The following is a 57,509-nucleotide window of genomic DNA, read 5'->3' as shown; positions in this document are numbered from 1 at the left end:
CGGCCGTCCAATGGCTTCCACAGACGGTGAACAAGACCTAAGAGGTTATAGCAGTCCTCAATACTGTTACAGAGGATACGGACCCCCATCAAATCGTAAAGATCTCCCACAGCTTTGTTGCGTTTCCGCATCTTCTGGTATATTGAGTAAAAGTGTTTTGCCCGGCTTTCCACCGCGATATCGATCCCCGCAGTTTTTGCTTCGGCGGTGATGGTTCCTAAAACCTTCTCCAGAAAATCCCGGCGTTCACCCCTTTTCAGGGCCACGATCTCCTTTATCTGGAGAAAAACTTCCCGGTTAAGGTACTTCAGGGACAGATCCTCCAGCTCGTCCTTCATCCAGGAAATTCCCAGCCGGTCCGCCAGGGGCGCATAAATATCCAGACATTCCTGGGCAACGGCCTTACGATCCGCAATTTCGGCAAGATCCAGGGTCCTCATATTGTAAAGTTTATCCGCCAGTTTTATCAGGATGACCCGGATGTCGCTGACCATGGCAAAGAGCATTTTCCGGATATTTTCAGCTTCATGGTTAGTTTTATTCTTCGCAGAAATATCGGCGATCCTGGTAACACCTTCAACCATAAGGGCCACGGACGCGCCGAATTTTTCGGCTATGGCCTCACGGGTAAGGGGAACGCTGCCTTCCTTAGGGAATGTATTTTCCAGGGAATTCTGAAGTACCGCAGCAATAATGGTATCGGCGTCCAGATTAAGGTCCACCAGGATGGACGCTACCCCCAGGATACTATCCCCCCGGCGGTCCTGTTGGGGAACGCAGTATTTCTCCGCCCAGCTCAGTCCGGTATTGATCCGTTCCTGGTCTGTCCCGGAGTAGGGGCTGATTTTTTTACTGAACGTCGCAACCAGCGATTCCATCTATAACCCGATCCTGCCCGGACAGATCCTGATAGGTTCTGATATCCCGGTATCCCTTTTTTTCCAGTATTAGGCTAATTCCCGCCATTTGTCTAGGGTCCGCTTCCATAAGGAGCCTCCCCCCGGGCAGCAGGTACGAGCGCGCCCCGTCTATGATCCTCCGCACCAGGTCCAGCCCGTCTTTCCCCCCGTCCAGCGCCAAAAGCGGTTCCCCCCGGACTTCCCGGGCAAGGGCGGCGATTTCCCCGGAAGCCACATAGGGAGGGTTGGCGGTGATGAGGGAGAAACGGATCTCCGGAACCGGCGAGAAGAGGTCCCCTTGGAGAAAATGTACCGCCCCATCGCTCCCCAAAAGCCGCCGGGCGTTTTCCCGGGCCACGGCCAGGGCCTTTGCTGAGATATCCGAAGCGTAGACTTCCAAGGAGGGTAGTTCGTGTTTCAAGGCTATGGCTACCGCCCCGGAACCGGTACAGAGATCCAGTGCGGTCAGTTCCTGATCCGTACCGATGGTCAGGGCCGCTTCCACCAGGGTTTCTGTGTCCGGCCGGGGAACGAGGACATCGGGGGTGACGATAAGGTCCAGGCCGCGGAATTCCTTACGGCCCAGGATATAGGCGGTACATTCCCCGGCAATGCGGCGGTCCAGGAGGCCGGCAAAATCCTCAGCGCCGTCTTCGTGTAACGCTTCGGCATCCCGGAGTATAAGTTTTTCCCTGTTCGTTTTAAGGATGAAAGCCAGGAATAGTGCGGCGTCTAAACCGGGATTGTCGATTCCTGCTTTTCTGAGCCGCGCCGTTCCCTGGGTAAGGACTTCCCGTATAGTCATAAGACAAAGGAATTGGGTAACCGCAAAGGCACAGAAGTCGAAGAAGGGGAGGGGAGGGAGAGGAAATTTTTCTTCTCTCTATTTCTTCTTTTTTTCATCATCCTTATTCGCCTTCTGCGCCTTTGCGGTCTTTTACTTTCCCCCCGGATCTTATACATATTAAGAAGCGGCGGTTACCGATGCTGTGGTTTGGAGTAATTCTTCCCGGGCGGAAAGTTTGAGGGCGTCGAAGAGTTCTTCCACATCGCCCTGCATGATAAGGTCCAGTTTATAGAGGGTAAGGTTGATACGATGATCCGTAAGTCGGTTCTGGGGGAAGTTGTAGGTACGGATCCGCTCGGAGCGGTCCCCTGAGCCGACTTGGTTTTTCCGGGCCTCCGAACGGGAGGCGGCGGCTTTGGCTTCCTCCATTTCGTAGATCCGTGCCCGGAGTACACGCATGGCTTTGGCCTTGTTTTTAATCTGGCTCTTTTCATCCTGACATTGGACCACCACCCCGGAGGGGATATGGGTGATCCGTACCGCAGAATCGGTGGTGTTGACGCACTGGCCCCCGGGACCGCCGGCACGCATCACGTCGATACGGAGGTCTTCGGTACGTATGTCGATTTCGGTCTCGTCCGCTTCGGGGAGCACCGCCACGGTTACTGCGGAGGTGTGGATACGGCCCGAAGCTTCGGTGGCGGGGACCCGCTGAACACGGTGTACCCCCGACTCGTAGCGGAGATTTTCGTACACATTATTACCGCTGATGGAAAAAACGATTTCCTTAAAGCCCCCAAGCTCGGTTTCGTTGGAGCTCATGATTTCAAACTTCCAGCTCTTGGTTTCCGCAAACCGGGAATACATGCGGTAGAGGTCCGACGCAAAGAGGGCCGCCTCGTCGCCGCCGGTACCCGCCCGGATTTCCATGATGATATTCTTTTCGTCCAGGGGGTCTTTGGGGATCAGCAGAAATTTGAGGCGATCCTCCGCATCCTTGAGATGGGTTTCCAGTTCCCGGCTTTCTTCCTTGGCCATTTCCCGCATATCCGGATCCTTTTCATCCTGGATCAGGGTTTTGGCGTCCGCAAGCTGGGCGGAAATTTCTTCGATTTCCTTCTGAGTCCCGGCAATGGTATCCAGTTGGGAATATTCCCTCATGGTATCGCGGTATTTTTTCTGATCCTTCACCAGTTCAGGGTCCTGGATTAGGCCCGATAGTTCATCATACCGCCGCAGCAGTGATTCAAGACGTTCGTTCACCTTAGAGTTTCTCCTGGAATTGGGGACAGGAATAAACCACCACTTCCATGGGATCGTCCTTGGCGGAAAATTCTTCCATGGCTTTGAAGAGGGTACCCTGAATACGGCAAATGCTGTTCTGGTCGCAAAGTGGACAGGCGCCATTACCCCGGGGGTTAATCACTATATCCATTATATGTATAATATAACAGAAAGAAGATTATCCGTACAGTAGCCGGAAAAGCAGCTTTCTATTAGAATGATACTATGCAGATAGGGGATCTGATTTGGCATTTTACAACGACGGTGCGGAAATTTATCCGGGAAACGGCGCCTGAGTTCTTTCAAACCCGGCGAAGGATCGTGTTATTGGGTATTGGGGGGGCGGTCTTGGTTTTAATCCTCGCTTTTGTTGCAGTATTAATGGTACAGGGTCATATTCGCACGGTCAAATCCCGGGCCGCCGCCAAGGAACTGGCGGATTCTTTTAAACCCCTGGCCATATCGCCGGAGGATTTCTTTTTGCCCGAAGAACCGGATGCGCTCCCCGAGTTTATCCCCGAACGTCTCCCCCGGGATACCTGGACTGTTGATGACGCCCGCCCTTACTGGACCGATCCTCTGGAGGGAAATACCCGGTTATGGCGGGATCGTTTTAAAGCGGAGATTGATACGCTGATGGAGGGTGTTCCGTGAACCCCGTAAAACACCTTTTTCCCCTGGGACTGATAATCTGTTGCCTCCTGTCCTGGTCCTGTAAGGGCCTCCCCAAGGTGAATATGACCCCTCCGGAAGAGGAACCCTATGAGGACGATGAAGACTATGAAGATTACGGGGATTATGACGACAACGGGGATGTGGATTATGACTGGTCCCAGGTAGAGGATGATGATCCGTCCCTGGCCTTACCCCCCCCCGGCGCCCCCTCCGAAGGCTGGCCGGCTGAGTTGGATGAGCCGTTTTTAGAATTCGGCGAGGTCTTCCTTCCTGATCCGCCCCCCGGGGAAAGCGCCATAGTTCTGGCGGAACCCCTTCCCGAGCCGCTTGCCCCGGATCTGCCGTCCCTTGCGCCGGCGCTGGTCCTGGCGGAAGAGTCCCCGCCGGAAGAGTCTTCACTGGAAGGGACCTTGCCGGAGGAGACTGCCCAGTCTGAGCTTGCCGTCCCGCCCGAACCGCCGCCGCCGGAACCGGTTATTCCGCCTCCGCCGCCGCGTATCGTCAGGCCCACGGAACCCATACCGCCGCCTCCCCGTGTCAGGGAACCCATACCGCTTCCGGTAAACCCCATCCCTGATCCCCCCGCCCGGAATCCTCCGACCTTCACGCCGGCGCCTATTCCGGCGATTCCTCAAGGCGTTTCTTCCCGGATCGTCCGGGCCGTGACCGGGCAAACCCTGGAGGTTCCGTTCCGGGGAACCGGCTGGGTCTATCTGGGGGAATCCGCCTCCAAGCGGGGTATAAACTACAATTCCCGGCGCCTGGATTCCGAAGGTCAGACCTTTGTTTTCCTGGCCGCCGAAGCCGGGACCTATGAACTCAAATTCTACCGCCAGGATTTTATCCGGGATTATATCATCAACGATTTGGTAAGCGTTATTGTCGAAGAGGCGCCCCTGGCCTCGCTCAGCTTCGGCGCTCCGGCAGACCGGGGTAGGGTGATTGCCGAACCCCGCTGGCCCACCATTCCCGGAGAGCCGCTCCCTGCATCAGAAGCCGTACCGCCAGCCGTCGTGCCGGGTAAGGCCGCTCCCGCAGTGGTTTCGCCCGGGTCTGTTCCCGCCGCGCCGTCTGCCGTTGTTCCCGGCAGGGCCGCTCCCGCAGTGGTTTCACCCGGGGTTGTTCCTGTCGTGCCGTCTGCCGTTGTTCCCGGCAGGGCCGCTCCCGCAGTGGTTTCGCCGGGGGCTGTTCCTGTCGTGCCGGCTGCCGTTGTTCCCGGTAGTGCCGCTCCTGCAGTGGTTTCGCCGGGGTCTGTTCCCGCCGTGCCGTCTGCGGCTGTAAACGAAACTGCGGAGCTTGAGCCACCGCTGATCCTTCCCCCGGGCGCCGGCGCCGAAGAGTACCTGCGCAGGGCTCGGGAAGAATTTGGGGCGGATCATGTTCCCCAGGCCATTGCCGTACTGAATCAGTTTATGGCGCAGTTTCCCCGGGGCAGCGACGAAGCGCTCTGGCTCTACGCACAACTTTACGAAAAACAGGGGCCTTCCCGGAATATCCGTTTAGCCCTGGACTACTATCGCCGTCTGGTAAATGAGTACCCCCAGAGCAGCCGGTACAATGATTCCCGCCGGCAAATTGCATATCTGGAACGGTACTATATCAATATACAATAAGGAGTTTTGCTATGAAGGAAGTGTTATTAGGCCGTACAGGCCTAAGGGTAAACAAAGATGGATTCGGCGCCCTGCCGGTACAACGGACCAGTAAGGCAGATGCGGTAGTATTACTGCGAAGAGCTCTGGATGGCGGAATTAATTTTTTTGATACCGCCCGGGCTTATACGGATAGTGAAGAAAAATTGGGAGACGCCATTGGCGGGCGGCGGAACGATTTTTTCCTGGCCTCCAAAACCAAAGCTATAAAGGGGGAGGATTTTTTGAAGGACCTGGAAACAAGTCTGAAAAATCTCAAGACAAGTCATATCGATATCTACCAGTTCCACAATCCGCCTTTTTGCCCAAAACCCGGTGACGGGACCGGTCTCTACGAGGCGGCCCTTAAGGTCAGGGAACAGGGTAAGATCCGCTTTATCGGTATTACTAATCACCGGCTGGCTGTAGCCCGGGAAGCCATAGACAGCGGCCTTTACGATACCCTGCAGTTTCCCTTTAACTACTTATCCGATGAAAAAGAGCAGGCCATGGTACGGTACTGCGAAGAAAAAAACATGGGCTTCATCTGCATGAAAGCCCTGAGCGGAGGGCTCATCACCGATGTGGCCGCCTCCCGGGCTTGGCTTGCGGACTTTAAAGGCGCCGTCCCCATCTGGGGCATACAGCGGGAAAGCGAGTTAGACGCCCTGTTCGCCGCCCAGAGGGAAAATGCGGTTCTAAGCGCCGAACAACGCCGCCGTATTGAGGCGGATCGGGCGGAACTGGCGGGCAACTTTTGCAGGGCTTGCGATTACTGTCAGCCCTGTCCCGCGGGGATTAAAATTTCCACCTGCGCCCGGATGTTCCTGCTGCTCCGCCGCTCGCCACCCGCTCAGTTCCTTACGGAAAAGTTTAAAAAAGAAATGGACAAGATCGAAGACTGCATCCATTGTAACCATTGCAAGGATAACTGTCCCTATGGTCTTGATACCCCTACGCTGCTGGAGAAGAATCTGGCGGATTACCGGAAATTTTCGGCGGAATTTCCGGTGTAGCGGTTCAGGTACTATAGATTTTTACCTGTCTTGATGCGTTTTGTGGGGTATATGATACCTTAATAGGGAGATTTTTATGGCAAATATTGCTTTTTTTGCCACCACAGAGGCGATATATAATACAGCAAAAAGAGTTGTCCTTAGGGGGCAATATACCGATACTTTTCAGATTTTTCAAGCAGATATACACAATGCAGCGCAAATGGCCCGGGATGTGGAAGCTGCGGGCTTTGAGGCTATTGTAATAAGAAGTGCCCTGAACAAGACCCTTTGCTCTGCCGACATTACTATACCTATCGTCCAATGTTACATCACGATTGGTGAATTAATGAAGAATTTTTCTGAGGCAATACGGATAAGCGGAATTAGGTCTCCCCACATACGATTTCTGACCGTCGAAGCACAGGCTTCCGGGATCAGCTATTCTATAAAATCTTGTGAGGATCTGCTCAAGGTACCCATTTCACTGTGTCATGTTGACTCGACAGACCGTTTATCTATTTACGATGCGGTCTGTCAGGCTGTAGACCAAAGGGTTGATATTTTAATTTCCAGCGCGACCGTCTATGCACAGTTTGGGCCATGCCCTATTAGGACCTGCTGTCTGGATGGTAATCTTGCTGATGAGTCTCTTGCCAACGCCTTTAGGGTTGCTAAATTAGTTGCTGCGGCTATAGAGTCCGAGCGTCAACGCAGCAGGGATCTCATGTCCATTATTCACAATTCCTTTAACGCAGTTGTTCACATAGATCATGAGGGCAGGACGCTTATCCTTAACAAGGTAACCGAAAGCGATTTTAACCTTGTCCCGGGAACATACGATGGCAAATTTATTTGGGACATGATCCCTCAGCTTGATCCGGAACTCACCAAATCGGTACTCCGGGGAGGCCCGGATGTATTTGGGAAAATACTGGAAATAAACCAATCGATATATATTGTCAATATTACTGCGGTTCATAACGAAGGTGGATTCAGAGGGGCGGTTATTCATTTTAATGAACTTGAACGGATACAGCGTATGGAAGCCCAGGCAAAAAGCGAATTGCATCAAAAGGGGCATACGGCTCCGTATCATTTTAGTGATATCATAGGCCGATCGGAAAAAATTCTTGACGCAAAGTATATTGCCAATGAATTTTCTAAATATGATGCAACCACCTTGATATTAGGTGAATCCGGAACCGGCAAGGAACTTTTTGCCCAGGGTATCCATAATAACGGTGTGCGAAAGGACAAGCCCTTTGTTGCGGTAAACTGCGCAGCCCTTCCCTTAACTCTTCTGGAAAGCGAATTGTTTGGCTACGCCGAGGGCGCCTTTACCGGTGCGATACGCCGGGGTAAAAAGGGGCTTTTTGAAATTGCCGAGGGGGGTACCATATTTCTGGACGAGATTTCTGAGTTGGATCTTTCTGGGCAGGTCAGGCTGCTCAGGACTTTGGCGGAAAAATGTATCCGCAGAGTGGGGGATGACTGCATTATTCCTATTAATGTTCGGGTTATCACCGCCACCAATAAGCAATTGTCTAAGCTGGTGCAGGAAGGACAATTTAGGGAGGACCTTTACTACCGCCTTAATGTGCTTACCGTGGATCTGCCGCCCCTGCGCGAACGGACGGGGGATATACAGTTTTTAACGGATCATTTCCTTTCAAATTATGGGAAAAAGTTCGGGAAATACTTTGCGCTCTCCGAAGACGCCTATGAGGTCATGGAGCAGTATCCTTGGCAGGGCAATATCCGTCAGCTCAGGAATTTTTGTGAAAGACTGGTAATCATTACCCGCACGAACGAAATCAATGGGGCGTTTATTACCCAACAGCTGCTATCGGCGTATGGGGATTATGAACCGCCTCAAATCCACGATTTTAAAGATTCTGCGGATCAGTTTGAAAAACAATATATCCAGGATCTTCTCAAAAAGCATAGGGGGTCCAGAATAAAGATCGCCCGGGAACTGGGCATCAGTAAAAGCACGCTCTGGCGTAAAATGAAGCATTTTGGAATTCTTGACTAACGTGGTTGTTTTAAATGGCGTTTCAAAAATGAAACCATTGATTTCAAATTATTTCAATAATGGGCTATCCAAAGAATAGGCGCCGTTTATCCCGTTAAGATTATCACACCATAGGGTAGTCCCCTCGGCTAACGTTTTTTCGCATTTCATTACAATTTTATGAATCTCTATGCAATGGGCGCAATAAAAGACCGTTCTCCGGCGGGCAAATATTGTTTCATAAAGAAATATTCCAATTTGGCATGGTTTTTGCAATATCGATTAGTGTATTCAGAGATTTTCTAAATTGGAGGTATAAAGTTGAAAATTACAGACCTGCGGGTTATTCCCGCGAAACATTATTTGTTTATACAAATTGATACAGATGAGGGTATAACGGGCCTTGGGGAGGCCGGAAATTGGGGATTCTTGGGAGCCACCGCTGCGGCTTTAGAAAAGCTCAAAGAATTTATTATTGGGAAGGACCCTTCAACCATCGAATATCATTATCAAAATATGTACCGGGCTATGTATTTTAGAGGTTCGGTTATTATGAGTGCCCTCAGCGCCATTGATATTGCGCTTTGGGATATTAAGGGAAAGCTCCTTGGAGTTCCTGTATATGAACTTTTAGGCGGTAAAACCAGAAATAAAATACGGGTCTATGCATCGGGCTTTGGCAGTCAAACGGCGGATGAAATGGTAAAGGGCTGTAAAACACTCAAAGAAAAAGGGTTTACCGCAGCTAAACTATTTTTAACTGAGCAGCAAACTACCCCCGGGGGAGAGAGGGAGTTTTTTTCAAATAAGATTGAACTTCTCATCGAAAAAGTGAGGCGCTGCCGCGAGGCAGTGGGTAACGATTTTGATTTGATCATGGAGATGCATCGTTCACTCACTAGCCCGGAAGCAGTAGCCCTGTGTAGAGAAGCTGAGCAATACCGCCCATTTAATATTGAGGATCCGATTATTCCGGATAATCCCGATGCCATGGGCGCCTTGGCGCATAAAATCAATATCCCCATAGCTACCGGTGAGCGTTTTATTTGTATGCATGAATTTCAAACGCTTCTCGCCAGGGGCGGGGCCTTCTATGTCCGGCCTGACGTGTGTGCGGTGGGAGGAATTTCCCAAGCTAAAAAAGTAGCCGCCGTAGCAGAAGCCCATGGTGTACAAATAATCCCCCATAATCCCCTGGGGCCTGTTTCCACCGCTGCCTGTGTGCAGCTTTCGGCTTGTATTCCTAACCTTGGAATAATGGAACTGCCCGATTTCTGTCTTGACGGACGGGAAGACGCCATGGTGAAAAAACCGCTTGAAATAAAAAATGGCTGTATTATTGTTCCCAACGGCCCCGGGATAGGCATTGAGCTTTCGGATAAGGCGGCGGATCTTTTCCCGGCAAAGGATAGGGCAACCAAGGGGGCAAAAATTTCTTTTGACGGATCGGTGCTTGATTGGTAAGTTAGTGTATTTGTAAGGAGGTATTATATGAAGTCCACCGGTTTAAAAATTCGATTTTTTAATGTAGGCGCTGGTCATGAGTTGGTTCTGCCAAACGGAAAAACCATATTAATTGATCCATATTTTACCGGGCTTGATTTTGGGGGACCCACCAGGGAGGATGTTAAAGGGGCAGACTATATTTTAGTTAGTCATACCCATTATGATCATGACATAGATTTGGGGTATTTTGTTGAAAAATTCAACTCCAAGGTTTTTATTGGAGCGTATTCTGCAACAGCGGCTTTACGATACCACAAGTTACCCTACGATAATGTGTTCCCCATGTATCCCGGACAAAATTATCACCTGGACGATTTTACCCTGGATATATTTCAAGCTAAGCATAACCCCACGGGCGGTCTTAAATACAGTCTTGAAAATGACATTACCCTTAAGCAGCTGGGGATAAGCGGACACAAGGAATGTGATGAGAATGGTTATTTAGACTCCTATGACTTCCTGATCTCAACTAATAACGGTTTCCGTATTCTCATGGCATCCGGACAGGCAATATGGAAAAATGTTTTCGATATTCATCCGAATATTTTATTGCGTCAGGCCGGTGTGCGCAAAGGAGGAGATCTATTAACCGGCGAGCAGGTTTCACCGCATATTTTAGCGGAATTGCTGACAAAGTATGGCGCCCAGATGATTTTTCCTTTTCATCAGGATGTGATGTATAAACGCTGGGGTGCAGAAAAACTGTCCGAGTATTTTGCGGATGTTTCTCGTGAGGTGGCTGGTTTAGATCCGGGAGCGGTGTTTATTTATCCAACACCATGGAAGTGGTACAACCTGGGTATTTATTTTGACGAAGAATAGCGGTTAGTACAGTTTGGGGTATTTTATATTTTTAGGAGGGATTTGATATGAATCCGGTTGTTATTAGTATTTTGGTATTTGTGCTATCTATCGTGCTTTATGCATCCAACATTTGGCCATTGGGTGTGACCGCCATGCTTGCCTTGCTGGTTCTGGTTTTCACAAAATGTCTTGAACCCGCTAAGGCATTGGCGGGCTTAGGAAGCGGTAATGTTATTATTGTTGTCGGTATGTTTGTAGTTTCAGCGGGGTTAAAACGAACAACCCTGCTTGAGACTATTACCCGCGGGATTCGTACCATCACCAGCGGTAGTTATCGGAAAGCTTATATCGGCGTTTTGGTGATAGGGCTGATTGCTTCCAGCCTAATCACCAGTCCCATGGTTGCCTATGCAATCTGCTTCCCCATAATGGATGCGGTTTGTAACGAATACAAGGTCAGCCCTTCCAAGGGGCAATTCCCGCTGGCGGTAATTTGTATTGCCTGCTGTGGAATTCTGCCCTTTGGATTTGCCATAAACCAATCAGCATTATATAACGGATTACTGGAGGCGTATGGTTTTAATATCACCATGTCACCCCTTGATTTTACCAGGGGCCGCCTTCCAATGATATTGGTTCTGTTTTTCTGGGCAATCTTCTTGGCTCCTAAGCTCACCCCCGAAAAGCCCATAATTCCGATTCAGACGGCAACGAATACCGGTTCCGGGCAAGAGAAACTCAAACCACTCGCCAATATTATGGGGTGTATTATTTTCTTCCTCACCGTATTAGGGTTAGTTTTTAATACACAGATAAAAATAGCGCCTTGGATGATCGTTATGGGCGCTTGTTTCCTTGATGTGGCCTTCGGTGTCCTTTCCGGAAAAGAGGCTATTTCTTCGATGGCTATCGATATAGGATTTATCCTTATCGGTGCGACCGGCATGGCTCAAGCCCTGATTGATACCGGGGCAGCGACTGCGGTAGGCGGAGTGATATCAAGTACCCTTGGCGGAGTACAGAGCGGCCTCTTACTTAACGCGGTATTCTTTATTGTCCCATTCATTCTGACCCAATTCATGTTAAACCAGGGTGTAATGAACATCTTCGCTCCTATATGTCTGATAGCTTCATCTGCCTTGGGAGCCAATCCTGTCGGACTTTTAGTTCTTATAACCGCAGGCAGTCTTACTGCGTTTATGACTCCCAGTGCAACGCCGGCAGTCCCCTTGGCCATGGCAGCGGGTGGTTATGATTTTAAATCCCTCTTTAGGATGAGTTGGTTACTCTCACTGATCTTAATGCCCTGTTACATACTTTATGTATATTTTGTGATCCCCGCATTCTAGAAAAAATTATCGAAAAATATAGGGGAGTCTTAGCCTAAGGGCGGAGGCTCCCCTACCGGCAAGTACGGGGTGTCCGGTCCCGGCCTATACCGCGGGATCTAATAAACCGCTGTTACGCGCAAATGTTTTGGATTGACTATCTACACCTTTAGATGTAATATTTAAAGGGTATGCGGAAATTATCGGAAATGGCGGGGTTTTTAATAAAACGTTTCGGATTCCATTGGGTAATGCCGCTGATTGGGTTAGCTTTTGCAGCCCTATGCGCGGCCTCCTGTGACTTGCCTTCGGGAAGCGCTTATAACGCTGAAAAAGGAACCATTCGTCTGGTACTGCCGGGTGGGAACAGCTTTTCCCGGTCTTTATCGGATGATTTTATCAGCCACAGCATTAGCTACAAACTTACCTTTACCGGACCGGGCGAAACTTTAAAACTGGAACCGCCTCTGCCTCCGGTGGTTACACTGAAAATCGGGACATGGGCCGTTGAAGCTAATGCCTATGACACTGCTTCAAGGCTGGTAGGGACCGGCAACATTACGATCAACGTTACGGCGGGACCGAATAATCCTATCAACATCCCCATGATGATAGATCCAATCTATAAGGCATACTATGAGGAGCTTCCGGATATCTACATCCACAACGAGGCGGAACTGCGGCGCATAGGAACGGATTTTGCCATCGACGGTACGAAGATTTTTCATCTGGAAAGGGATATAGTCCTGACCGCGCCCTGGACGCCCATAGGCGATTATACAACACCCTTTGAGGCGGTATTTGACGGAGGGGGCCACAGTATCACTATCGGTTCCTTTACCGGGGCAAATGTAACGGCGGGCGAACATTTCGCGTATGTGGGATTTTTGGGTCTGGTCGACAATGCGGCAATCAGCAATGTAACGATTAACTATACCCTTGGCGCCCCGGTGGATTTTACCTACCTGGATGGACTCACCTATTCTGACCAACACGCTGGCGGGGTTGCCGGGTTTGCAATTGATACCAGCTTTACGGATATTCAGGTCTCCGGCTCTTTTTCGGTCAAGGGTAACGGCGTCAGTTCCCTCAACCTGGGGGGAATTGTGGGTACGAATAATTACGGAACAACCACCACCATCACAAACTGCCATATCGAGGGGGACATAGCCGGAGAAACGGTAAACGCTCTTATGGTGGGCGGCATTGCGGGAAATTCTGTGAATGTGACCATAAGCGGCAGCTCTTTTAAGGGCAGCATAAGCGGCCTTTCCCCTACAGGGAACGGCACCACCGGGGGAATTGCCGGTTTTTTTGCGGATGGCGAAATTACCGCCTGTTTTGCCGAAGGCCGTATAGAGACGGAGGCCGATGACTCCAATGTAGGAGGTATAGTTGGCAGGGCTAACAATTCCATTACCGGCGTCACGATAAAAAACTGTTATGCTTCGGGCATAATAAAAGGCACTGCCACAGGATCCTCTTCAGATTCGCATTCCGGCGGTATAGCAGGTTATCTTAATACTGCCGGTGTTACCGGTGTAATCGAAAACTGCTACGCTTACGCCAATGTAATAAGTTCCGGCACATGTCCTAATATAATGGCGGGGGGTATTGCTGGAACCAATTTATGGACTATCTCCAGGTGTTACGCTGCGGGAACGGTAGAATCAATGGGAACGGGAAACGTTGCTATCCATGTCGGCGGGATAATGGGCTATGATAATGCCGGTATCGGCGTTACCGTCATCGATTGCATGGCCCTGGTTTCCGTGGTTGACGCCGGTCCTTCAACGGCACCAACAAAAATAGCGAATGCAATATGCGCTTCCTCTGCTGTCACACTGAGCGGTAACTATTCCCGGGATGATATTGTATTGCAAAATAATACTAACACCACCCCTGCTCCGGGACCAAACAATGAAGCTGGCCAGGCAACAGCTCCTACGGCTTTTATAACACAAACGCCCTATACCGCCGCCGGCTGGACCTTTGGGGATACCGGCTGGAAGTTCATCAGCGGCTACGACTACCCCGTGCTTTCCTGGCAGACCAGACCGCCGGTATTGCCATGAAAACACCATCACTATCACCGCAGAAGTTCTGCATCGTTACTTTGCTGTTTCTCGGCGCCGCCGTCTTGTCCCACACCCAAACCGCGGCGGAACTGGAACGGGTCCTCGGCCTAAAGACCGTCAGCTGCGAGGATGCCGCCTGGTTTATCCTTTCCGCCACAGCGGCCCTTCCCCCGGACAGTTCTCCTGCCGAGGCGTACAACTTTGCCCGGGAAAACAAATGGCTCCCTAAAAAAACCCGGGCCGAAGGGGCGATCACCTTTGGCGGGGTTTCCCTTCTTATCATGAAGTCCCTCAGTCTGAAAGGGGGGCTTATGTATACCCTGTTTCCCGGTCCCCGTTACAGTTACCGGGAACTGAGCCGCCTCCAAATACTGCAGGGCCGGTCCTATTCGACCGCGCAAATTTCCGGAGAAACTTTACTGCGGATTCTTAGCCGGGCACTGGACTATGAAAATGAATTGTAACAAGTCTCCCCATCTTTTCATTTTCATCCTGTTACTTATACTGAGTACACCCGCCGCCTTTGCCCAGGATTTCGGCCTGACCCTGCGCCAACTCCCGCTATTCCGCAATGGTGATACCGGCGGCAGTAGTTTTGAATACACGGGAACGGTAATTCCCTGGTTTGCGGCGCCCCTTGGGGAACAGGGGGATCTCTACTTTTCCGGTGGATTTTCTATGGAACGGGCGGATGATGAATGGCAGCGGATCCCGGAGATTTACCGCTTTGAAATGAGGTATCGGTTCAAGTCAGGTTTACGCATGGCTGCCGGACGGAGTTTCTACCAGGAAGCTTCAAACACTATTTTAAGCGGCCTCTTTGATGGTCTTTCCGCAGAGTACAGCCTGGGGAAAACCAAGCTTTCCGCAAGGGCCTTTTATACCGGGCTGCTCTATAAAAAGGACGCCTATATCACCATGAGCGACAGCGATTATGCGGATTATCATGATCGGGATGTCTATTTTTCTTCCCGGCGTGTACTTTTTTCCCTGAACTGGGGAATTCCCGCTCTGTTCAATACCGATAAGTTTCTTAAGCTGGGTATGATAGGGCAGTTCGATTTGAACGATTCATCCAATACGGTCAATTCCCAATACGGGGAAGCAACTTTGAGTCTGCCCTTTCTGGACGATTTTAACGCCGATCTGGGGGCCGTGCTGGGTTTACTTGAGAAAGAGCCCGGGGATAATCCATTAGAATTTTGTTTTGCCCTTAGGGCCGATCTGGTTTGGCTTCCCCCCGGCCCCGCCAATGACCGGTTTTTTCTGGGAGCTTCCTTTAGCTCCGGGGCATGGAATGATCAGGCGCAGGCTTTCCTTCCCATAAGCACCATAGCCCAGGGAAGGATACTCCGGCCAAAACTTTCAGGTATTGCCCTGATACAGGGGAGCTATACCCGGCGTCTCCACAAGGCCATTTCGGCGGAAGGGTCGGCGGCTTATTTTTTCCGCACCGATACTACTACTTACCGTGATACTGAACTGGACACGGATTCCCGTTCTCCCCTGCTGGGGGGCGAGCTTGCCGCGAACCTTATCTGGGCGCCGGTTTCGGATATTGCCTTTACCCTTGGCGGCGGAGCTTTCCTGCCCCAGACCGGGAAGGCTTTTGCTTCGGGAGCCGCCGTGAAGTGGCGGGTCTCTTTGGAGACTTTGTTATCGTTCTAGAAATTGCGGAGGACATGATGGGAAGAATATCGTTTTTTGTATTGTTTATTATAAGCGCAGGATTATTATTTTCTCAGGAAAGCGGGTTTTTTCGGGAACTAAGCGGGACCGTAGAAATGCAGGTATCCGGTTCATCCGTTTGGGTAAAAGCTGCTCAAGGGGACCGGATAGAAAAGGGAACCCGCATATCCACGGGGTTTAAAAGTACCGCCCTTATTGCACTGGGAGATTCGGTTATTACGGTACGGCCCTTAACCCGTTTAAGTCTGGAAGAAATACTGCGGAATGATGGGGACGAACAGGTAAACATATACCTTCATGCCGGGAGGATTCGGGCAGATGTAAGCCCCCCCTCCGGAGGAAAAACCAACTTTACGGTCAGGAGCCCTACGGTAACCGCATCGGTACGGGGGACCTCCTTTGAATTTGATACGGTGAACCTCCGGGTAGATGAGGGGCGGGTTCAATATGTTCATGCAAACGGAAGCCTGGTCAATGTGTCGAAACGGGAAACAAGCTATGTTGATGAAACAGACCGCCGGGTGGTATCTCCCTTTGAAGCTGCGGCGGCGTCCCTTACTCCTGCCCTTCCTTTTGGAAACACTTCGGGCCTTCCCTCAGGGGATACTGCCCCGATTATTGATATGGGTACTGTTCCGACGGGCGATGTAGGGTTGGGAGGTTTTGATTGGGACTAAGTGAAGGGGCATTTTCTTCGGCCAAGAAGAGCATGTATGTAAAGAAATAAACAACATTGATATAATTACAAGTTATCATTTACCATTATACCACAGAGATCCCTTTGACCGCTTTTTAGTATGGGAAGCACTACGAAATAATTTTATTTTGCTAACCATTGATGGTTCAATAGATGAATACAAAAATGAGGGATTAAGGATAGAAAAGTAAGCCCCTAGGAGTTTGTTGCGCTTCGCGCAATTAATCGAGAAAAATTGCCTATCTGGCAATTTTTCAACCCTACAAACTCCGTAAGCAGCCCATAAATCGAAGTTTTTTGCGGCTTCAAGCGCAAAAAACCTACAAGTGCAACAGGCTGCTAGAGCGCCACGTTCGCAAAGGGCGGCGCCTGGGCTATGGGCTTTATGGCATTTCCACCATCGGAAAGTCGTAGAACCCCAGGGAGTAGGCGCTGGGGTGCTGTTGGTCCGAAGTAATCCTGAGGACATTGGTTGACACGAAACCGCTCAATTCAAGTACGCTGATGCTGTTATTGGCGGATTGGGCCGAAACGAGCCCCTTTAAACCCTGAATAACGCTGTAAGTAAATACCCCATGCCCTAATTCGGACCGCTCCTGGGACTTCTCGTTCCCCCTGCTGGAAGTAAAGACGAAGGCGTTGGTGTCCATGAGGGATCTGACCAGGCGGTCATTATCCACCCCACCGGATTGACAGGCATCAATGAACACTAGCCGATTGCCGGGCGCATCCAGTACAGAAATGATATCATTGTTGGAGATTGCCTTTGCAGGGTTTACCCCACCGTTCGCCGTCAGGGCCGCATCTCTGGGAAGAAAGAGAAAGGTTCCCGAATTATCGCTTACCCCGTGGCCCGCGAGGAAAAGCAGGACCACATCCTTGGGTCCCGCCCCGGAGAGAAATTTAAGGTTATCCCTGATATTGGCCGCCGTTGGGACGATGGAGGCGCCATCGGCGATGAGGAGGCTGTGTACCTTCCCATAACGCCGACCTTCCTGGGCAGAGAAGGAATCAATTAGTTCCCGTGCATCGGCAACACAGTAATCCAGGCTGTTGATTTGGGAACTGCTATATTGATTCACACCCACCGCAAGAATCCACAGATTAGGAGGAGCAGCTTGCTCCCCGGTCCGGGTCTGCCGGGTAATATCCACCCACTTCCGGCTGTCCGAGTAACCGTTAAAGGCCACCACCTCAATGCGGTTAAGGCCGGGATCAAGGCCCACCGGGAGCTGGAAATTTATGACCCTTTGGCCGCCGGTGACGGTCAGGCTGGCTCTCTCAGGGGTAAGGTTACCTCCGGTGACGGCGATCAATTCATCACGCCCGACAAGTCTGCCGTTCACGAGGAGTTTGATAGTACTGATAGGCTGCCGACTGGATTCGATGACGACCGATAAATTTGTCGTAGCGGTGGTAACAATATTATTTACACCTGGTTCCTGTATGGTAATAATTGGGGGGCTGAATAAACCGGCCTGCTGAATAGTAACCTTACCCTTGGAGGCAGGATCAGGCCTTCCTTGCAGACGAGCCCGGACTACATCGGGGTTGTAGAAGATCGATCGGTAGGCATCTATGCCGGATACAGTATTACCGATACGGACATTGAAGTAATGGTCGCCGCGGGGCGAAGCATTATAATAGCCATCGGGGGTAACGGAAATCCATTCGCTGTCCACCGAGCCTACCTGATCTTCTAATTCCACCGTAAGCCCGCGGCCGCCGGATGTTATTTGGGTATCCTTGCCTGCATAATTAACTAATTTGACAATTTCGTTACCGGATTCAATATTCCAAATGCGGGCGGTACCATCACTTGAAATTGAAACTACTTGCTGCCCGCCGGGATTAAACGCTATGGAATGAATAAAACCGGAATGACCGGAGAAATTCCGAATTATCTGGCCGGTTTCCGCATCCCATAATTTCAAGACATTGTAATCCCCTGCAATAATTTTTTTTCCATCGGGACTGAACTCCACAGCGAAAATACTATTACTCAAATCCCCTAAAGTTCGTATTTTCTGTCCACTTGAGGTATTCCAAAGATTAACAGTACCATAACGAGATCCCGTAACAAGCCGGCTTCCATCAGGGCTAAAGGCTGCAGAAAACAGCAGATCCTTTAATCCGGAACTATTTGTCTCGCTTGCTTGAAATGAACGAATTTCGCGTCCATCGGCTGAATTCCATATTTTCACTGTGCCCGAGGAACCGCAGGAAAGGATTTGTTTGCCATCAATACTAAAGGCCGCCGTAACAACGGATTCATCCGGGTGTTCCGCAAAAATACGATATTCCCCTGTAAAGCTCCTTTTTACCACATTGCCAATTTCACCGCCGGTTACAACATCATACAGTTTTATTGTACCGTCATCGGATGCTGAAACGAGTTTTGTTCCGTCCGGACTGAAGGCAATGGACTCTGGCCAATTTTGCCCGGAAAAAACACGAATTTCCTCTCCTGTTGCGGCATCGTACAACTTTACATTTCCTAAAGATCCTGTAGCAATTTGTTTGCCGCTGGGGCTGAATATTACCGACCGTATCCCTTTAATCTTGTCATATTTATTAATACCTGAAAAAAATCGAATTAACTTTCCGACTGTAATATCCCAAAATTTTACCGTGTTATCATCCGATGAACTAAAAACAATCTGAGAACCGTCAGGGCTAAATGCGACGCTTGACATTCCTACCATGCTTTTTTTGAATGACTGTAATTTTTGTCCGTCAATAAAATCCCACAACTCAAGATTCCCAAATAAATCTCCTGTAATGATCTTTTTTTCATCAGCACTGAATTTTATGGAAGCTATCTGGTCGGCTATTTTAAAATTGGCTATTTCACGGCCGCTGTCTGTATCCCAGCATATTACCCTATCATCACTTCTTGAAAGAATTTGCCGTCCATCGGAACTGAATGAAATTGATTGAAGCCGTTTAAAATGCCCGGTGTCACTTGATGTCTCCCCTCCATTTGCATCCACGATCGTAACCCAGTGACCTTCATAGGTCTGGGTTTCCTGACTATTATCCCATAGCTTCATTTTACGATCATCATCTCCTGTGACAATTCGTTTCCCATCAGGCGCAAAAGCCACACATCTTATGGTTGGCGTCATGCCGGTTCCTTCTCCCTGCTTCTTTTTTATTACGAAGCTTTGAGTTTCCTGCCCGTTTTCGATATTCCATACTTTTACGGTCCTATCCTCATAACTTGAGACAATCTGTTTCCCATCGGTACTGAACGCGAGGGCGGTAATGCCCTTTGAATATCCCGGAAAAATACGAATTTCACGGTCGCTTGTGATGTCCCGGATTGTAATATTTCCATCCCTATCCCATTGGGCAATTTGGTCCCAGCCGGGATTAAATTCCACTACACCGTTGAAAGCATTGATTTCCTGTCCATTGGCGATATCCCATAGTTTCGTGGTATTATTAGAACTTTTTGTAACCAGCCATTTACCGTCAGGACTAAAAGCCACATAACTTATGGAGGAATCTTCTGTTATAGTTCGGATTTCACGCCCGGTTACGGCATCCCACAGCTTCGTGGTTTTATCAGAAGCCCCCGAAGCGATAAGCTTTCCGTCAGGGCTATATGCAACTGACCGTACTCCGCCTGAATGTCCGGAAAACGTCCGAATTTCACGTCCAGTTGCGATATCCCATAGCTTCAGCGTGGTATCTTGTGAGGCTGAAATAATGTGGCTTTCATCAGGACTAAACGCTGCATCCAGTGCCCCGCCTGCGTGCCCTAACTGTAGAAACACTTCCACATCAGGTTCAGCTTCCCCTTCAACAATCACCTCCAGCCCCCGTTCACCAGAGGTGAGGTCCCCCGATGTATCCCGACTCTGGCTCACACAGCCAAAGAATTCCAAAAAAGCCAAAATAATAAGGAAAATATACAATTGTTTCATTCTGCGTATTCCTTTTAGATCCAATTTATCCACTTACCGATAAGCATAGCTCACAGCACCACGTTCGCAAAGGGCGGCGCCCGTTCCAGTACCTGGGCTATGCGGCGGTGTTCTGGCAGGAGCAGCCCCGGGTCCTCCTCCAGCATGGCGAAGGCGTCGATCCGGGCCCGGGCAAGTTCCTCGGCGTCCCGTATGGGGTCGGCGATCCCTAAGGATAGGTAGCCCGGCTGTTCGATGCCCGCAATCTGGCCGGGGCCCCGGAGCTTCAGGTCCTCCTCGGCGATGACAAAGCCATCGTTGTTTTCCAGCATCACCTTGAGCCGGGTCTTGCCGTCATCGGTCAGGACCGTCCCGGCAGCTTCGGCTCCGCCCCCCCCGCCGCCTCATCGGGCGCATCGGAGTAGACCAGGAAGCAGTAAGACTGAGCTTCCCCCTGGCCGACCCGGCCCCGGAGTTGGTGCAGGGCGGAAAGGCCGAAACGCTCGGCGTGTTCCACGACCATGCAGGTGGCGTTGGGTACATCCACCCCCACTTCCACCACGCTGGTGGCCGCCAGGATGCGGATTTCCCCCAGGCGGAACCGTTCCATGGCCCGCCGCTTTTCTTCTTCATCCAGCTTTGAATGGACCAGGGCTGTGGGGTATTGGGGGAAAACCTTTTTTGCCAGCCGCTCCGCCATGGACTCAGCGTCCTTGAGGGCCTTGTTACCGTCCGCCTCTATGAGGGGATAGACAAAATAGGCCTGATGCCCTGCGGCCAGTTCCTTGCGGACAAAGTCGTAGACCCGGGCCTCGCTGGACTCCTTTGCCAGGTGGGTTTTGACGGGTTTCCGGCCCGGGGGCATGTCGGGGATTACCGAAACGTCCAGGTCCCCAAAAACCGTCAACGCCAGGGTCCAGGGGTGGCGCTCATCATCAGGAGGCCCGGGTGATCCCCCTTGGACATGATGGCCTGGCGCTGGGTTACCCCGAAGCGGTGCTGTTCATCCACCACCACCAGGCGCATAATCTTTTCTCTTACCGGATGATTATCGGATTGGACCGTCTACCAAACCGGGGGAAGTCTAGAGGGTCTATTGATGGACGGCCAATATTTGAATAATACTCTGCCGCTTCGGTATATATAAAATCAAAATCTATTGCTTCTATTATCTTTCTTACCAGATGATTTTTCGGTATGAGTTCCTCCATGTCTATCATTATCATGCATAGCTGTTTGCTTTTCCTACCCATCATGGCTGTATCCACCGATAGGAATTATACCATATCTATTAATAGATTCCCTTTGTCAACAGGTCCTATTTCTGACACGTCCGCAAAACCTCTATAAAAGATAAGGTATTTGACTTTTATTTTGAGTTTTTAGAGGTTCCCTTGACATATTCTTATGTAACTACATTATTCCCGTATTGCATATACATAATAGTAATAATCATTAACCGCAAGATAAATAAGAATCGCAGCACCGTTTCTAGTTAAATTAGTTATTATCGTTTCTTGAGTTGATCCGATTATGTCTTTTCCATTTAAAAAAGATCTTAATTCGCTAATTGACATACCAGCTTGATACTGTTTACTACTTGGATAACAAGGATTATTCATAATCGCATTATGCCATTTTACTGCATCCCATTCATATTGATGGGCCATTATTAAATTATACGCAGTTGAACTTATACCATCAAATTCTCCATAATATGTATTTTGTATAATCACTATCCATTCTGCATATAGTGTTATAGCAGCGGTAACAGTGCTTGTTGTTGTAAAAGCGACTCCACTTCCATTTCGAGCTGTAAACCAACCTCCAAAAGTATATCCGGGTTTTGTTGGTGTTGGTAAAGTGCCAACAGTATCACCGGCAATAATTTCTTTACTTGTTGGATTAACAGTTCCACCATCTGCATTAAAAGTTACCGTATATTTAATGTTACCGCCGTTACCATTATCTCCAGCTGGATTATCACACCCAGTAAGCATTAACCCCAATGTCAGTACTATGCCGAGAATTGACAATAAAAGTTCTCTTTTTTTCATAAAAAACTCCTTTTGTAGTCCAGCAGACTACACAAATTTTCAAAAAATCCTTTAATTTTCCATAAAATTGTAAGCACGATGTAATCATATTATATCTATAATGTAAACGTCAAGCTACTCTATGGATAAAAAGTAGAAGCTCATAGAATACAAAATATGGATTTGAACGGTGTATTTATTCACAATATGAAAAAATGGCGTAAAAAGCGAGGAATTTCCCAAAAAACACTGGCAGAACGATGTGAGGCGGCCCATACCTATATCCGGCAGATCGAGAGTGGGAGAAGAACACCCTCTTTCGCCTTTATCATGAAGCTTGCTGAGGCTTTGGACATCGAAGCTTATCAGCTTTTTTACGATGAGACGGCGGCACAGGGCTTAAAACCTTCCCAAATAGAGCATTTAGAGGCAATTAAGTTGGATATTCTTGAAAAAGTGGCCTCTGGAATTGATACAGTTATCATTGAAGCGCAAAAGTAAAGCAAACCTATCAGCACTACCCCTTTGGGGCGATATTCTATGCTTTAATGTAAACCCTTACATTATGCTGTAGTGTCGTTTAAGTATCCCATTCGGTGTTAACAAGGAGTCTGAAGCGCATCCTCGTCTGAGCCGCCGTCAAATTATAGATGTAATGCATCCACTGATCGGACCATACCAATTTCCATGTTTGCTCATTAAGGACCTGGGTGGCTTCCTTTACAGTGAGGACGCCGCGCTCTTTGCTATGCTCTGCCAAGGGTTTGATGTTATGGATGATATTCGTCTCAATGTCCCCGCGCCGGTACGCTTCATTAATAATGACTGCATTCTGCGGCGACATTTGAACATGAATTCCGGCGCATTTGAACAGGCTTGCGGAAATACTTGAACAGAAAAACGGCAACACTTGAACACGCTTGCGGCGACATTTGAACATCCATGCGGAACACTTGAACAGGCTTGCGGAACACTTGAACAGGCTTGCGGAACATTTGAACATCAAACCCTCCAAAATATCGTACGCTTCCGGGAACAAACCAAGGAGCGACATCATGAGGAGAGTAGAGATGGAAAAAGCACGGGAAATCCTTCGGCTCAAGGACGCAGGAATGACACAGCGGGAAATAGCCGGGGCCACCGGCCGCTCCCTGGGGAATGTGAACGCCATTCTGGCGCGGGCCCGGGAGGCGGGCATCATCGACCTTAAGGCCATACGGAACAAGGAGCTGAGCAAGGTCCTGTACCCGGCGGTCAAAGAGGCGGGGGCGCAGCGGGACGAACCGGACCTGGAATGGGTCCACCGGGAAATGCAGAAGAAGGGGGTCACCCTAACCCTCCTGTGGGAGGAGTACAAAACCGCCCACCCCAACGGATATATGCTTTCTCCATTCTGCGAGCGGTATCGGAAGTTCCGTAAACAGAATGAGGTGTATATGCATAAATCCTACAAAGCCGGGGAACGAATGCTGGTTGACTGGGCAGGGCTGACCATGCAGTATACCAATTCTCGGGGGGAAGCAGTAAAAGTATACCTGTTTGTAGCAGACCTCCCGGCCAGTTCTTACCTGTATGTGGAACCGTTCCTGAACATGGGACAGGAATCGTGGAGCGCGGCCCATGTAAACGCCTTTGAGTACTACGGCGGGGCCGCAGCGATTCTTGTGCCAGATAATACCAAGACGGCAGTCATCAAACCAAAATACTACGACCCGGATCTTAACAAGACCTATCACGAGCTGGCCCGGTACTATGGGGCGGTCATCATCCCGGCCCGGTCCAGAGCTCCCCGGGACAAGGCGCCGGTAGAAACCGGTGTACAAATCGTGGAACGCAGAATCATTGCGAAATTGCGGGACCGGCAGTTTCTTTCCTTCCCGGAACTGTGGAAGGCGGTGAGGGCGGAGCTCGAAGTCCTCAACACTCAGCCGTTCGCAAAAATCCCGGGGAATCGGCAGGAGGCTTTCTTGGAATTTGAGAAAGGGCAGTTACGGGCGCTTCCCCCGTCCCGGTACGAGTACGCCGAACATAAGCTGGCTAAGGTCGGCTTCGACTATCATGTCCAGTTCGATTCGTATTACTACAGCGTGCCCTACACGTTTGCGGGGAAACAGGTCGAAATACGGGCTACAATACGCACTATTGAGGTGTTTTCGGAGGGGGAACGCATTTCCTGCCATATCCGTAATTACGAGAAGCGCAGCCGGTATACCACCGATTGGTTCTTCCCAAAGTTAGTTGATTACCGAGAAAAGCTGAATGAAAAATAATACAACTTTCTTGAAAAATGATCTTAAGTGATGTTTTCAACCAAGACTGGAAAGAACCCACCGATTTGAGCATATGCCCGAGAAACACAAGGCGGTCGCCGACTGGTCGCCTGAACGGTTCCGCTCCTGGGCGGCCAAGACGGGGCCGAAAACGGAGGCCTATATCACCTGGCTTATGGAACAGCGGGAACATCCGGAACAGTCATTTAAAACCTGCGCCGGTATCCTCCGCATGGGGCAGAACGCACCCCGGCAATACATGGAACAAGTCTGTGAGCAAGCCCTGGCCGCCAACATCTATACCCATAAGTATTTTGAACGGCTGTTTAAGAAACAGGAGGAGCAGGCTGCACCCCCTATTACCCATCAAAACATCCGGGGACAGGAATACTACGGTCCATCCCTGGCTGAGGAGGCGTTCAATGCTTAACAAAACAACGATAAATCAACTGCACGACCTCCACCTGTCGGCCATGGCCGCCGCCTTCATCGAACAGCAGGAACAGCCGGGTCCGGACACGCTCCCCTTCGACGAACGGCTGGCACTTCTGGTCGAGGCCGAATGGCTTGCCAAACGCTCCAAGCGGATTAACCGACTGGTGACCCAGGCGGGCTTCCGGTTCCCGGCGGTCATTGAGGACATTGACTACCAGGGAAAACACGGCATTTCAAAACCCGATGTACAGCGTTTGTGCGAAGGATCATACCTCAGGAACAAACAGAATATCCTTATCACGGGTCCTACCGGGGTCGGCAAGACCTACCTTGTCAGCGCCATCGGCCGCGCCGCCTGTTACCAAGGTACCCCGGTGACCTATATCAGGGTTCCCGACTTCTTCGTACAGCTTTCCGATGCCCAGATGGAGGGCCGGTTCACCCTGCTTCGTAACCGCCTCGCGACAGTTCCGCTGCTCATTCTGGACGACTGGGGGCTGCGGAAGTTCACCCTGGAGGAGAGTCATGAAATCATGGAGCTCTTTGAACGGCGCTACGATGCCGCCTCGACGATTATCTCAGGACAGCTTCCCTGTTCCGCTTGGCACGGCCTATTTCCGGACCCCACTCTAGCCGACGCCATCCTGGACCGGGTAGTCCACAACGCCCATAAGTTCAACATTTCGGGGGATTCCATGAGAAAAACTCTCGCCGACAGGGACCCTGATTAGCCCCTCCTTTGACCGGCGCCTACGGCGCATAAGAGTCCGCTAAAACATGCTTGCACAATTTTACCGGCCTGTGGTATACCTTGTCCTGGAGTAGGTACGATGTTCAAATGTTCCGGTTTCATGTTCAAGTGTTGCCGGAATTTGTGTTCAAATCAGCCGGAATAAGCAGGTTAAAATCAGGTAACTTCTTAGCTTCCCGATAAAAAGCCCAATATTCTTCAGAGGACATCAAATCAATTTCATTGAGAATTTCTTCAAACAGCGTATCGTCCATTATAGAATCCCTTCATTAAACTTTTGAAAGTTGCTTATGCAACCCGACTTTGTGACACAAATTTGTATTTGCGGAAAACCCACAACAAAATTGACAAATTTGTCCAACCGTGCGGCATCGACTAGACATCGGATTATATCGACTTTTCTGTTGATGGCCATAAATACGGTTTTAAGTTCAAAGTCAATTTCCTTACCTCCGGAAGCAAGATGTTTTTCAAGCAATTTTTGTTTTATGCTACCAAATTTTGCTCTGTCGATTTTTGAACCAAACAAATCCATAACAGCAACAGAATTAATCTCCGCTTTTAGTATAACCCATCGGGGATACTTTTTGTAGGTTTTAACCCACCATTCTGCCGCTTCTATTCCATCAAAAACCCCTTGGGTCTCAAAAAAATAGATACCCGGCCCTAACCAACTTTCAGAAGGCGAATCTTCAAACCCGCGCTCCTCTATTTTTCTAGCCCCATATTCATCAGTCCCATGGTAACCAATAAATGATGCCATAAATACAAACTATAAACCCCTTTTCCAACTTCTTCAAGGCCCTCGAAAAAGGCTTCCGTGAGGCTATAAAAAAACCCCGCCAAATAGGCGGGGCATTCGTTGCGGCCAAGAAGACTCGAACCCTCCAGCATCGAACATCCTGTTCTCGGCTTCCGGGCCAGCTCCGGGCGCTGACGCGCGCATCCATGCGCGCTTTTCCTCGTATTCACTCGGCGCGCCCTCCGGAAGTTCGAGTCTTCTTGGAACGGTTCAAACAAAAACCCCGCTTTTCAGCGGGGCATTCGTTGCGGCCAAGAAGACTCGAACTTCCATACCTCTCGGCACCAGCACCTCAAGCTGGCGTGTCTACCAGTTCCACCATGGCCGCGTGAACTAGGGTAACGGAAATATACTACCGAATTCCCCGTTTTAGTGTCAAGCCATGAATTGACAGCGGGGTAAATGGGAATAATAATAAAATTATGATAAAATCGTACTATTCTATGGGGCTGATCCTTGTGACGGCTTTAGCCCTTTCCGGCTGTTTCGGGGGTGGCCCAAATGCGCCGGTAAGTCTCCGGGTATTGAACTATTTTGATACGACCCTGCCCGGCAGCGCCGAGGAAGAAGCCCGGGTTTGGGATGCCTTTGAGGAGGCGAATCCCCATATTACCATAGTCCGGGAGGATCTGTATGGTGAATCCTACCATGCCAAAATAGCAGCCTGTATTGAGGCGCGGAAGTTTCCGGATATTATCTTTGCCTGGCCTTCGGGGGGGTCCACGGGGCTCCATGCCGGGAAATTTCTGAAGGATCTTTCTCCCCTGGCAGCCGGGGATAAGCTCGGGACGGCCTTTTCCCCTGCAGCCCTGGACGGAGGGGCCCAGGCTGCAGGATACTTGGGTATACTGCCCAGGTCTCTTACTTCAACCCATGCCTTCTATGTGAATACCGCGGTACTTGCCGATGCGGGGCTTACGGCGGCGAAGACCTATGATGAGCTTAAAGCTCAGGTTCCCATACTCAGGTCAAAGGGCTATGAGACCATCATCCTGGGCAACCAGGACGGTTGGGTAATGCAGGAATGCCTATTCTCCCTCATTGCCGGGCGTTTCTGTGGTGAGGCTTGGGAACAGGCGATACTTTCCGGCAAGGCGAAATTTACGGACAGCGATTTTACGGCGGCCCTTGAATTTATCCAATCCCTCTATATTGACAGGGTTATAGCCAGAACTACCCTGCTCATCGATTACGGGGATGTTGTTACCCAATTTGCCGAAAATAAGGCCGCCTACCTTATCGACGGCGACTGGCGCGCCCAGGCCTTTATCCCCCTCGAGCGGCAGGATATTCTGGTTACCCTGTTCCCGGAGATTAACGGGGTTAAGTTTAACGATTCTACTTCCGTGGTACTTGGAGCAGGCTGGGGTATCAGTGCGAATATACGGGATAAGTCCCCGGAGGAACGGGCTGCCTGGCGCCTTATACAGTGGCTTTCCGGCAGGGAAACCCAGACCTGGCTTCTGAGTTCCGGGAAAATAGGCATACCGAGCCGCATTGATATCGACGAAAACGCCCTGGACCTGGAACCTATACAGAAAGAGGTGGCTAAGTTCGCCCGGGAGTATAAAACAGGTACCGCGGTGATCGACAGGGTTTTCCCGGAAGCGGTGTACAGCGCCATCAACGATGGATTGCAGGAAATAGCCATGGGAACCAAAAACCCCGGAGATCTAAGCTTCACGGTTCAGAATGCCCTTGACGTGTGGAAGTCAAAACAATAATTCAAAAAAACAATAATTCACTTGACATATTGTACTAGTTCATTTACAATTGTATTAGATGAATAGTACAATTATCCCTTCGGGTATTAGTTTCTCCCTGGATAACGCCAATGGGGCGCCGATTTACCGGCAGATCATCCAGCAGATTGAGTACGCCATCTTATCAGGGAGACTGAAGAGCGGGGATAGGCTCCCTACCATCCGCGCCCTGGCGGTGGAGCTTCGAATCAATCCGAATACCATAGCCAAGGCTTATAACGAACTTGAAATCCGGGGGATACTTTCCACCCAGGTGGGGAGCGGTACCTTCATCTCCGACAGGAAGCCGGTCCCGGAGGAGGATGCCCGGGACCGGAAAATCCGGGAGGTTCTTACCCGGTTTATTCAGGAATTTGAAAACCTGGGAGTCTCGAAAACCTCCCTTTTAGAAATGCTGCGGGATTATTCTGATTTAGGAGGATGTTGATGAAGGCTGAAAAAAAGGAAAAGAAACTCCTGATAAAAAACATGCCCCGGCCGGAAAAGCGGCGGGATTTTTTCTTCAATGGCGTGGGGATAAGCCTTTTAGTGATCCTGATTGTTTTTGTGATCGCCGTTCTCGTCCTTCGGAGTGAACTGCCCGCGCCTTTTGAACTGGGCATTTTGGCCGGTGTTCCCCTGACCGCAATCTTCCTGATGATACTCTGGCCCCGGTGGAGCGCCGGGATAAAGATCGCCCTGCTGCTTTCCTGTTCCGCCGCCATCGCAGGCCGGCCTGGGCTTGCGATGCCTGTTATATTTGCCGCCCTGGCGGTTCTTATCGTCCCGGCGGTTCAGAAGCTTGAAGAGTGGGAACGGGCCATCGTGCTGCGCTTCGGAAGGTTTCACCGGGTCCGGGGGCCGGGGCTCTTTGTGCTGGTTCCCCTGGCGGACCGGGTGGCCCAGGTAGTGGATCTGCGGATACGGGTTACGGATTTTTCCGCCCAGGCGACCCTCACCATGGATTCGGTGACCGTTACGGTGGACGCCCTTTGTTTCTGGCTGGTCTGGGACCCGGAAAAGGCTGTCCTGGAACTGGAAAATTACCTTGACGCAGTAATTCTGTCCTCCAAAACCGCGCTCAGAAACGCTATTTCCGGCCATGACCTTAGTACCTTTTTACAGCACGGGGAGATTATCGCCCGGCAGATTCAGGGTGAGGTGGACAAGAAGACCACCGATTGGGGTATCACGGTTCAGCATATTGAAATTACGGATGTGCAGATCCCCGCCGCCCTCCAGGACTCTCTCTCCCGGGTGGCTCAGGCGGAACGGGAGAAGAAAAGCCGGGTTCTCCTGGCGGAGGCGGAAATTGAGATTGCCAAAAAGCTGGAGGAAGCGGTTCAAGTCTACGCTAAAAATGAACCGGCGATGAAGCTTAAAATTCTTTCCATATTGAACGAAGGTCTTAAGGCGGGGAACTCCATGATGCTGGTTCCCAACTCAATTGCCGAGGAACTTAAAACCAAGGATGTATTTGGATTACAGGCCCTATCGGAGCTGCAGCGGGATCTAAAAAAATAGATTTCACTGGACTTCAGTGAAAGGATGGCCTATAATGTTATATAAATATAACATTTATTTTAAAGGAGATACCTAATGACGGTAATAAAAGCGGAAAACGTGGTGAAGGATTATTCCCTGAACGGGATTGAAGTACACGCCCTGCGGGGGGTAAGCCTGGAATTTCAGGGCGGGGAATTTGCCGCCGTCGCAGGTCCGTCGGGGAGCGGAAAATCAACCTTCCTCCACCTGGCCGGATGTCTGGACACCCTTACGGGGGGCGCCATGTATATAGGAGGGCAGGACATGGCGGCTCTCTCAAGAAAACAGCTCGCCCTGCTCAGGCGCAGCAGTATTGGTTTTATCTTTCAGGCCTATAACCTTATACCGGTTCTTTCGGTGACGGAGAATATTTCCTTCCCCCTCACCCTGCTGGGGATTGATAAAAAGGAAATCAAAGAAAGAACAGAAAAGGTGCTTCTGGAGGTCGGTCTTGAGGGCATGGGGAACCGTAAACCCAAGGAGATGTCCGGGGGGCAGCAGCAGCGGGTGGCAATAGCCCGAGCCCTGGTGAAGCGTCCCAGCATCATCCTAGCGGATGAGCCCACGGCGAACCTGGACTCAAAGACCGGGCGGGAGATTCTGGAAATTATGCTCCGCCTTAATCAAATTGAAGGAACCACCTTTATCTTTTCAACCCATGACAATATGGTTATGGATTTTGCGCGCCGGGTAATTTTGATACGGGACGGGCAGATAGAAAAAGAGCAGGTAAAATCATGAGTGGTATTTTTTCTACCGCAGTAGAAATAAAACGTATAGCATGGAGGAATCTCTTCCGGCATAAGGTTAAGACCATCATCACGGTTCTGGCGGTAACCGTAAGCGTGGGTCTCTATATCTTCATAGACGGCTGGATCCTCGGGATGAACCTGGATTCCCGGCGTAATATCGTTAACTACGAGAGCGGCGCCGCTAAACTCCAGACAAAAGCCTATTTTGATAAGAAGGATGAGCTGCCCATGTACGAAAGTTTTAGTAATTGGGAACAGTACGCTGCGGCATTGGACAAGGCGGGTTATGACAGCGCCCCCCGGTTTGTTTTTACCGGCACCCTCTATTCGGAGTTCGGTTCCGCCCCCATGCAGTTTATCGCCTGCGATCCCGCTGCGGAAGCAAACTTGCTGCGGTATACAACATATACGGATGCGGGCAGGTATATAAAACCCGGCGCCTTTGAGATTGCCCTGGGGTCCATGACGGCCCAGAAAATAAAGGCTGGTGTTCCCCAGCGGCCTACCCGGTCGGAACTGGAGAACGAATACCTTGCCCCGGTGTCCGATGAGGCGGACCGTGCCTTTATCACCGGCTTGTATGAGGAGTTGGTTCAAAAAAAACATGGGATGTACGACCTTGGGGATAAAATTGCCGCCGGGGATGTCAGACTGGTTATAAAAAAGGACCTTCCCCCGGAGGATCTTGAAAGATGCTGGAACATACTGGCCGCAACGGGAAGGATGGATCTGCGTATATCCACCGTGCTGGACATAAAAGCTGCGCCGGATTCGATACGTCAGGATAGGTACGACAATGATATTGCCCCCCTTCTGAACGATGGAGAACGGCGCGTCCTGCTTTCGGCCTACGAGCTTGATCCCCTTACCGGCGTCTATTACCTAAGCTCGGATGATCCGGCCCTGTTGGACCCAATTCTCGTCTCCCTGATCAGGATCGACTATACCGGAGCCGTACGTCATGTGAACCAGCTTGTCGACGCGGTGCTTGTGGGGATGATAAATTCTCCGAACCCGAAAAACAATAATAATGTGGGATACCTGCCCATGGATGTGTTACAGGATGAATCGGGTCTTATGCTGGAAGGCCGGGTTACGGAACTTCTTATCCGGGAAAAAAACGCCGACGATTCCCGGCTGCCGCTTAAGAGTGAATCATCCGAAACAATTACCGCCTTTCTGTCCGCGGCTATTCCCTCCGGACTTTCCCCGGAACTTGGAGTATTCGGCTGGCTGGATTACGCCGCCGATTATATCGCCGTTTCCAAGGGAGATGATATTTCATCCCGGATAATAGTAATTCTCCTTTTCATCCTTTCCTTCCTGGGGATAGCCAATACCATGCTTTTGGCGATCCTGGAACGGACCCGGGAAATAGGGATGATGCGGGCCATGGGCATGACCGATGGACAACTCATTGGAACCTACATGATGGAAGCGGGTATGGTAGGGCTTTTAGGTTCCGTTTTCGGGATAATCCTGGGCTGCCTTATCAATATACCCATGATAAAATACGGGATCGATTATTCCGCCGTGAGCGATCAAATGGGAGGGGATTTTGGATACCGTATCGCCGCGAGTTTTAAATCCGCCTGGAATGTACCGGTAATTTTTCTGTCCGGTGTTGTCGCCACAATCCTTTCTTCTCTTATGGCTTTTCTGCCGGTCAAACGGGCTCTGAAAATGCCGGTAACAGAAAGTCTGCGGTTTGAATAGGAGAAAAACATGAATACGACAGAATACGGAAGAGGAGGGACCGGAACCCTCCTGATCATTGCATACCGGAACATATGGCGGAATATCAGGCGGACCGCGCTCTGCATTACCGCAGTGGGTCTGGCGGTGTTTTTTACCATCGTCATGCAGGCCATGGGGGACGGCATGATACGGAGCATCAACGAAGTGGTTCAGGTTTTTGAAACCGGCCATGTCAGCGTGGTGTCGGCCCAGTATGAGGCGGAACAGGAATACTACCCGGTACAGTACCCGGTGGAGGACGGTAAAAGCGCCGCAGAATTGGCGGAGGCTGCAAAGGCCATCCCCGGTGTAAAAGCCGCATTTCCCCGGATCAGCGCCTATGCGACCCTGCAGAACAGTACGGTGAAACACGCCCTGCTCTGGGGAATTGAAATGGAAAAGGAAGCGCAGATAAACTATTTTAACCTTTCAGACCGGACCAACGGCCTTGTGGAAGGCCGGTATCCCGAACCGGGAAGCAAAGGCTGTGCCATAGGAACCGCTCTGGCCCGAAAGGCGGGGCTCAGGATTGGGGACCGTATTCCCCTCAAAACGGTCTCCGCCCAATTTTCCGACAAGATATGGAGTCCCGAGATTACCGGCATATTTGAATTTGATTACCGAAAGTATGACGAGGGGGTGATCATCGTTTCCTTTGAGCGGCTCCAGCAGCTCCTGGTCCTGGGGGATGGCACACAGCAGCTTTTCATCTATGGAGAACGGGAAAACCAGAGCGATACAATTGCTGCGGCGCTTAAGAATTTAATTGGGGATCGGAATGTGGTACGGGACTGGCGTGATAATTACTTTGTGGCAATGATGCAGCAGAGCATGGGGATCTACATAATCATCTACCTGGTATTCCTTATTGTGGCGAGCTTTCTTATCGTTAATACGGTGGTGATGATCATCCACGAACGGATCAAGGAAATAGGTATGATGGGTTCCCTTGGGATGACCCGCGCTGAAATAGTTACGGTGTTTTTCTTCGAGGCCATATTCCTCAGCATAGCCGGTTCCCTGGCGGGGGTATTGATCGGAGGGATCACCACCCTGATCGGCTCATTCTTCCCCTTTGATTTCAGTACCATGACCGGCGGAAGCATGAAGGACTTCCCCATGTCGGGTACCATATTCCTGGAATTCTCCCCATTAATTTTGCTGCAAGGGTTCCTGTTCGGCGTGGTAATTACTTCCATCTGTACGCTGATACCATCCTTACGGAGCGCCTTTGTGGAACCCGTGGAAGCCCTGCGGAGCTAGGATGGGGTTATAAAATTGCGGATGCAAATTGGAGGTTTGTTATGAGAAAAGTACTATTTCAGGTTATTTTATTTTTCGGCTCCCTTTCGGTATTTGCCCAGGCGGCGCCGAGTGCGGCGGAACTGCTGCGCCGGGTGGACGATAACGAAGTCTATAGTACCATTGAATATGAAGGTGAGATGATCATTGACTATCAGAATAGGCAGTATGTTAAGACCATGAAGGCCTATGCCCGGGGCAATTCGGACAGCTTTGTGGAATTTCAGAACCCGGAGGACAGGGGGACTAAGTACCTCAAGAAGGGGTTAAGGCTCTATGTCTATTCCCCGGACAACGAGGAGGTGATGCTTATTTCCGGACACATGCTCAAGGAATCAATGATGGGTTCGGATCTTTCCTACGAGGATACCATTGATAATGAAAGCCTCTCCTCCCGCTACAATCCGGTACTCGCGGGTTCTGAAACGTGGAACAACCGGGGCGCCTGGGTCCTGGAGCTGAGCGCTAAACGCCGCACCGAAAGTTACCCCAAACAAAAACTTTGGATAGACAAGGAAAACAACGATCTGCTCCATTATGAGCTTTTCGCCCTTTCCGGTTCAAAACTCAAGGAGTATACCCTGCTCCGTGCGGAAAATTTTGGCGGCCGCCGTTTCCCCGTGGAGTCGGAGATGCGGGATCTGCTCCGCCGGGGAAGCAAAACTACCTTTATACTCCGCAGTGTCGTGCTGGATCGTCCCATCCCGGATTCGGTATTCAGCACCCGGAACCTGGAACGGTAAGGAATGAATGATGAAACCAATCCGTTTTATCGCAGTATTACTGTTAATTTTTCCTCTGTCCGCCGGGGCGCAGACCTTTTCCGGCATCCTGGATTCCAAGCTTACCCTTGGAGCGGGGGCGGGGAACGCATCGGACTTTCTATACGGCTTTGAGGAATACGCCAATATCAGAATGCAGGCAAAGGTAAAGGACAGGGGAGCCTTTTACGGCGCCCTTAACCTCATTGCCGCTTCAGGCGCCTCCTCCCAGGGCAGCATGGACGCCGGAGAAAACTACGCCGCCTATATTGAACTGGAACGGCTCTACTTCCGCCTGAACGGTGAATCCGTGGGCCTTGACGCCGGTCTTATGCGGCTCCCCTTTGGCTACGGCCAGGCCTGGGGCTCCTCGGATTTCCTCAACCCCCGCAGCCCCCTTTCAACTACCGCTCGTCCGCGGGCCATCCTGGGCGCCGCCTGTTCTCTCTACCCTGCAGATTCAGCCAAGCTTCTGGTCTTCACCGCCTCCCCAAGAAACCCCTTTGAGCAGGATGGCGGCGGCCTTATTGCCGGCCTTTCCGCCGAAAATCACTGGGGCCGCGCCAGTCTCCAGGCCCTCTACGCCTACGAAACGCCCGTACTGAGCTCCTCCGGTATCCACCGCTGGGGCCTTTCGGTTAAGGCGGATTTAATCGTAGGTCTTGTGGCGGACGCCCTCTACGCCTGGAACCCCAATGCCGCTGCCGGTATCGACGGCCTGTCCGCCGGCGCGGGCTTCGACTACTCGTTCCTTGACGGAGACTGCTATGTTCTTACGGAATACCTTTACAACGGCAGCGATTCTTCCACCGCCTCGGGTATCTTCGCCCTCCAACAGCAAAACTATCTCTACGCCCTCTTTCGTTACCGCTTCAACGACTATACCTCAGCCAGCCTCGCCTGCGCCGCCGCCCTGGACGACCTTTCCTTCTCGCCCACCCTGAGCATGGACTACGAAATCTTCCAGGGCATGAGCCTCTCCATCTCCGCCCAGGTTCCTTTAGACAAGGCCGTACTTGCCGATAGCAGCCCCGGTGAGCTGGGACCGGAAAGAACAGGAACGCGGCTGCTGGTTACAGCCCTGGTACGGCTGCGGTTTTAAAGAAATATTTTACGATTATTTTTTCAACACTTCCGCTGCTGCCTTATCCTGGGCCGCAATAACCCTATCGCACCATGCATCGAATTCCGGGTCCTCTTCCTGCAATTCCTTATGGGCCAGCACATATTCGACGGTCTTCCGTATACCCTGATCGAAACGGACCGTGGCGCTAAAGCCGGGAACCAGCCGTTTAAGCTTGGTATTGTCGAAGACCACGGAGTTTGCCTTATCCCCGATGAGCCCCCCGGTAAAATCATAATCGCTCACTGCGGCGAGGAATTCGCTGGACACGTGAACCGCCTTGAGCGGCCGGTCCAGGGCCGCGGCGATGGCAGCGTACACCTGGTTCCAGGTCACCGTCTCGTCGGAGGTAATCCCCACGGCCTCCCCAATGGCGTGGGCGTTACCCATAAGCCCGATGAAGCCCCGGGCAAAGTCGCTGTTGTGGGTCATGGTCCAGAGACTGGTCCCATCACCGTGGATGATAACCGGCTTACCCTCCAGGATGCGTTTGGCTACCTGCCAGCTGCCTTTTTTGCCGTGGACCCCCAGGGGTATCTTCCGTTCATCGTAGGTGTGGCTGGGGCGAACTATGGTGATAGGGTAGGCTTCTTCCCGGTTTTTTTTGATAAGAAAATCTTCCAGCGCAATTTTATCCCGGGAATACTGCCAGTAGGGATTTGCCAGGGGGGTACTTTCGGTGATCAGGTAGTTTTGCAGCGGCTTCTGGTAAGCCGATGCGGAACTGAAACACAAGTATTGTCTGGTTTTATCTTTAAAGAGCCGGTAATCCCGCTCCGCATGGGCGGCGGTAAAGGCGATAAAATCCGCCACCACGTCAAATTGATGCCCCTTAATTTTTTCAGCGATATCCGCCTCGTTGTTGATATCCCCGCGTATCTCCTGCACCGCCTTGGGGAGCACATCGTTGCGGGTTCCCCGGTTAAGCAGATACAGTTCATGCCCCTGTTCGTGCGACATCATGTCGCAAAGCTGCCGCGAAATGGCGGTACTGATGGTCCCGGTCCCACCGATAAATAATACTTTCATACTGTTCTCCTTTCGTTAATTACCGATAGGAAGTATAGGGATAATAGTGAAAAAAGTCCATGTAATCCCGGGAAGTGTCAGGATAAACGCATAGAAAATTAACCACGGAGGACACGGAGGGAAGAACACAGAGAACACAGAGTTTTTCTTAAAATTCTCGAGGTGTAACTGAGAATTGCCGGTTTATCCTGAGAAAGTGTTGAAAGGATTATTATAATACGGGTATACTATAGAGAGGAGTGAGGCCGGAGTGGGGAGAGTTTTAGGCAGGGTTTTTCTTTTATTGCTGCTCATCGCCATTTTAGCAGGCGGCGGCTTGGTATGGTTTGATTACCTCAATGTTATCGACGCCAAGACGATTTTGGCCCCGGTGTACCGCCTTATCGGCCTGCAGCCCCGCTCCCAGACGGAAACCGGGGAGGAGGAGTTCCTTTCCCTGGATGCGGAACGGCTGGCCATACGGCTGGAAGCCCTGGAATTGCGTAATATGGAGATAGAACAGAAGGAAGAGGAACTGGTTTCCCGGCAGGATCAAATAGAACAAATGGCCCAGGACCTGGAGGAACGGCAAAAAGCTTTGGATGAACGGGAGAATTCCTTCAATGCCATGGTGGAAGACGCCGACATTAGATCCAGGAACGTTGAGCAGAATGCGCGTTATTTGAATGGTATGCCTCCGGAGCGAGCGGTGGGCATAATAACCAACATGAACGATCAGGATGCCATCGACGTACTCCGGAAGACCGAAGAGATTGCCCAGGCTGAAGGAAGCGCTTCTATCGTATCCTACTGGCTGTCACTCATGCCCCCAGAACGGGCGGCGGAGCTGCAGCGTAAGATGGCGGGGAGACCCTCCCTCAGAGACTAGACAGACCGGCTTCCGGAGTAATCACACCTTGATGTGAAAACTACAGGAGGTCGGGCGGTGTTGGCAGCAGTATCCCCCCAATCACATTCCGTAGAAAGTCTGAATTCCGGAGAGGTTAAGCACTCTAAGGGGGCAAAAAAAGGCGCCCTGGGTGTATTTGCCAAACTGCTTGCGGGACTTACACGGAAAACCAAAGCCGGCGGCGAAGAGGCCGGCAAAATTGAGACGGAAAGACTTGTCTCAACGGAAAAAATCGCCAAGGCAGCCAAGGATGCTGCCGGGAAGGGCGCGAAATTTTCTGTTGAGGATAAAAATGTCCTTTCCGCCGGTAATGAAAAAATCCAAAACAGGGACCGGCGTCTTTTATTTGCTATGCAGAGGGAGGGTGAAGCCTCTTCTCCGGCGGAGCTGCTAAAAGAGGCGGCGGCTAAAAAAACTAAACTGGCCAAGGAAAGCGGCGAAGGGGAGGGTGACAAGGATTCCCTCCCGGCGGCGATAGAACTAAGCCAGGGCTTATTAAACGATCAGCTTCTTACGGGAATACATTCCGGGGAAGGGGCGGATTTGGCGGATCAGGACAGCGCTCTTGAGTTTGCCGGGGCGAATGACCGGTTCCGGGATCTGAAGGATCTCCGGAATATTGCCCGGGAACTTCCTGAAAATGCAGCGGAAACTGCGGCCAACGCCGAACTTTCGCAGCTGGTCCAGGGGAAGGGGCGCAATCCCGGCGGGGTTGAGAAAAAAGAAAAAGGTCCAGCCACCGTAGCGGAAACCAAGAACAACAAAAAAAACCGGGAACGGTTTACCCTGGAGGTCCAGGATCTCAGGACCGAGGGAAACGGCGCCGTGCTTAACCCCGGGCAGGAAATAAAGCCCGGGTCAAATGCCGGAGCGGAACGGGTTGTTGATATCGCGGTGGAGCTTAAAAACAACGGCAGAAGCCGGGAGTACATGGAACTGGGCCAGGAGAAAAGCCCGGGCCGGGCCTTCGAGGATATTCTGGCCAGGGAACTCCACCAGAACCTCAACGGCGACATAGTCCGGCAGGCGTCCATCATGGTCAAGGACGGCGGGGAAGGGACCATCAAACTTTCCCTCAAACCCGAGTCCCTGGGAATGGTAAAGATACGCCTTGAAATGGCCGAAAACAAGATCACAGGGCATATCATTGTTGAAAGCAATGAGGCCCTCCGGGCTTTTGAGAAGGAGATCCACTCCCTGGAGCAGGCTTTTCGGGATTCCGGCTTTGCCGGGGCTAGTCTTGATATGGCTCTTGCGGGAGACGGCGGCCAAAATAGCGGTCAGGGGCAATGGAACAGAGAGGCGGCAACCCCGTTTTTCTCTTCCCATGTTGTCTCTTCCAGTTATGACGCCATGGCGGAAACCATGGACCCCCTTAGCATGGAGGCCGGATTCAATGGTTTTGAAGGCCCGGGCATGTCCCGGGTCAATGTGTTGGTGTAAACACTCGTGTTAGTGTTAGGAGATAGAAAAAATGGCAGCGCTTGAAGCGGTTCTTAGCTCTCAGGAAAAGGCAGTCCTTAGCATGGAAGTGGACACCTTCAACAAATCGATACAGAAGGGCAGGATGCCCAACCAGAGCCTGGGTAAGGATGATTTCTTAAAAATTCTCATCACCCAGTTGAGCCATCAAGATCCCACCGCCCCTATGGAGGACAAGGAATTCATCGGGCAGATGGCCCAGTTTTCCACCCTGGAACAGATGACCGGCATGGCCAGCGATTTTTCCCGGCTGGCGAGTCTTCTTACCGGCGGTGAAGCCACTTCCGCCCTGGGGCGTTCGGTGGAAATTGTCGAGGGAGACCGGGTCGTCCAGGGGACGGTACGGGCGGTTGCCCGGGGAGCCGTACCCGAGGTATTGGTAAACGGCGCCTACTATCAGTGGGATCAGGTTACCAGAGTATTTGAAGAATAGGAGAAAACTACTATGATGCGATCATTATTTTCCGGTGTGTCGGGATTACAAAATCACCAGACCAGGATGGACGTGGTAGGTAATAACATTGCCAACGTCAACACCACCGGATTTAAACGGAACAGAGTTAATTTTCAGGATATGATATACCAGCAGCTTCAGGGGGCGGCAAAGCCCACGGAAGACCTTGGCGGCGTGAACCCCAAGGAAGTTGGTCTCGGGATGTCGGTGGCTTCCATCGACACCATCCATACTCAGGGCTCCCTCCAGACTACCGGCGTGGGTACCGATTTGGCGATCCAGGGTACGGGCTTCTTCGTCCTTAAGCAGGGCGAAAAATCCTTCTACACCCGGGCGGGCGCGTTCGGCCTAGACCAGGAAGGTTTGCTGGTAAACCCCGCCAACGGTATGCGGGTTCAGGGCTGGCAGGCCCGGACCATTGGGGGTGAGCAGGTGCTGGATGTTTCCCGGGATACCGAGAACCTCGTTATCCCCGTGGGGAGCAAAGATGCTGCCCGCGCCACCACATCGGTCGACTTTGCCTGTAACTTAGACAAGCGGACCCCCATCGTTCCCAACGCTCCCTCCCCGGCGGAAATCTCCCACGGTACCTGGGGTACGGAAATGAAAATCTACGACACCTTTGGTCTGGAGCACATACTCCGGGTAGAATTCCTGCGTAACTGGGGCTTCAACGCCGATGGCGAGCCTCTGGCGAACCTCAACAACCGCTGGACCGCCACCGTAACGGTGGACCCGGAAAGCGCCCAGCCCACCAATACTGAAGTAGGTATGGTGGGACAGGTCCCGGCGGCGACAAACACCTTTACGGTGATCTTCAACAACAATGGTACCCTCCAGAGCATTGAGGACATCAACGGCGCCGTGACCAACGGAGAGGGCCCGGTGGTGATGAACGTGGCCTTTGATGTGCTGAGCGCGGCCCCGGAAATTGACGGTGGAATGATCCGTCAGGAATTCGCCCTGAACCTGGGCACCGCGGGGGGGCTGGTAAATAGCATTACCCAGTATGCGGAGTCCAGTTCTACCAAAGCTATCATTCAGGATGGTTATACCATGGGCTACCTGGAAAACTTTAAGATTGACCAGAGCGGGGTTATCACCGGGGTGTATTCCAACGGAACGAACCGCACCCTGGGGCAGGTGGCAATGGCCAGCTTTTCTAACCAGGGCGGTCTTGAAAAGGGCGGAGACAATGTCTTCCTGGTGAGTAACAACTCGGGTTACGCCAACATTGGGCCCTCGGGCATAGCGGGGAAGGGCAAGATCATCGCCGGTACCCTGGAAATGTCCAACGTGGATCTTTCGGAACAGTTCGTGGATATGATCGTTACCCAGCGCGGGTTCCAGGCCAACTCCCGGACCATCCAGACTGCGGACCAGCTCTTGCAGGAAATTTTGACCCTCAAAAGGTAAACTAAGTGATTAAGGTAACCCGGCTGAACGGAATGGAATACTATTTAAATCCGCATCAAATTGAGTCCCTCGAAGTTCGGCCGGATACCACCCTCCAGATGCTGTCCGGTAAAATTATTGTGGTGAAAGAAACGGTGACCGAAGTTATCGACCGGATCGTGGAATATCGCCGGAGAATCGGCGGCTTTAAGAATGAGGAATAGAGGTAAAGCGGTATGAATATATCAACCTTAATTGGTGTTGCCGGTTGTTTCGGCATGGTTGGCCTGGGAATTATCACCGGGGGATCAGGCCTGATGACCTTCTACGATCTTCCTTCAATCTTGATCGTCGTGCTGGGTTCCTACTTCGGTCTCTTCACCTTCGGCAGCATTCCCAACACTATTGGTATCTTCAATACTATCAGTTTGACCTTTAAGACCGCTAACTTTAACGAAACGGCGCTTATCCGGCAATTGATGAATATGTCGGAAAAGGCCCGCCGGGAAGGACTCCTGGCGCTGGAAGAAATGCTGGACGATCTGGACGATGAATTTATCAAAAAGGGGCTGCGGCTTGTGGTGGACGGTACCGACGCAGAGATTGTGCGGAACCTTATGGAAACCGAGCTGGGCCAGATGCAGGAACGGCACGTTGCAAAAATCAAGGTTGTCAATATGTGGGGTACCCTGGCTCCCGGACTTGGTATGTTGGGCACGGTTATCGGGCTCATTGGTATGTTGAAAAACCTGGAAGATAAATCCGCCCTGGGACCGAACATGGCCGTTGCGCTTATCACCACCCTGTACGGTTCCATGGTTGCTAACCTTCTGATGATCCCCTGGTCGGGTAAATTACAGACCATGGACGCCACGGAAGCCAAGGTTAAGGAAATGGCCATCGAGGGAGTCCTCTCCATCCAGGCCGGCGATAACCCCCGTATATTGGGGATGAAGCTCCTGACCTATTTGAATCCCCTGGATCGTAAAACAGTAGAAGCGGAAGTGCTAAAAGATTAAGGAAGTATGACGTGGCGAAAAAGAAAAAGCCCGAAGCGGGCGGTGCAGGCGGTGAGTGGATTGTAACCTATTCAGACATGGTTACCCTGATGCTTTGTTTCTTTGTCGCCCTCTTCAACCCCGATGAAGTAACCCCTTCCACCGTGGAAGCCCTGATTTCCGCATTTAACAACCAGGGTATCGGGGCCAATTCCGGGGGAAACACCCTGGGGGCCGGGAAAAGCGCGGATCTGGGCAATACCATAGCCTCCCTGCCTGCAATGGAAAAGGGCGAGTCCCTGGGCACGGCTTTGAAAAAGGCCATAAGCCTTTTTAACCCGGAAGTTAAATCCAACAAAGTAAAGGTCACCCGTGACGAGCGGGGCCTGGTTATAAGCCTTGCTTCGGACGCCTTTTTTAACCCCGCCAGCGCCAGGATCAACGTGGAACAGACCCGGGATATTCTGCTGCGCTTAGGAACCCTGCTGAGTTCGGATGAGGTACGGGGACGAAAATTCCGCATTGAAGGTCATACCGATGATACTCCGGTGGACCCCGAAGGTCCATGGGAATCGAATTGGGAACTTTCTACCGCCCGATCTATTAGTGTTCTTCACTATCTTACCGATATTGGAGTAGAGGAACGGCATTTTCAGGTGGCGGGATTTGCCGCCACGGTCCCGGTAGCCTCGGATGATACCGCAGAAGGCAGGGCATATAACCGCCGGGTGGATGTTATCATCCTGGATGATGGCCATTTATAGAATGGTCAGGTCTTTTGTAAAATGGCCAGGCCTTTTGTAAGAAAAGGGTTTGCATAAAATGGTATTTTTGTATACTATAAAATAGAGAGTCGGAGGGTTAGGTCATGGGCGATGGCGACGATATACTGGATGAGGGAGGCGAAGCTCAGGACTCAGGCGGCGGCGGTTCTAAAAAACCGGGCGGTTTGGGAGCCTTATTGCCGAATCTGCTTAAATTTGTAGCCATAGGTTTGGGCGCACTGATTTTTATTATTACCGTAACGGTGATTACCTTTAATTTTATGAATAAAGGTGGGCCATCCCAAACCGTTGTGGCCGATTCCTCTTCCCCCTATAACGGGAAACGGCCGGAGTATCTCTATTTTAATTCCATAGGCACGGTACGGTGCAGAACCAAGGATCCTACCTCCCATTCGGTGGTGGTTGATTTGGCCATCGGTTATGATATGAATGATAAGAACGCTGCCACCGAACTGACCACCCGGCTTTACGAGTTGCAGGATTTTGTGCGGAATTTTTTTAGTTCCAAGTATGCCCGGGATCTGGCAACCGAAAACGAAGCCAGGCTGAAACAGGAGATCATTGAGGCCCTGAATACCAAGGTCCTGAATTCTTCAAAGGCAAAGAATATTGTATTTAAACAGCTTGATGTGGTTGAGTTATGATTTGCAGGAAGGGGGGGGCAAAGTATGAGCGATAGCGCTCTTTCGCAGGCGGAAATAGATGCACTGTTAGCCGGGGTAGATTCTTCGAGCTTTAGCGGCGGTAATGGCGGCGGAGGAAACGGCGGCGCCGAGTCCAAGGCCCTGCAGGGTTATCTCTCCGGCACCGTGGATGCCCAGTCCTCCAACCTTTCCACCATGACCGGCGCATCGGTTAGCCTTAAGGGGCCCGAGCTGAGCAGTTCTGACCGGGACGCCCTGATAGAAAAGCTTCCGGATATGGTTACTGCGGTTAAAGCGGATTTTAGCGCCGGGTTCCCCGGTGAACATATATTTCTTTTTCCCGAGGATACGGCTAGAGCTATTGCCGCTCTGATGAACAAGGAAGAAAACATCGAATTGGATGAGATGGCCATGTCGGTGATTGGGGAAATGGTGGGTACCATTGTGGGTACCCAGATCACCACCCTGACCGGAAAGACCGGCAATAAGTCTATCGCCAATGTTGCCCCCGAGGCCGCCAATGTTCCCAAAGCTGCCGCGGCGCTCCCCGCAGGAGAGTTCCAGGTTGCGGATTACCAGCTCGATCTGGGCGATGGAAAGGATCACCGGATTTGGGAAGTCTACGGGCCGCAGGTGGCGGCGGATATTACCAAGGCCCTGACCGCCGGTCCCGCTCCGGCGGCGGCTAAGCCGGCTCCGGCAGCTCCTATGGGCGGTATGATGGGAGGAGGTGGTATGGGAGGTATTATGGGGTCGCCCTCTAACGTTCAGTCGGTACAGTTTCCAAATCTAATGCCCCAGCCCACGGCTCAGGAAGCGGGCAATATCGGTCTCATCATGGATGTATACATGGAGATGACCGTAGAATTGGGCCGTACCAGAAAGCTGATCAAGGAAATTTTGGGTATGGGTGAGGGTACCATCATTGAATTGGACAAGCTTGCCGGTGAGCCGGTAGACATTCTGGTGAATCATAAGCTTATTGCAAAGGGTGAAGTGGTGGTTATTGACGAAAATTTTGGTGTCCGTGTCACAGAAATTGTCTCTCCCATGGAAAGAATGACCGAATTAAGCTAAATAGGGGTAGCGCAACACTACTAATATAGATTAAAATAGTTACTAAGGATCAGTTTCTACTTGGGAGGGGAAAAACTGTATCGATTTTATCCGATGTCTATAGCCGTGCTTTTTATAAGCATTGGCCTCTTTACTTTTAATCTCAACAAAGTATCCGCTCAAACGCCGGACACCCTGGGGGAATCCTCTGTCCTGGCCGTTGAAACAGCGCCGCTTCCCGGCGAGCCCATTGCAGAAAACCTGATTATTCTTGGGGATGCGCCCCCGGGAGAAGCTCTTCCCACTCCGGGAACCCCTACTGTTTTTTTTGTTCTCCGGATGGTTTTAGTTCTCGCCCTGGCCGCGGCTGCTATCTATGGTTTGGTATTCTTTTTCAAGCGCCTCTCCCGTTCACCGGAGCAGAAAAATCCCTATCTCAAGATATTGGCCAGGACCCCCATGGGGGCGGGCAGTTCGGTGGCGGTAGTTTCCGTGGGGAACAAGGCATGGCTGGTGGGCGCCGGAGACAATGGCGTATCCCTTATCTCTGAAATAACGGATCAGGAGATGGTGGACGCCATGCTTCTGGACGATTCCCGTAAAGGAAGTGACGGCGCCCCGAAGTTCCTGAACTTTTCGGCCCTCCTGCGCCGTCTGGGCGGTGGCGGCGCAAATACACGGTTCCGGGCGGACGACCTGCGTAAACGGCGGGAAAGGCTGAAGGACCTATGAGCCGCCCGATTGTTCTGGCGGGAACCCTGTTTCTGCTGGCTGTTTTTGTCCCCCTCCCGGCAGCGGCCCAGACCACGCCCTTTCCCTTTCCGAACCTTTCCACACCGGGAACCGTGGCCGTCCCTGCAGCGCCCGCAGACCCGGTGATCCCCTTTATCGATCTTACCGTACGGAACCCCGAATCGGGGCAGGAAGTAGCCTTTTCTCTCCAACTGCTGCTGCTCCTTACCGCCCTCTCCCTGGCGCCGAGTATCATCATACTTACCACAAGTTTTCTGCGGATATCCATAGTCCTGGACTTTATTAAACGGGCCCTTTCCCTGCAGCAGGTACCCCCAAACCAGGTGATTCTGGGGATTTCCCTTTTCCTCACCGCATTTATCATGTGGCCCACCTTTGAAGAGATATATCAGAATAGTTTCCAGCCCCTCCAACAGGGGAACATATCGGTGCAGGAAGCGTACCGGGGCGCCGAGGCTCCGCTGCGTATCTTCATGTACCGCCAGATGCAGAGCAACCCCGGCAATATCCGGCTCTTCATGTCCATGCGGGGGCTGGACCGCCCGAATACCCTGGCGGATGTCCCCACCTATGTGCTGATTCCCGCATTCATTCTCAATGAATTAACCATAGCCTTTAAGATAGGCATATTGTTGTTTATTCCATTTATCGTGATCGATATGGTGGTGGCCAGCGCGCTCATGTCCATGGGTATGATCATGCTGCCCCCGGTAATGATTTCCATGCCCTTTAAGCTGATCCTCTTTATTCTGGTGGACGGCTGGGGGCTTTTGACGGACCAGATAGTCCGTTCTTTCGGATAGGGGTGATAGATGAGTATCGGCGACATTACGGCCCTTCTCCGGGGGGGCATATTTGAGACCCTGCTTTTGGCGGCGCCGCTTTTGTTTTCCGCCCTTACCGTGGGCCTGATAGTAGCTATACTGCAGGCCACCACCTCTATCCAGGAGCAGACCCTGACCTTTGTACCAAAGGTGCTGACCATACTTCTGGTACTGGGCCTTTTGGGGGGCTGGATGTTTACTTCCCTGGGGGATTATACGGTGCAGTTATTCAGGATGATTCCTGCTATGGCGCGTTAACGCGTGCATAAACTTTTAGACAAGGGGTTGGTTGGTGATTGAGGCGCAGTTCCTTAACGAAATTTTAGCCGGTGCACCGGCGTTTCTCCTGATTGCCGTCCGGGCTCTGGCGATGATCGAAACTGCACCGTTACTGTCTTCGGACGGCATACCCCAGATTGCCAAGATTGCCCTGGCGGGGTTTGCCGCCTTTACCGCCTTTCCCACCGCCCTTGCTGCGGGCTGGAATCTTGCGCCCTTCGGTCTGTACTTTGTGTTTCTCCTCATTGGGGAGGCCATCGTGGGGATCATCATCGGGTTCTACCTTACCCTGATCTTCTCCGCCTTCTCCACGGCGGGTCAGTTCTTCTCCCTCCAGATGGGCTTCGGCGCCTCTGAAACCTTCGACCCCCTTGCTCAAATAGAAAACCCCCTAATGGGTCAATACCTGAACCTGGTGGCCATGCTGGTATTCCTTTCCATAGGCGGCTTTTCCGAACTGTTCCTGGGCGGGTTCTGGCGTTCCATCCAGTCGATCAGCGCCTATTCTCTGGTTATGGGCCATGAAGCGGTGATAGAAACCCTCCTGAACGGGCTTACCGGGGTGTTTATGGACGCCATCGTGATCAGTATGCCCATACTGGGGACCCTCTTCCTTACCTCACTGTCCACGGGGCTCATCTCCAAGGCGGCCCCGCAGATCAATATCCTTACCGAAGGTTTCCCCATATCAATCACCGTAGCCTTCGTCCTCATCATGGCCACCATGCCCTTCATGACCGAAGCCTTCGCCCGGGTAGTGGACATGGGTTTCCAAAACATCGAGTCCCTGTACATGCAGATTGGGACACAGATCGGGGGCGGGTCATGATAGGAATGAAGAATAACCGCAGAGGAATGAAGAATAACCACAGAGAAATGAAGAATAACCGCAGAGAAATGAAGAATAACCGCAGAGAACACAGAGATCGAACCTTCGGTTCGCTTTCACAGAGGACACAGAGGGAAGATATAAATTTTTCTTCTTCTTCTCTTCCTCCTCTTCCTCTGTGTTCTTCCCTCCGTGTCCTCTGTGGTTATTCTTTTGATTTCTCTGATTATATTTTTGATTTTTTTCAAGGAAATGGCGAACGAAAAAAGTCCGCAAACAACGATATTCCTTCCAAAATAGACCTGCAGTGGTTCGCCGCGGAGGATGAGGGGCGTACTGAAGAACCCACCGAGTATAAGATACAGAAGGCCCGGGAGGAGGGGCGGGTTGCCAAGAGCCAGGAGCTTATCGGCGCATTGGTCCTGCTCCTGCCGGCGCTTACTATTTTTTTCCTGGCCCCCTCTATGCTCAGGACTTGCGTAGAAATGCTGCGTTTCTACTTTCTCCGGGCCTCCGAGCTGGACCCCATAAAGGATCGGGTGGTGGCGGTGGCCTTCTTTAACTACCTGACCCGGCTGGCCCTGCCCATCGTGCTGGTGGCCATGGCGGCGGGGATTTTTTCCAATGTGGTGCAGACCGGTTTCCTCTTTACCACCAAGCCCCTGACCCCGGACTTTTCCAAGGTAGTGCCCCGGCTGGGCCGTTACTTTCAGAAAACCCTCTTCTCTATGGAAGGGCTTTTCAATATCGCTAAGTCCATCGTTAAGATGGCTATCATCGGCGCCGTGGCCTTCTTCCTAATCCGTTCGGAGATCAAACAACTGGCGAATCTCCAAACCGCCAGGCTCTGGTTAGGGGTGACCACCGTAGCGTCCCTGGCCATCAGGATGCTTATCATCTCAGCGTTACTGCTGCTCCTCCTTTCCATACCGGATATGCTTTTCCAGCGCTGGCAGTACCGGGAATCCTTAAAGATGTCCAAGCAGGAAGTGAAGGAAGAACGGAAGATGTACGAAGGGGACCCGATGATCAAGTCCCGGCTGCGGCAAAGAATGCGTGAACTGATGACCCGGAATATTGCTATTACGGTTCCCCAGGCGGATGTGGTTATCGCCAACCCGACCCACTTTGCGGTGGCCCTGGAATACAAGCCGGGGATGGACGGCCCCATGGTAAGCGCCAAGGGCGAGGACGAACTGGCCCTGCGGATTCGCCGCATAGCCGAGGACAACGATGTACCGGTGGTGGAAAACAAACCCCTGGCCCGTGCGCTCTATGCTGAGACCGAGGTGGGGGAAGTCATACCGGAAACCTATTACCGGGCCGTGGCTGATGTATTAGCCCACGTATACCGGCTGAACGAAGACCGGCGCCGCAACGCCGGCCTTGGGGCATAGGAGAAACGATGGAGAGAAGAGTAACCACAGAGGGCGCAGAGGGAAGAACACAGAGGACACGGAGGGGGAAAGGGGAAGAGGTTTTTAAAATTCTTCTTTCTGTCTTTTCCTCTGTGTCCTCTGTGCAAGCTCTGTGTGCTCTGTGGTTATATTCTTCTTCTGTAAGGAGTAGATTTTAATGTCTGACCAAAGCGGCACGGCGCGGAAAACCTTTTTTGGGAACAGTACGGAACTCGTCATGGCGGTGGCGGTGGTGGCGGTGGTGATGATGCTGATCATCCCCCTGCCCACGGTACTCCTGGACGCCCTGATGGCCATGAACCTGGTTCTGGCCCTGCTGATCCTCCTTATCGTCCTCTATACCCGGAAGGCTACGGACTTCAGTATCTTCCCAACCATACTGTTGGTGTCAACCGTGTTCAGCCTGGCCCTGAACGTCTCCTCCACCCGGCTCATCCTGACCCGGGGAACCGCTTTCGACGGCCGCATGGTCCGGGCCTTCTCGTCCTTCGTGGTCGGCTCCGGCGGTACCGAAGGTCTGGTGGTGGGCTTTGTTATCTTTATCATCATCATCGCGGTGCAGGCGGTGGTTATCACCAAGGGCGCCACCCGTATCGCGGAAGTGGCCGCCCGGTTTGCCCTGGATGCTTTGCCGGGGAAACAGATGGCCATTGAAGCGGAGTACAACTCCCAGGCCATCACCGAGGAAGAGGCCATTGCCCGGAAAAACGATCTCCAGCGGGAGGTTGACTTCTACGGCGCCATGGACGGTTCCAGTAAGTTTATCTCCGGGAACGTTAAGGTGGGCATACTCATCACGGTGGTGAATGTCATTGGGGGCATCGTCATCGGAACCCTGATCCACGGTGAACCCATCACGGTGGCCATCGGTACCTATATATCCTTCTCCATCGGGGACGGCCTGTTATCCCAGTTTCCTGCCCTGCTCATTTCCACCGCCACGGGTATCATCGTTACCCGGTCGGTTTCCAACGGAACCTTTGGGGAGGATGTTTCGGAACAGTTCTCCCGGGACGCCCGTATCTACTGGATAGGCGCCGGTGTCCTTGGGGGCTTTGCCCTGCTGCCGGGCTTTCCCTGGTACGTGCTCATTCCCATGGCCGCCCTCCTGGTGGTATTAGCGGTACGCCTGGGTCGGCGGAAGACCAAGCGGGATACTGCGGCGGCAAAAACTGCGGATGCCAAGAAGGCCAAACCCGAAAGCGAAGATATGTCCCCCATAGTGCCCCTGGACCCCCTGTCCCTGGAGCTTGGTTACGGACTCATCCCCCTGGTGGACCGGGAGAAGGGGGCGGAGCTCCTGGAACGGGTCCACCGGATTCGCCGGGAATCCGGGCTGGACCTGGGGCTGGTTATTCCCCGGATACGGATCATCGACAATATACGGCTGGAACCTTCGGAGTACTGCTTTAAGATCCAGGGTGTAGACGTGGGCCGGGGCAAGATACGCATGGGTTACTACCTCTGTATCAATCCCGGGGGGGTGAAGGATGAGCTGCCCGGGGAAAAAACCCGGGACCCCACCTTCGGTCTTCCTGCCCTCTGGGTAAGCGAGGATAAACGGGATGAGGCGGAACGGGCGGGTTATACCGTGGTTGATCCTCCCTCGATTATCGCCACCCATTTAACGGATATTATCAAGCGCCATGCCGCGGAGATCCTGGGTCGTCAGGATACCCAGGAGATTCTGGACGCCCTTAAGAAAAGCTACCCCGCAGTGGTGGAGGAAGCCCAGAAGGCACTCAGCCTTGGGGAAATTCAAAAGGTGCTTCAGGCATTGCTCCGGGAGCAGGTCTCTATCCGCAATATGGTGGCTATTCTGGAAGCCCTGGCGGATTACGGCCAGGCAGCTAAGGCAGCCAAAAATATGCAGTTCCTCAACGAAAAGGCCCGGCAGGCCTTAAGCCGGCAGATATGCCTGCAGTACGCCACCGATGACCGGGTGCTTCGGGTACTCACCATAAGCCAGAGCCTGGAACAGAAGATCCTGGACAGCGCCGTGGAAACCGCCGCGGGTATCATGTCCGCCATGGACCCCTCCACCAGGATTAGTTGGATAAAGGCCCTTTCCCGGACGGTGGCTGCGGTACAGGACCAGGGTTGGTACCCCATCGTCCTCTGTTCCGAGGCGGCCCGGTATCTGGTTAAGTCCTCCACGGAACGGGAACTGCCGGATCTGGTGGTGCTTTCAGTACCCGAGTTGGTAGCCGATGTTACCGTGGAAGCGGTTGGAGAAATCAGCGTGGAAAGTGAAGAAAAGGTGAAGGTTTAAGGAGGAAAGCATAAGTGTCTGTGGAACAATTTATAGAACAGGGCTCAACCTACGCCGACTGTTTACAAAAAATACGCTTGAAATACGGGGAAAGGGCTAAGGTGATGAACTACCGGACCGTCCGTATAGGGGGGATCTTTGGCGGCCTCTTTTCCCGGGACGGGGTAGAAGTTACGGGCTATATTTCCTCGGATCTCCGCTATGCCGCCGGCGCTTACGGCATAAGCTCAGCCCGGCAATCTTCTCAGATGGCGGCGCAACCGAATGTGACTAGTCAGACTAGCCAGATTGATGTACCCAACCAACCTCTGGATTTTGAGGAGGAGAAGAAAAAGCTTCTCGCCACTGCGGCGGCCTCTACAAAACAACCCGATCCTACCATGCAGAAATTGCTCAATGAGATTAAGACCCTTACGGAAAAGATCGACGCCCACCCTTTTAGGGGACCCCAGGAGGAACACCCAACCCTGGGCAGGTTGGAGGAAGTTTTCTACCAGAATGATTTTTCCCCCGCCTATACCAAGGCCATGTTAGACCGGGTACGGAAGGAATTTTCCCTGGATGCGCTGGAAGACTATGATGCGGTCCAGGATAGGGTAGTTGAATGGATAGGGGAAACCGTCAGGATACATACCGAAAGTTTCAATAGCAGGCCATCCCTCCCGCGCCGGGGACCCCGGATCATGGTACTGGTGGGCCCCACCGGGGTTGGAAAGACCACCACCATCGCCAAACTGGCCGCCGCCTATGGGGTGGACGGCTGGGGAGGGGCGCCCCTCCGGGTAGTGATGATCACCATCGACGGATACCGCATCGCCGCCAAGGAGCAGCTTGAAAAGTACGGTCAGATCATGGAGATTCCCGTATCCTATGTAAATACCAACGATGAGCTCCGGAAGACCATCGCCTTTTATCAGAATGACGTCGACCTGATACTGGTTGATACCATCGGCAAGAGCCCCCGGGATACGGTAAAACTCGCGGAAATGAAGCAGTTCCTGGATGTCTGCGGGACCTCGGCGGAGGTACACCTAGCCTTGGCCGCCACCACCAAATACAGCGACATGCGGGAGATACTCCGGCAATTTGCCCCCTTCAATTACCAGTCGGTGGTGATTACCAAGCTGGACGAAACCGTCCGGGTGGGAAATGTGATCAGCGCCCTATTTTCGGATGGAAAAGAAGCGGTCTACATCACCGATGGCCAGCCCGTCGACAAGCATATCCATCGGGCCAGTGTGGTCCGGTTTTTAATCAACCTTGAGGGGTTCCGGATCGACCGGGATAAGATTGAGCAGAAATTCCCTCCCTTCGGAGAAAAATAAAATGGAAGATCAAGCTGAAAAATTGCGGGAAATAATGCGGCAAAAGAAGGGCTCCGGAGAACAGAATTCCTCCGACCCAAAGGAGCGGAAGCGCGCCCGGGTCATCACCATTACCAGCGGCAAAGGCGGGGTGGGGAAGACCAATGTTTCGGTAAACATGGCCCTGGCCTATGCCCGGCTGGGGAAAAAGGTGGTTGTCATGGACGCCGACTTGGGCCTGGCCAACGTAAATGTGATGCTCAATATGATCCCTAAATGGAACCTCTACCATGTGATCCGCAAGCAGAAAACTATGAAGGAAATCATGGTAGATACCGAATACGGTATTTCCATTGTCGCCGGCGCCTCGGGCTTTTCCAAGATCGCCAACCTCACCGAGGATGAGCGGATGAATTTTATCGATGAGCTGGACACCCTGTCCAATGCGGACATCATCATCATCGATACCAGCGCCGGTGTTTCCAGCAATGTGTTAGACTTCATCGCCGCCGCGGATGATGCGGTGATCATCACCACCCCGGAACCTACGGCCATCACCGACGCCTACGGTATTATCAAGATCATCGCCACAGAGATTGACAGTCTCAATATGGGGCTTAAACTGGTGGTAAACCGGGTCCATTCCGTGGCGGAGGCAAAAAAGGTAGCGGACCGGATGACCAATATCGCCGGGCAGTTCCTCAACCTCAAGGTGGATTACCTGGGTTTTATCTACGATGATATTGCGGTATCCCATGCGGTGCTGCGGCAACGGCCTTTTATGGTAACCGAACCCCGGAGCAAGGCTTCTATTTGTATCCAGCATATTGTGGGACGCATGGAGAAGAGTGATATTAAGGAAAGCGCGGGCTTTTCTATGATGATGAAACGGCTTTTTGACCGTGGATAGGGGGCGAATCCTGGATGTTTAATCCGAAGATAAGCGGTATAGCCGCTGGTATCGGTTTTATCTTCTCCTTGCTGCTGGGTATTATCACCGGGGCAGGTTTGTCCCTGCTTGTGGCTCGGGCCTTTGTTTTTGCCGCTGTTTTTTTTGTCTTGGCGTCCATAGGCTATGGGGCGATAACCATGTACCTGCCGGAACTCCTGAATAACCCTGCTGAGGAACCCGGTCTTGGTTCACAGGTGGATATCTCTATCGGGGGTGATGATGACCAGGGATCGGATATCTCCCTGGGAGAGGGGGGATTCGGGGACGAGGTGGGCGAAATATTGGAAAATCCCGGCGATTCGGATGAAAATATAGATTCTTTATCGGGAAACACCCTGGACCAGAATAGCAAAGGCGGATATACTGGGGAGGGGAGCTTAGAAAGAGCTCCAAGCCCTTTGCAGCCGGCCTTACCTACGGGTTTGGATTTCACCGCTGAGGACCTTGATTCGGTGGATGTATTGCCGGATCTTGATGCCATGTCCGGGGCGTTCGCTTCCGGTCCGGCGGACGGCGGTGGGAGCGGGGGATCCGGCTCTTCGGGCGGGGGGTCCTTTGATAGTTCGGGCAAGACCGCTTCGGAAAAGGCGGGGCTTGGTGATGATTTTAATGTTCATGAGATGGCTTCCGCCATCCAGACAATTTTAAAACGGGAAGATAAGGGATAAGCCATGGGGAAGGTTCTTGGGAATAATCTTACCGATTATGCCTTGGAAGAAAAGGCGGAAGAGGAATTTTGGCAGGAATACCGCCAGAATAGGGATCCGAAGATCCGCGAAATGTTTATTAAGCAATACGCCCCGCTGGTAAAGTATGTTGCCGGTAAAGTTGCTGTCGGTATGCCCCATAATGTTGAGTTTGATGATCTCGTAGGGTTCGGCGTCTTCGGCCTTCTGGATGCCATCGACAAGTTTGATCCCGAAAAAAATGTAAAGTTTAAGACCTATGCGGTAACCCGTATCCGGGGCGCCATATTTGATGAGCTCCGTTCAATAGATTGGGTTCCCCGGTCTGTCCGCCAGAAAACACGGGAAGTAGAGGAAGCAATCGGTTCCCTGGAAGCCCAACTGGGAAGAACCGCCACGGATCAGGAAATAGCCAATTCCATGGGATTGGACGAAAATGAATTCATCAAAACCATGATGAAAATTTCCGGTACCACCATGCTTTCCCTGAACGATGTATGGTTCTCCGGCGATGAGAATGACAAGGTTTCCATCGGGGACAGCATCGAATCTCCCTCGAGTCTCAACCCGGATGTTATTGTGGAAAAGGATGAGATACGCCGGGTAATTGTGGAGGCCCTTGAAGAACTTCCGGATAAGGAAAAGAAGATATTGGTCCTCTACTATTACGAGGATCTGACTTTAAAAGAAATCGGTCAGGTTTTGGAAGTAACCGAATCGCGGGTATCCCAACTGCATACCAAGGCGATCCTGCGGCTCAGGGCAAAACTGACGAACATCCGTAAAGGTATTGTCTGATTCGGTAATGGAGTATATTAATGGTTGATTTTGTCCAGCTGCAGCATATTATGAAGGAGCAGTTGGATCAGGACAGAGATATCAGCATCATTGAAGCCCAGGGGCCGACCCTGGAAGAAGCGGTAGCCCAGGCGGCTACCCTGCTCAATCTCCCCGTCAGACGGATTGAATACGAAATAAGCGAACGGGGTTCCACCGGTATTATGGGCGCCGGAAAAAAGGACTGGAAGATCAAGGCCTACCGGCATTATGTCCGGGATGAGAAATCTTCTGAAGACGACTCCTTTGATAGCGGCGTTGATTTTGAGGTTCCGGTGATGGAGGATAAAAACGGCTATGTTTTTGTCCACCTGCGCCATGATGGAGTGTATATCAAGGTTTCTTCTCCCGTGGGCCGCGGAAAGAAAGCTACCCCTGCCCAGGCGCGGGTTGCCCTGGCTGATCGGGGCATAAAGGATTTTGACCAAACGGTGATAAACGAGGTCATAAAAAACCCCAGTGATGAATATATCCGGGTTGGAGACTTTGAGCACAAACCCTCCAACGACGCGACCATGACCGTGGAAATCGCGGAGCAGGACATGAAGGCCCTGCTCTATGTAACGCCTCCGGGGCCCGGGGGCTGCGATGTTTCCATTGAAACCTATCAGACTTTTTTGAAGAACAACAAGGTTTATTTCGGAATTGATTTGGATTATCTGCGGGATTTTGCGGACCAGCCTGTTTATAAACAAAAAGTGGTGATCGCCGAAGGACTCCCCCCGACTAACGGACGGGATGCTTATTTACAGTACAACTTTGAAACGAACCAGTCCAAGGTGCACATCAGGGAAGGGGCCAACGGACGGGTCGATTTTAAGGACCTTAAGCTTATCCAGAACGTGTTTGAAGCCCAGCCTTTGGCAAAGAAGATACCCCCGGAACAGGGAACCCCCGGCAGGACCGTTACGGGGAATCCCCTGCCGGCCAGGGATGGTAAGGACATGGTTCTGCCCCTGGGAAAGAACGTCCATATGGGGGAGGACAAGGTTACCATCATTGCCGATATGAACGGACAGGTGGTGGAGGTCAACGGTAAGATCAATGTGGAACCCGTGTACACCGTTGACGGTGATGTGGACCTTAAAACCGGAAACATCATCTTCCTTGGTACGGTGATGATCACCGGTAACGTGGTGGATGGTTTCTCCGTTAAAGCTGCGGGTAATATCGAAGTGAACGGTACCGTGGAAAAGGCGGATCTGGATGCCGAAGGTGATATCATTGTCCACCAGGGTGTTACCGGAAGGGGTAAGGAAATTATCCGGGCGGGGAAGACCCTGATGGCCCGGTTTATTGAAAATACGATGATCGAAGCGGGGGATTCGGTAATAGCCTCCGATGGCATTATCAATTCCCGGGTGGACGCCGGTAAGCGGATCATCTGCCAGGGTAAGCGGGCCACCATCGTGGGAGGCCGGCTGCGGGCGGGCGAAGAGATCAACGCAAAGATACTGGGCAGCCCCACGGCGGGTACGGAAACGATCTGTGAAGTGGGGGTGGATCCAAAAACGAAGGAGCTTCTTTCCCAGCTTGCGGAAAAAAAGGCGACCCTGGAAAAACAGTTTGATGATATCAAGCTGAATATACAGACCCTGATCAATATTAAACAACAACGTAAGTCCCTGCCGGAGGATAAGGAAGCCTATCTCCAGGAACTGGATGAAAAACGGGTGGAGACCATTACGGATATAAAGAAAAACACCGATGATATTGAAAAAGCCCAGGATTTATTAAACAACCTTCAGGCCCGGGGACGGGTTTCCGCCTCCGCAAAGGTGTATCCCGGAGTTCGGGTGATGATAAAAGACGCCAAGGAAGATGTCCGTACCGAATACCGTGCGGTGACTTTTATCCTGGAAGACGGCTTAGTTAAAATAACGAAGTATGAAGAACCGGACATGGAGGGAATGCGGGGTCTCGATGGCAATTAATCCGATTGATTTGCAGACCCTCTTTACCCAGGTTGATAAGGTTGGCAAGGAGCAGGCGAACCAAAAACAGGGGCTCCAGCTCCAGCAGTCAATTCAGGGCGCACAGATTCAACGCAGAACCGACGAGCGGATCCAGTCGGTTAATGAATCCCAGGATGCCGGCCAGGGACCGGAGCGGATTAAAGACCGCTCCCCCCGGAAACGCCGGGACGAAGGGGAAGGGCAGGGGGGCGATGATACGGAACTGTTAGGTATAGACCCAAGGGCTGGGGATGATCCTTCTATAATTCGGGACCCAGCCTTGGGAAAAAATATTGATTTAAGCGGGTAGTCCAATGACCCTGTCCCTTATCTTTTCCGCCGCCGCCCTGATAATCTGCGGTTTTTCGTTTATTTATCTCCTCTCATATCTCCGCCGCCGCACCGGCGCCGAGCGTATCCTTAAGGACTTTGAGGAAGAGGTAGACCGGCTCATTGCCGGAATAGATCTGGCGGCGGAACGGAACCTTACCCTCCTGGAAGACAAGTCAAAATCCCTCAAGATCCTGCTCGATACCCTGGACCGCCGTATCACCGCCTATGCCCGTGAACTGGACCGGCGGAACACCCAGGAAAGCGCCCTAAGCGCCCTGACCGGCGAATCGCCCAAGCCCCGCTCCGCCGAAGGGGCTTACGCCGCCCTAGGCCGAGCCCGGGGACTAAGGTCCTCCCTGGAGGTCATCCTTCCGGAGCCGGACACCCAGCCGGAAACTCCGGGGCAGGAGCCCGCCGCTATGCCCGCCCTCGACCCATCCGGCGGCCTCTTCGACCCGGCGGTTCCCGAAGCGGAAACCGGAAAATCCGCCGGGCCCCGGTTTATCCGTTCACCCAATCAAGTTAAGCCTAAGGCGCCGTTGACGGAGCAGGTCCTGGAACTATCCCGGAACGGCTTTTCCGCCGAAACCATAGCTGCCCGCTTGGGGGTAACCATAGCAGAGGTTGATTTGGCTTTGGCTATGTCGGAACGGAAATTTAACCGGTGAATACCCCGGTTTTGTATTTTGTCGGCAAAACGGGCGTGGGGAGGGGTACACCTGGCTTCATGTGCGTGTAGAACCTGTCTCCGCAGCCCCGCTGCGCGGGTCTACTACGA

Annotated in this window: 56 protein-coding genes, 1 tRNA gene and 1 pseudogene (1 of these 58 running past the window's edge); 45 read left to right on the top strand and 13 right to left on the bottom strand. The window is 51.8% G+C overall.

Features of this window, described 5'->3' with window-relative positions:
* From LQZ19_RS00290 to LQZ19_RS00275, 4 genes are all read right to left on the bottom strand, one after another.
* Positions 1–878: the 5' end (the start) of a RelA/SpoT family protein gene (locus tag LQZ19_RS00290; RefSeq protein ID WP_411045626.1), read on the bottom strand. It extends 1,195 nt beyond the left edge of the window; 878 of the gene's 2,073 nt are visible here — the first part of the coding sequence; its start codon is at positions 876–878; the stop codon falls past the left edge of the window.
* Positions 850–1,704 (bottom strand): peptide chain release factor N(5)-glutamine methyltransferase, encoded by an 855-nt coding sequence (gene prmC / locus LQZ19_RS00285; RefSeq protein WP_411045625.1) that lies wholly within the window; start codon positions 1,702–1,704, stop codon positions 850–852. The genes LQZ19_RS00290 and prmC overlap by 29 nt, the downstream gene beginning before the upstream one ends.
* 159 nt (positions 1,705–1,863) lie before the next feature.
* Positions 1,864–2,949, bottom strand: a complete 1,086-nt coding sequence (gene prfA, locus LQZ19_RS00280) for a peptide chain release factor 1 (RefSeq protein WP_411045624.1) — start codon at positions 2,947–2,949, stop codon at positions 1,864–1,866.
* Between the two features lies 1 nt (position 2,950).
* Positions 2,951–3,121: a hypothetical protein gene (locus LQZ19_RS00275; protein ID WP_411045623.1), complete on the bottom strand. Its 171-nt coding sequence runs from the start codon at positions 3,119–3,121 to the stop codon at positions 2,951–2,953.
* 74 nt (positions 3,122–3,195) lie between these two features.
* On the opposite strand from LQZ19_RS00275, the gene LQZ19_RS00270 reads away from it, so the two are divergent.
* The 11 genes from LQZ19_RS00270 (at position 3,196) to LQZ19_RS00220 (ending at position 16,370) form a co-directional block, all read left to right on the top strand.
* Positions 3,196–3,624, top strand: a complete 429-nt coding sequence (locus LQZ19_RS00270; protein WP_411045622.1) for a hypothetical protein — start codon at positions 3,196–3,198, stop codon at positions 3,622–3,624.
* Entirely contained in the window at positions 3,621–5,258 is a 1,638-nt protein-coding gene (locus LQZ19_RS00265; RefSeq protein WP_411045621.1) for a tetratricopeptide repeat protein, read from the top strand. The genes LQZ19_RS00270 and LQZ19_RS00265 overlap by 4 nt, the downstream gene beginning before the upstream one ends.
* A gap of 11 nt (positions 5,259–5,269) precedes the next feature.
* Positions 5,270–6,292, top strand: coding sequence for an aldo/keto reductase (locus LQZ19_RS00260; RefSeq protein ID WP_411045620.1), 1,023 nt, complete (start codon positions 5,270–5,272; stop codon positions 6,290–6,292).
* Positions 6,293–6,368: 76 nt separating this feature from the next.
* A complete protein-coding gene (locus LQZ19_RS00255; RefSeq protein WP_411045619.1) occupies positions 6,369–8,309 on the top strand; it encodes a sigma 54-interacting transcriptional regulator in 1,941 nt (646 codons plus the stop codon).
* A 300-nt stretch (positions 8,310–8,609) separates the two neighbouring features.
* Complete coding sequence (locus LQZ19_RS00250; protein WP_411045618.1) at positions 8,610–9,752, top strand: mandelate racemase/muconate lactonizing enzyme family protein; 1,143 nt, start codon at positions 8,610–8,612, stop codon at positions 9,750–9,752.
* Positions 9,753–9,779: 27 nt separating this feature from the next.
* Entirely contained in the window at positions 9,780–10,616 is an 837-nt protein-coding gene (locus LQZ19_RS00245) for an MBL fold metallo-hydrolase (protein WP_411045617.1), read from the top strand.
* Positions 10,617–10,663: 47 nt separating this feature from the next.
* Positions 10,664–11,947: an SLC13 family permease gene (locus tag LQZ19_RS00240; protein WP_411045616.1), complete on the top strand. Its 1,284-nt coding sequence runs from the start codon at positions 10,664–10,666 to the stop codon at positions 11,945–11,947.
* A gap of 170 nt (positions 11,948–12,117) precedes the next feature.
* Positions 12,118–14,001, top strand: a complete 1,884-nt coding sequence (locus LQZ19_RS00235; protein ID WP_411045615.1) for an autotransporter outer membrane beta-barrel domain-containing protein — start codon at positions 12,118–12,120, stop codon at positions 13,999–14,001.
* Entirely contained in the window at positions 13,998–14,468 is a 471-nt protein-coding gene (locus LQZ19_RS00230; RefSeq protein ID WP_411045614.1) for a hypothetical protein, read from the top strand. The genes LQZ19_RS00235 and LQZ19_RS00230 overlap by 4 nt, the downstream gene beginning before the upstream one ends.
* The gene (locus LQZ19_RS00225; RefSeq protein ID WP_411045613.1) at positions 14,458–15,672 is read left to right on the top strand and encodes a hypothetical protein; all 1,215 of its coding nucleotides are present in this window, start codon (positions 14,458–14,460) and stop codon (positions 15,670–15,672) included. The genes LQZ19_RS00230 and LQZ19_RS00225 overlap by 11 nt, the downstream gene beginning before the upstream one ends.
* Positions 15,673–15,686: 14 nt before the next feature.
* The gene (locus tag LQZ19_RS00220; RefSeq protein ID WP_411045612.1) at positions 15,687–16,370 is read left to right on the top strand and encodes a FecR family protein; all 684 of its coding nucleotides are present in this window, start codon (positions 15,687–15,689) and stop codon (positions 16,368–16,370) included.
* Positions 16,371–16,773: 403 nt separating this feature from the next.
* Here LQZ19_RS00220 and LQZ19_RS00215 read toward each other — a convergent pair whose 3' ends face one another.
* From LQZ19_RS00215 to LQZ19_RS00200, 4 genes and pseudogenes are all read right to left on the bottom strand, one after another.
* Positions 16,774–20,322 (bottom strand): caspase family protein, encoded by a 3,549-nt coding sequence (locus tag LQZ19_RS00215; RefSeq protein ID WP_411045611.1) that lies wholly within the window; start codon positions 20,320–20,322, stop codon positions 16,774–16,776.
* 50 nt (positions 20,323–20,372) lie between these two features.
* Positions 20,373–21,342, bottom strand: a pseudogene (locus tag LQZ19_RS00210) (helicase-related protein); the annotation flags it as partial.
* The gene (locus tag LQZ19_RS00205) at positions 21,339–21,512 is read right to left on the bottom strand and encodes a transposase (RefSeq protein ID WP_486401698.1); all 174 of its coding nucleotides are present in this window, start codon (positions 21,510–21,512) and stop codon (positions 21,339–21,341) included. The gene LQZ19_RS00205 and the pseudogene LQZ19_RS00210, both read right to left, overlap by 4 nt.
* A 207-nt stretch (positions 21,513–21,719) precedes the next feature.
* Positions 21,720–22,358: an InlB B-repeat-containing protein gene (locus tag LQZ19_RS00200; RefSeq protein ID WP_411045609.1), complete on the bottom strand. Its 639-nt coding sequence runs from the start codon at positions 22,356–22,358 to the stop codon at positions 21,720–21,722.
* 156 nt (positions 22,359–22,514) lie between these two features.
* Here LQZ19_RS00200 and LQZ19_RS00195 point away from each other — a divergent pair, with 156 nt between their 5' ends.
* Positions 22,515–22,838: a helix-turn-helix domain-containing protein gene (locus LQZ19_RS00195; protein ID WP_411045608.1), complete on the top strand. Its 324-nt coding sequence runs from the start codon at positions 22,515–22,517 to the stop codon at positions 22,836–22,838.
* 79 nt (positions 22,839–22,917) lie between these two features.
* Here LQZ19_RS00195 and LQZ19_RS00190 read toward each other — a convergent pair whose 3' ends face one another.
* A complete protein-coding gene (locus LQZ19_RS00190; protein WP_411045607.1) occupies positions 22,918–23,394 on the bottom strand; it encodes a hypothetical protein in 477 nt (158 codons plus the stop codon).
* A gap of 13 nt (positions 23,395–23,407) precedes the next feature.
* Here LQZ19_RS00190 and istA point away from each other — a divergent pair, with 13 nt between their 5' ends.
* From istA to istB, 3 genes are all read left to right on the top strand, one after another.
* Complete coding sequence (gene istA / locus LQZ19_RS00185) at positions 23,408–24,607, top strand: IS21 family transposase (RefSeq protein WP_411045606.1); 1,200 nt, start codon at positions 23,408–23,410, stop codon at positions 24,605–24,607.
* Positions 24,608–24,680: 73 nt separating this feature from the next.
* Positions 24,681–25,037, top strand: coding sequence for a hypothetical protein (locus LQZ19_RS00180; protein ID WP_411045605.1), 357 nt, complete (start codon positions 24,681–24,683; stop codon positions 25,035–25,037).
* Positions 25,030–25,773: an IS21-like element helper ATPase IstB gene (istB, locus tag LQZ19_RS00175; protein WP_411045604.1), complete on the top strand. Its 744-nt coding sequence runs from the start codon at positions 25,030–25,032 to the stop codon at positions 25,771–25,773. Before LQZ19_RS00180 ends, istB begins: the two co-directional genes overlap by 8 nt.
* 124 nt (positions 25,774–25,897) lie before the next feature.
* Here the strand turns inward: istB and LQZ19_RS00170 are convergent, their stop codons facing one another.
* The 3 genes from LQZ19_RS00170 to LQZ19_RS00160 all read right to left on the bottom strand — a co-directional run bounded on the left by LQZ19_RS00170 (position 25,898) and on the right by LQZ19_RS00160 (position 26,923).
* Complete coding sequence (locus LQZ19_RS00170; RefSeq protein ID WP_411045603.1) at positions 25,898–26,047, bottom strand: hypothetical protein; 150 nt, start codon at positions 26,045–26,047, stop codon at positions 25,898–25,900.
* Complete coding sequence (locus LQZ19_RS00165) at positions 26,047–26,556, bottom strand: hypothetical protein (protein ID WP_411045602.1); 510 nt, start codon at positions 26,554–26,556, stop codon at positions 26,047–26,049. The genes LQZ19_RS00170 and LQZ19_RS00165 overlap by 1 nt, the downstream gene beginning before the upstream one ends.
* 285 nt (positions 26,557–26,841) lie before the next feature.
* A tRNA-Leu gene (locus LQZ19_RS00160) sits at positions 26,842–26,923 on the bottom strand.
* 94 nt (positions 26,924–27,017) lie between these two features.
* Here LQZ19_RS00160 and LQZ19_RS00155 point away from each other — a divergent pair.
* The 8 genes from LQZ19_RS00155 (at position 27,018) to LQZ19_RS00120 (ending at position 35,536) form a co-directional block, all read left to right on the top strand.
* Positions 27,018–28,319 (top strand): ABC transporter substrate-binding protein, encoded by a 1,302-nt coding sequence (locus LQZ19_RS00155; RefSeq protein WP_411045601.1) that lies wholly within the window; start codon positions 27,018–27,020, stop codon positions 28,317–28,319.
* Positions 28,320–28,377: 58 nt separating this feature from the next.
* Positions 28,378–28,785 carry a GntR family transcriptional regulator gene (locus tag LQZ19_RS00150; RefSeq protein WP_411045600.1) on the top strand — a complete coding sequence of 136 codons (408 nt, stop codon included), beginning with the start codon at positions 28,378–28,380 and terminating at the stop codon, positions 28,783–28,785.
* Positions 28,785–29,861: an SPFH domain-containing protein gene (locus LQZ19_RS00145; RefSeq protein ID WP_411045599.1), complete on the top strand. Its 1,077-nt coding sequence runs from the start codon at positions 28,785–28,787 to the stop codon at positions 29,859–29,861. Before LQZ19_RS00150 ends, LQZ19_RS00145 begins: the two co-directional genes overlap by 1 nt.
* Before the next feature lie 75 nt (positions 29,862–29,936).
* Positions 29,937–30,623 carry an ABC transporter ATP-binding protein gene (locus LQZ19_RS00140; protein ID WP_411045598.1) on the top strand — a complete coding sequence of 229 codons (687 nt, stop codon included), beginning with the start codon at positions 29,937–29,939 and terminating at the stop codon, positions 30,621–30,623.
* Positions 30,620–32,350 (top strand): ABC transporter permease, encoded by a 1,731-nt coding sequence (locus LQZ19_RS00135; protein ID WP_411045597.1) that lies wholly within the window; start codon positions 30,620–30,622, stop codon positions 32,348–32,350. The genes LQZ19_RS00140 and LQZ19_RS00135 overlap by 4 nt, the downstream gene beginning before the upstream one ends.
* 9 nt (positions 32,351–32,359) lie before the next feature.
* The gene (locus LQZ19_RS00130) at positions 32,360–33,634 is read left to right on the top strand and encodes an ABC transporter permease (RefSeq protein WP_411045596.1); all 1,275 of its coding nucleotides are present in this window, start codon (positions 32,360–32,362) and stop codon (positions 33,632–33,634) included.
* A gap of 41 nt (positions 33,635–33,675) precedes the next feature.
* A complete protein-coding gene (locus LQZ19_RS00125; RefSeq protein WP_411045595.1) occupies positions 33,676–34,416 on the top strand; it encodes an outer membrane lipoprotein-sorting protein in 741 nt (246 codons plus the stop codon).
* Positions 34,417–34,423: 7 nt separating this feature from the next.
* Entirely contained in the window at positions 34,424–35,536 is a 1,113-nt protein-coding gene (locus LQZ19_RS00120; protein ID WP_411045594.1) for a hypothetical protein, read from the top strand.
* A gap of 15 nt (positions 35,537–35,551) precedes the next feature.
* On the opposite strand, the gene LQZ19_RS00115 is transcribed toward LQZ19_RS00120, so the two are convergent.
* Entirely contained in the window at positions 35,552–36,586 is a 1,035-nt protein-coding gene (locus LQZ19_RS00115; RefSeq protein ID WP_411045593.1) for an SDR family oxidoreductase, read from the bottom strand.
* A gap of 250 nt (positions 36,587–36,836) precedes the next feature.
* Here LQZ19_RS00115 and LQZ19_RS00110 point away from each other — a divergent pair, with 250 nt between their 5' ends.
* The 22 genes from LQZ19_RS00110 (at position 36,837) to LQZ19_RS00005 (ending at position 57,399) form a co-directional block, all read left to right on the top strand.
* A complete protein-coding gene (locus LQZ19_RS00110) occupies positions 36,837–37,454 on the top strand; it encodes a periplasmic-type flagellar collar protein FlbB (RefSeq protein WP_411045592.1) in 618 nt (205 codons plus the stop codon).
* A gap of 33 nt (positions 37,455–37,487) precedes the next feature.
* Positions 37,488–38,918, top strand: coding sequence for a flagellar hook-length control protein FliK (locus tag LQZ19_RS00105; protein WP_411045591.1), 1,431 nt, complete (start codon positions 37,488–37,490; stop codon positions 38,916–38,918).
* Positions 38,919–38,949: 31 nt separating this feature from the next.
* Positions 38,950–39,390: a flagellar hook assembly protein FlgD gene (flgD, locus tag LQZ19_RS00100; RefSeq protein ID WP_411045590.1), complete on the top strand. Its 441-nt coding sequence runs from the start codon at positions 38,950–38,952 to the stop codon at positions 39,388–39,390.
* Positions 39,391–39,402: 12 nt separating this feature from the next.
* On the top strand, positions 39,403–40,827 hold the full coding sequence (gene flgE, locus LQZ19_RS00095; RefSeq protein WP_411045589.1) for a flagellar hook protein FlgE: 1,425 nt from the start codon (positions 39,403–39,405) through the stop codon (positions 40,825–40,827).
* A 5-nt stretch (positions 40,828–40,832) separates the two neighbouring features.
* Entirely contained in the window at positions 40,833–41,030 is a 198-nt protein-coding gene (locus tag LQZ19_RS00090; RefSeq protein WP_411045588.1) for a flagellar FlbD family protein, read from the top strand.
* A 12-nt stretch (positions 41,031–41,042) separates the two neighbouring features.
* Complete coding sequence (locus LQZ19_RS00085) at positions 41,043–41,825, top strand: motility protein A (protein WP_411045587.1); 783 nt, start codon at positions 41,043–41,045, stop codon at positions 41,823–41,825.
* Between the two features lie 11 nt (positions 41,826–41,836).
* Positions 41,837–42,568, top strand: a complete 732-nt coding sequence (gene motB / locus LQZ19_RS00080; protein WP_411045586.1) for a flagellar motor protein MotB — start codon at positions 41,837–41,839, stop codon at positions 42,566–42,568.
* 104 nt (positions 42,569–42,672) lie between these two features.
* The gene (locus LQZ19_RS00075) at positions 42,673–43,233 is read left to right on the top strand and encodes a flagellar basal body-associated FliL family protein (protein WP_411045585.1); all 561 of its coding nucleotides are present in this window, start codon (positions 42,673–42,675) and stop codon (positions 43,231–43,233) included.
* A gap of 24 nt (positions 43,234–43,257) precedes the next feature.
* Entirely contained in the window at positions 43,258–44,310 is a 1,053-nt protein-coding gene (fliN, locus tag LQZ19_RS00070; protein ID WP_411045584.1) for a flagellar motor switch protein FliN, read from the top strand.
* A 93-nt stretch (positions 44,311–44,403) separates the two neighbouring features.
* The gene (locus LQZ19_RS00065) at positions 44,404–45,021 is read left to right on the top strand and encodes a flagellar biosynthetic protein FliO (RefSeq protein ID WP_411045583.1); all 618 of its coding nucleotides are present in this window, start codon (positions 44,404–44,406) and stop codon (positions 45,019–45,021) included.
* Positions 45,018–45,845 carry a flagellar type III secretion system pore protein FliP gene (gene fliP / locus LQZ19_RS00060; RefSeq protein ID WP_411045582.1) on the top strand — a complete coding sequence of 276 codons (828 nt, stop codon included), beginning with the start codon at positions 45,018–45,020 and terminating at the stop codon, positions 45,843–45,845. The genes LQZ19_RS00065 and fliP overlap by 4 nt, the downstream gene beginning before the upstream one ends.
* Positions 45,846–45,854: 9 nt before the next feature.
* Positions 45,855–46,124 (top strand): flagellar biosynthesis protein FliQ, encoded by a 270-nt coding sequence (gene fliQ, locus LQZ19_RS00055; RefSeq protein ID WP_411045581.1) that lies wholly within the window; start codon positions 45,855–45,857, stop codon positions 46,122–46,124.
* 34 nt (positions 46,125–46,158) lie between these two features.
* Positions 46,159–46,974, top strand: coding sequence for a flagellar biosynthetic protein FliR (fliR, locus tag LQZ19_RS00050; protein WP_411045580.1), 816 nt, complete (start codon positions 46,159–46,161; stop codon positions 46,972–46,974).
* Positions 46,971–48,371 carry a flagellar biosynthesis protein FlhB gene (gene flhB, locus LQZ19_RS00045; RefSeq protein WP_411045579.1) on the top strand — a complete coding sequence of 467 codons (1,401 nt, stop codon included), beginning with the start codon at positions 46,971–46,973 and terminating at the stop codon, positions 48,369–48,371. Before fliR ends, flhB begins: the two co-directional genes overlap by 4 nt.
* 178 nt (positions 48,372–48,549) lie before the next feature.
* On the top strand, positions 48,550–50,664 hold the full coding sequence (gene flhA / locus LQZ19_RS00040; RefSeq protein ID WP_411045578.1) for a flagellar biosynthesis protein FlhA: 2,115 nt from the start codon (positions 48,550–48,552) through the stop codon (positions 50,662–50,664).
* 14 nt (positions 50,665–50,678) lie between these two features.
* Entirely contained in the window at positions 50,679–51,989 is a 1,311-nt protein-coding gene (gene flhF / locus LQZ19_RS00035) for a flagellar biosynthesis GTPase FlhF (protein ID WP_411045577.1), read from the top strand.
* A 1-nt stretch (position 51,990) separates the two neighbouring features.
* Positions 51,991–52,878: a MinD/ParA family protein gene (locus LQZ19_RS00030; RefSeq protein WP_411045576.1), complete on the top strand. Its 888-nt coding sequence runs from the start codon at positions 51,991–51,993 to the stop codon at positions 52,876–52,878.
* Between the two features lie 14 nt (positions 52,879–52,892).
* Positions 52,893–53,588, top strand: a complete 696-nt coding sequence (locus LQZ19_RS00025; protein WP_411045575.1) for a hypothetical protein — start codon at positions 52,893–52,895, stop codon at positions 53,586–53,588.
* Between the two features lie 3 nt (positions 53,589–53,591).
* The gene (whiG, locus tag LQZ19_RS00020) at positions 53,592–54,404 is read left to right on the top strand and encodes an RNA polymerase sigma factor WhiG (protein ID WP_411045574.1); all 813 of its coding nucleotides are present in this window, start codon (positions 53,592–53,594) and stop codon (positions 54,402–54,404) included.
* 20 nt (positions 54,405–54,424) lie between these two features.
* Positions 54,425–56,377 carry a FapA family protein gene (locus tag LQZ19_RS00015; RefSeq protein WP_411045573.1) on the top strand — a complete coding sequence of 651 codons (1,953 nt, stop codon included), beginning with the start codon at positions 54,425–54,427 and terminating at the stop codon, positions 56,375–56,377.
* Positions 56,367–56,708, top strand: a complete 342-nt coding sequence (locus LQZ19_RS00010) for a hypothetical protein (RefSeq protein ID WP_411045572.1) — start codon at positions 56,367–56,369, stop codon at positions 56,706–56,708. The genes LQZ19_RS00015 and LQZ19_RS00010 overlap by 11 nt, the downstream gene beginning before the upstream one ends.
* Before the next feature lie 4 nt (positions 56,709–56,712).
* Positions 56,713–57,399, top strand: coding sequence for a hypothetical protein (locus LQZ19_RS00005; protein ID WP_411045571.1), 687 nt, complete (start codon positions 56,713–56,715; stop codon positions 57,397–57,399).
* Positions 57,400–57,509: the final 110 nt, after the last annotated feature.

Origin of the sequence: Treponema primitia (genome assembly GCF_046533075.1) — a bacterium.
In the GTDB taxonomy this organism is placed as follows: Bacteria; Spirochaetota; Spirochaetia; order Treponematales; family Breznakiellaceae; genus Termitinema; species Termitinema primitia_B.
This window is presented reverse-complemented; position numbering and strand designations above follow the sequence as displayed.

Excerpts from the sequence above, each read along its gene's own strand:
- LQZ19_RS00130 (WP_411045596.1), top strand. The coding sequence starts at position 32,360 with ATGAATACGACAGAATACGGAAGAGGAGGGACCGGAACCCTCCTGATC.
- fliP (WP_411045582.1), top strand. The coding sequence starts at position 45,018 with ATGAGCCGCCCGATTGTTCTGGCGGGAACCCTGTTTCTGCTGGCTGTT.
- istA (WP_411045606.1), top strand. The coding sequence starts at position 23,408 with ATGGAAAAAGCACGGGAAATCCTTCGGCTCAAGGACGCAGGAATGACA.
- LQZ19_RS00195 (WP_411045608.1), top strand. The coding sequence starts at position 22,515 with ATGGATTTGAACGGTGTATTTATTCACAATATGAAAAAATGGCGTAAA.
- fliQ (WP_411045581.1), top strand. The coding sequence starts at position 45,855 with ATGAGTATCGGCGACATTACGGCCCTTCTCCGGGGGGGCATATTTGAG.
- LQZ19_RS00225 (WP_411045613.1), top strand. The coding sequence starts at position 14,458 with ATGAATTGTAACAAGTCTCCCCATCTTTTCATTTTCATCCTGTTACTT.
- LQZ19_RS00030 (WP_411045576.1), top strand. The coding sequence starts at position 51,991 with ATGGAAGATCAAGCTGAAAAATTGCGGGAAATAATGCGGCAAAAGAAG.
- LQZ19_RS00075 (WP_411045585.1), top strand. The coding sequence starts at position 42,673 with ATGGGCGATGGCGACGATATACTGGATGAGGGAGGCGAAGCTCAGGAC.
- LQZ19_RS00200 (WP_411045609.1), bottom strand. The coding sequence starts at position 22,358 with ATGAAAAAAAGAGAACTTTTATTGTCAATTCTCGGCATAGTACTGACA.
- LQZ19_RS00215 (WP_411045611.1), bottom strand. The coding sequence starts at position 20,322 with ATGAAACAATTGTATATTTTCCTTATTATTTTGGCTTTTTTGGAATTC.
- fliN (WP_411045584.1), top strand. The coding sequence starts at position 43,258 with ATGAGCGATAGCGCTCTTTCGCAGGCGGAAATAGATGCACTGTTAGCC.
- LQZ19_RS00245 (WP_411045617.1), top strand. The coding sequence starts at position 9,780 with ATGAAGTCCACCGGTTTAAAAATTCGATTTTTTAATGTAGGCGCTGGT.
- LQZ19_RS00135 (WP_411045597.1), top strand. The coding sequence starts at position 30,620 with ATGAGTGGTATTTTTTCTACCGCAGTAGAAATAAAACGTATAGCATGG.
- LQZ19_RS00115 (WP_411045593.1), bottom strand. The coding sequence starts at position 36,586 with ATGAAAGTATTATTTATCGGTGGGACCGGGACCATCAGTACCGCCATT.
- flgD (WP_411045590.1), top strand. The coding sequence starts at position 38,950 with ATGGCAGCGCTTGAAGCGGTTCTTAGCTCTCAGGAAAAGGCAGTCCTT.
- LQZ19_RS00125 (WP_411045595.1), top strand. The coding sequence starts at position 33,676 with ATGAGAAAAGTACTATTTCAGGTTATTTTATTTTTCGGCTCCCTTTCG.
- LQZ19_RS00230 (WP_411045614.1), top strand. The coding sequence starts at position 13,998 with ATGAAAACACCATCACTATCACCGCAGAAGTTCTGCATCGTTACTTTG.
- LQZ19_RS00150 (WP_411045600.1), top strand. The coding sequence starts at position 28,378 with ATGAATAGTACAATTATCCCTTCGGGTATTAGTTTCTCCCTGGATAAC.
- LQZ19_RS00165 (WP_411045602.1), bottom strand. The coding sequence starts at position 26,556 with ATGGCATCATTTATTGGTTACCATGGGACTGATGAATATGGGGCTAGA.
- LQZ19_RS00180 (WP_411045605.1), top strand. The coding sequence starts at position 24,681 with ATGCCCGAGAAACACAAGGCGGTCGCCGACTGGTCGCCTGAACGGTTC.
- prmC (WP_411045625.1), bottom strand. The coding sequence starts at position 1,704 with ATGACTATACGGGAAGTCCTTACCCAGGGAACGGCGCGGCTCAGAAAA.
- LQZ19_RS00205 (WP_486401698.1), bottom strand. The coding sequence starts at position 21,512 with ATGGAGGAACTCATACCGAAAAATCATCTGGTAAGAAAGATAATAGAA.
- LQZ19_RS00240 (WP_411045616.1), top strand. The coding sequence starts at position 10,664 with ATGAATCCGGTTGTTATTAGTATTTTGGTATTTGTGCTATCTATCGTG.
- flgE (WP_411045589.1), top strand. The coding sequence starts at position 39,403 with ATGATGCGATCATTATTTTCCGGTGTGTCGGGATTACAAAATCACCAG.
- LQZ19_RS00155 (WP_411045601.1), top strand. The coding sequence starts at position 27,018 with ATGATAAAATCGTACTATTCTATGGGGCTGATCCTTGTGACGGCTTTA.
- LQZ19_RS00085 (WP_411045587.1), top strand. The coding sequence starts at position 41,043 with ATGAATATATCAACCTTAATTGGTGTTGCCGGTTGTTTCGGCATGGTT.
- whiG (WP_411045574.1), top strand. The coding sequence starts at position 53,592 with ATGGGGAAGGTTCTTGGGAATAATCTTACCGATTATGCCTTGGAAGAA.
- flhB (WP_411045579.1), top strand. The coding sequence starts at position 46,971 with ATGATAGGAATGAAGAATAACCGCAGAGGAATGAAGAATAACCACAGA.
- LQZ19_RS00120 (WP_411045594.1), top strand. The coding sequence starts at position 34,424 with ATGATGAAACCAATCCGTTTTATCGCAGTATTACTGTTAATTTTTCCT.
- LQZ19_RS00255 (WP_411045619.1), top strand. The coding sequence starts at position 6,369 with ATGGCAAATATTGCTTTTTTTGCCACCACAGAGGCGATATATAATACA.
- LQZ19_RS00260 (WP_411045620.1), top strand. The coding sequence starts at position 5,270 with ATGAAGGAAGTGTTATTAGGCCGTACAGGCCTAAGGGTAAACAAAGAT.
- istB (WP_411045604.1), top strand. The coding sequence starts at position 25,030 with ATGCTTAACAAAACAACGATAAATCAACTGCACGACCTCCACCTGTCG.
- LQZ19_RS00140 (WP_411045598.1), top strand. The coding sequence starts at position 29,937 with ATGACGGTAATAAAAGCGGAAAACGTGGTGAAGGATTATTCCCTGAAC.
- LQZ19_RS00170 (WP_411045603.1), bottom strand. The coding sequence starts at position 26,047 with ATGGACGATACGCTGTTTGAAGAAATTCTCAATGAAATTGATTTGATG.
- LQZ19_RS00275 (WP_411045623.1), bottom strand. The coding sequence starts at position 3,121 with ATGGATATAGTGATTAACCCCCGGGGTAATGGCGCCTGTCCACTTTGC.
- LQZ19_RS00145 (WP_411045599.1), top strand. The coding sequence starts at position 28,785 with ATGAAGGCTGAAAAAAAGGAAAAGAAACTCCTGATAAAAAACATGCCC.
- LQZ19_RS00190 (WP_411045607.1), bottom strand. The coding sequence starts at position 23,394 with ATGATGTCGCTCCTTGGTTTGTTCCCGGAAGCGTACGATATTTTGGAG.
- LQZ19_RS00065 (WP_411045583.1), top strand. The coding sequence starts at position 44,404 with ATGTCTATAGCCGTGCTTTTTATAAGCATTGGCCTCTTTACTTTTAAT.
- LQZ19_RS00270 (WP_411045622.1), top strand. The coding sequence starts at position 3,196 with ATGCAGATAGGGGATCTGATTTGGCATTTTACAACGACGGTGCGGAAA.
- LQZ19_RS00235 (WP_411045615.1), top strand. The coding sequence starts at position 12,118 with ATGCGGAAATTATCGGAAATGGCGGGGTTTTTAATAAAACGTTTCGGA.
- LQZ19_RS00220 (WP_411045612.1), top strand. The coding sequence starts at position 15,687 with ATGATGGGAAGAATATCGTTTTTTGTATTGTTTATTATAAGCGCAGGA.
- LQZ19_RS00010 (WP_411045572.1), top strand. The coding sequence starts at position 56,367 with ATGGCAATTAATCCGATTGATTTGCAGACCCTCTTTACCCAGGTTGAT.
- flhA (WP_411045578.1), top strand. The coding sequence starts at position 48,550 with ATGTCTGACCAAAGCGGCACGGCGCGGAAAACCTTTTTTGGGAACAGT.
- LQZ19_RS00025 (WP_411045575.1), top strand. The coding sequence starts at position 52,893 with ATGTTTAATCCGAAGATAAGCGGTATAGCCGCTGGTATCGGTTTTATC.
- LQZ19_RS00005 (WP_411045571.1), top strand. The coding sequence starts at position 56,713 with ATGACCCTGTCCCTTATCTTTTCCGCCGCCGCCCTGATAATCTGCGGT.
- LQZ19_RS00015 (WP_411045573.1), top strand. The coding sequence starts at position 54,425 with ATGGTTGATTTTGTCCAGCTGCAGCATATTATGAAGGAGCAGTTGGAT.